Below are 57,671 nucleotides of genomic sequence, written 5' to 3'. Positions count from 1 at the left end.
TAGCAAGGTCATCAATCACAATTTTTTGTTCTTTTGCACTGCCAAATCGAGAAATAACTTCGATTTTAAATGGCCATTGTGCAAAGCGGTCTTTAAAGTTTTCATAATGCTGCTGCGCTAAAAGCGTAGTAGGCACCAAAATGGCAACTTGTTTGCCGCTGGATGCGGCGATAAATGCAGCACGCATAGCAACTTCAGTTTTACCAAAACCAACATCACCACATATCAGTCTGTCCATCGCATTGGGGCTTCCCATATCTTGCAGAACGGCGTTGATAGCAGTGTGTTGGTCAATTGTTTCTTCAAAAGGAAAGCTTTCTTCAAAGGTTTTATATTCGTCCCAATCAATTGGGTACGCGTAACCAGGTTTAGCAGCTCGTTGTGCATAAACGTCCAATAATTGGGCAGCGACATCTCTGACTTTCTCAGCTGCTTTGCGTTTAGCTTTGGTCCACGTGTCATTGCCTAAATTGTGCAACGGCGCATGGTCGGCATCGCCACCACTAAAGCGGCTGATTAGATGTAGACTTGATACAGGTACATACAATTTAGCTTGTTTAGCATATCCAATCGATAAATACTCAGTAGCTACACCGCCTGCATCCAATGTTTTTAAACCAAGAAAACGACCCACACCGTGGTTGATATGAACCACTGGTTGGCCTTCAGTTAACTCAGCAAGATTCCTAACAATGGCACTTTCATCGGTTGCTTTGCGTTTGTCTTTTAACTTTCTCTTACTAACCTTGTGGCCGAGTAATTGTGTTTCAGTGACGAATAAAAATGCTTGTTTTTTGTCAGTAAATTCAAAACTGTTTTCGACCATACCCACACAAATAAAAACAGAATGTGTCGATTCATTTAACGCAGCATCAAAAGTAGGGCTGTTAACTGGAACTATTTTGGCTTTGTGTAACACATCAATTAAGTTTTCTTTGCGTCCCTGTGACTCAGCACAAAAAATAACTTTTTTACCTTTCTCTTTGGCTTTTTTAACTTCAGCCTGTATTGCTTGGTAAGGATTGGTTGCAGTTAAATCAATGCCAATTCCTTCAATTAGACGACAATCAAAATTATGTCTACCTACTTTTTTAGGTAATGAGTCACTTATTAATTGTGCACTCGGCCATTGTTTAAGTCTGGTCAGTAATTCATTCGTATCAAGATATAAATCAATGGGAGATAATAATGGTCTTGCTAAATTATAACGGTACTGCTCGTAACGTTGTAATAAATCTTTGGTGAATCGTTCGGATGCTTTAGTCAAGTCGCCGTAATAAAGCATTAGCGCATTGTCATTTAGATAATCAAATAAGGTCGATGTGGTTTCGAAAAATAGGGGTAAATAGTATTCTATGCCACTGGGCATTGTGCCTTTGCTTACTTGGTAGAAAATAGACTCTTTATCAGCGGTATTGCTGCGCTCAAATTTATCGAGGTAGCGTTCTCTAAACCCGGTTATGGCGTCTTTATCTGTTGGGAATTCTCTAGCAGGCAGCAAACGTATTTCTTTGGTTTCTTCTAATCCTCGTTGCGTTTCTGGATCAAAATACCGAATTGAATCTATTTCATCATCAAATAAGTCGATCCGGAAAGGTTGCTCGCTGCCCATAGGGAACAAATCAATAATACTGCCACGCACTGAAAATTCGCTGTGTGTCATTACTTGACTAACATGCAAGTAACCTGATTTCTCAAGTTTGCGTTTAAATTCATCGGTATTGATTGTTTCACCAACTTTCAAATACATCAAATGTTGGCCAACATAATCAACTGGCGCTAAGCGTTGTAAAAGAGTGTTGATTGGCACAATAAATATGCCGGGTTGTTTTTTACTGAGTAAGTAAAGGGTTTCTAAACGTTGTGAAACAATATCTTGATGAGGTGAGAAACCATCATACGGAAGCGTCTCCCAGTCAGGAAAAAGTTGTACATGAACATTTTTACTACGAAGAAAAAAAGCGAGTTCCTTTTCAAGCTTAATTGCACTAGGACTATCCTCTATTAATACCAATAGTGGGCCATCGTGCTGTTCCGCTGCATTAGCGATGCTGAGCGCTTGGCTGGCGCCTTTTAATTCACCCCAGTGAATATGGTCAATAACATTTGAGTTATTTAGTGATTTTGCCTTAGGTAAAGGCACAGAAAATAGATTCGACATGCGGGTTAATTGGTTCTCTATGGTTGTTTAACGATTGCGTAATTGACTGGTTTGCAAATGAAGGCTCGCTCTAACAAGCAGTTCTTGGTCTTGGTCGCGAATGTGCGTATAAACGTAACTGACGTGATAAAGATCATCGGCAATGTCTACCTCAATCACTTCTGCTAAACAATAAATAGCGGCAGCTTCCTTTTCTAAAAATATTTTAACTTCTGCTAATATCCCTATTTCCATGGGGGAAGTCTGACTTACAATAATACCGCCACCACCAAATTTGACTGCTTCAGCCCGTTTATTTTCATCATCTTGTTGGATCAAAATATAAGACATCATAAGATCAATTTTACGTGCTTGCAGTTGCAGATAGTTAACTAAGCCTTCAAGCTTTTCACCCATTGAACGCAATGGTTTTAGGGCTTGCGATTCAATTTCGGACAACTCGGCAGCAATTTTGAAAGCATAAGGCATATTACTTTCAAACTCCTCCATTGACTGAGTTGCTTGCTCTGCGTCAACAACACTTATATTAACTTTGGTTGGGTGATTGATCAAAAAGAATGATTCAAATCTCTTTTTTTTATCTTCTAATGAGTTCAAATGCAATGTCCTATGCAAAAATTACGTTAACGTGGTGCTATATTCTGGGCTGTTAATCTTTTATTATAAATTGTTATCATGTGACATCAGATGTTTATAATAACAATGTCGATTAGCATTATTTGCTGCGGTAGTCAGACAGCGCATTATAATCCGATTCGCTTTACCTGAAATAAGGTTAGGAATATGACAACGGTAGCAATGTTGCTAATCTACCAAAAAACGACTCAGGTTTCACTCTGGTTTGCGATCCTTTGTCTTTATTTTAATTAAAATACGCTGAGCGGGGTTTATTACCCGCCCAGTGATTTACAATAAGGCCCAAAATTAAGCTTATGCGGTTCTCCTTACTCCCGTCACTGCCGATATCAGCCTTTATTGGTTTACGATATTCGAAAACGTCTAATAAACGCAGCTTTGTCTCCTTCATCAACTTGTTTTCAGTTGTCGGGATTGCACTTGGTATTGCTTCATTAATTACCGTACTTTCGGTTATGAATGGCTTAGAAGGGCAACTCAAACAGAAAATATTGGGTATTTTACCGCACATAGTGGTGGACAACAGAGGGCCGATATTATTGTCGCCAGCGTTGCAAAACCAAATTTTAGCAAGCACCGATTTTGTAGAGCAAGAAGTCGTTGTGCAATCTAGTACGTTAATCAAAGGACTGTTTTTGCAAGGTATTGATACCTCCGCAGAAAAGCGCCATTCTATTATTGCCAAAAACATCATCGCTGGTGAGTGGGATTCGTTACAACTAGGCAGCTTTAATGTGCTTATTAGTCAGTCGTTAGCTAGTCAATTACGTGTTTCTATTGGTCAGCGATTGCGCGTGATTAGCCCATCGGCTAGTACTTATACGCCATTAGGGCGAATGCCTAGCCAACGTTTAGTGACGGTTTCTGGTATGTTTCAATTAGATTCAGAAGCCGATGAGAAAGTAATGCTAATGAATATAAATGATGTTGCTAAGCTATCACGCAAGCGAGATTTAGCTTTTGCAGGTACGCGTTTGTATTTGAATGATGCATTCCAATATCAAGCTATTGTTGATGAATTGGATAAACAAGGTCTCAGTTACACTACTTGGCGTGAAAGACAAGGGCCGCTTTTTGACGCAGTTGGTATGGAAAAAAACATGATGTCGTTGATGTTGTTTCTGATTATTGCAGTCGCTGCATTCAATATAGTCTCTGCGTTGGTCATGGTTGTGACTGAAAAAGCCAGTGATATAGCAATACTTCAAACCCAAGGTTTAGTGCCAAGGGATGTGATGCTCATTTTTGTTCTCAACGGTATTTTTAATGGTATTAAAGGGGTCATATCTGGTGTCGTTATTGGTCTGTTATTGGTGTACTTCTTGAATGATATTTTGGCGCTACTTGGTTCTGGCTTAGCTTTTGGTCCTGATGGCGCGGGTTTGCCTATTGCAATGAAATTCTCAGAAATTGTCATTATATCTGCGGTTTCATTGGGCCTTTGTATACTTGCTACTTTATATCCGGCTTACAAGGCCGCATCTATTCAACCTGCAAATAGCTTACAAACGCAATAGGCGTTATAATTAACATTAATCTGTGATGGCTGAATTGCTTGCTTTAAGAATGAGCGACATATTATTAGAAAATGACTTTCCATACACAATCATTCAATTTATTTACACCTAGAAAGAGAATTTACATTTTGAGTAAAAATTACATCAGCTCACAATCATTGTTAGAAGACAGTTTTCGTCTTGCGTCTAAAGTTTTTAATGATGGATTTCGTCCTGATTTTATTATCGGAATTTGGCGCGGTGGCGCTCCAATAGGTATTGCAGTGCAGGAATTCTTTGAATATAAGAACACACCCACAGACCATATTGCGGTCAGAACGTCTTCGTATTACGGTATTAACCAGCAGTCAAAAGAAATTAAAGTACATGGTCTGCATTACCTCATTGAAAACGCTAATGCGAGTGACCGTTTGTTAATTGTAGATGATGTTTTCGATTCTGGACGCAGCGTAGAGGCATTGATTAAACAAATTGAAGTACTGATGCGGTTAAATACACCTAAAGAAATCAGAATCGCTACGCCTTGGTATAAACCAGGTAATAACAAAACCGGCGTCGTACCTCACTATTACATCAACGAAAGCGACGAATGGTTGGTCTTTCCGCATGAACTCGCAGGCTTGAGTAAAGATGAAATAAAACAAGGTAAGTCGGAATTAGCAAATATCCTAGATATCATTTTTGATTAAAAGCTGAACGACGATGATGTATATATACTATTGTCGTTCTTGTTTTTATTTAAGGTCAATATAATAGCTACTTTCCATCGATATAAAACTTATCATGGAAGGTATACACCCACTCTGGCTTGTTCACTACCAAAGAGGTTATTGTGAAGCCATTAAAGAAGGCCTCTGAAAATAACAGTAGGGGGATTAACAACACGTAGTTCTGGAAAATAACGTCCCAGCCCAAATTAGTATCTAGTTGAAAGTAGCCTGCCATCGCAATAATCTTCAATGAAACTGTGATTGCCCCAGGGAAAAAAGCGCAGATAAAAATGTAAACAAATACGTTTCGGGGCAACTTATGAAATGACCAACTAAAAATGGCATAGGTGACGGATATTGGAAGTAATGTGCCTAACAACCAGTTAATTCCGAGCATAGAAAACTTTTCATAGCCGACAACGGTAATTCCTAACAACACAACACTGGACGATATCATCGCCCATCTGAATCCTAAGATGAGAGCAAGTGATGTCAACCAAATAAAGTGGACCTGCAGTTCATCGACAATACCGACACGAAAAATCCAAAGTACGAATACGGCAGCGCTAGCACCAAAAAAACGGTGTTGAAAAGCACTGTCATCGACTAACTGTCTGAGGTTAGTGTTTTTAATAATGATAGCTAGCCCTAAAAAGCTAGCTATGGCTCCTATTATTTGTAGTTCAGTCATGCTTACTCTGAATAGGTTGCGTAGTTGGTCGCGTGATCGATAGCGTGTTCGGACGGCAGTTGGTCATAAATACTTGCAACTGATTATGGTGAGTGCGAAGGCCATTAATATTGAAAGAAACAATTTTCATTTTGTTATTATTCTCGTTAATCATTGGGAATTTATGAGTTAATGCCTATATTATACGTTTATTAGGTTAATATTCATTGAGTATTTTAAAATTAATCAAATCAGCTAAAGGGTTTACGTGTTCAAAAATCAATTCCCATTTTTTACTAACAAACCTGAACAGGTCTATTTAGACAGTGCTGCAACCACGCAAAAACACCAATCGGTTATTCAAGCGGTAAACGACTATCATTGTTTGTCTAGTGCTACGGTTCATCGCGGTGCTTACGCAATTGCAAATGAAGCGACCTTGCTTTATGAACAAGCCCGCGATTCAACCGCGCAACTTATAAATAGCCCAACTGTTGAGCAAATTGTGTTTAACAGTGGTGCAACTGAATCAATCAATACCATTGCCTCAGGCTTACAACCGCATATGATAAATGGACGTAAAATATTGATATTGGCCAGTGAGCACCACGCAAACATTCTGCCTTGGCAACAATTGTCAAAAAGGCTTGGGCTAAGTATTGAAGTGGTCAACCTGTCAGCACAGGGCCAATTTACTCAGTCAGAATATGACGCGTTTGTAAAACAACTCGACACCAATGTTGCTATTTTAGCAATGGCGCATGTCTCAAATGCATTAGGTAACATTTATCCGGTAGAAGATATATGTCGTTTGGCAAGGCAACAACGCATATTGACCGTTATCGATGGTACTCAAGCTATTGCTCATATACCCGTGGATGTTGAAAATATGGGCTGTGATTTTTATGTGTTTAGTGGTCACAAGATGTATGCTCCGACCGGTGTCGGCGTAATGTACGGCAAAAGAGACTGGTTGGATGATTTACTCCCACTACGATTAGGCGGAGAAATGATAACCCGCGTATCATTTACAGACGCTGAATACCAAATGTCACCTTTAAAATTTGAAGGTGGAACACCTAATGTTGCAGGCGTTATTGGCCTTGGTGCGGCGGCTAAATTTTTAAAGGCAAATATACTTGCCATCCAGCAGCATGAAATTAGTTTATTTAAATTACTTAGTCGCGGTTTAGAAAAGCGAAAAGGTATTCGCTTGTTTGGCAATGTCTGCGCATGTGTACAACATAATCCTGAGCAACTAGGTCACCCTAATGCTAATTTAGCGCTGGGTCATTCGATAGGTTTGCATTCATTCATTTTTAATAACCATCATTTATATGATGCAGCCGCTCTACTATATCAAAAGAACATTGCGCTTAGAGTCGGACATCATTGTGCCATGCCATTGATGAATGTATTAAATATAGCGGGGACCATGCGAGTCTCTATTGGTTGTTATACCGATAAACAAGACATTCAGCGTTTTTTGCATGCACTGGATACTACACTCGCTGAGTTAGATGAAAACGCAGATTGTCTGGTGGCACTAAAACCTAAGCAACAAGTCAACTCGCATTGCGATGAAGTATTACCAATTGCATTTAACATCAAACAAGCACGAGGGTGGGATAATCAATATCGTCAACTACTACTCGCAAGTAAGGCCCTTGATAGCTTGCCTGTTGAAATGCGTACAAGTGAGTATGTGGTGTTTGGGTGTGAGTCTGCGTTATGGATTGCTTACTATAACGACCAATTATGTGCCTACTCGCAAAGTAAAATCATTCGCGGCATTCTTGCCCTTCTCATTGAAAAAGTGACGCAGCTGACTGTAACGTTAGCAGGCAACCGTGTCAGTGATCAAGACAATATGGATGCTGCCTGTTTCGATTATTTTGCCTATTTGACAGCGCTAAACCTAACGCCGTTTTTTAGTGTTGGCAGACGAGATGGTATACAAAATGCGATTTCAGCAATAAAAGCCAAGTTGGTAAAAGGCGATAATTAGTCCTAACAATATTTAACTCTAACGCTCGGTTTAGTAAAAAATTAAAGACTAGGCTGGTTAATTTAAATATGCAACAACGGTCACAACAAATATAAAACCTAATAAAACCGCGCCGGGGTGAGTGCCAGAATTTTCAGATTCAATGCTAATAATATACGCTTTTATTTTAACGTAAGTCTTGCCTAAGCTATATTTTTTTACATTAGAAGCGTTTTTATGATGGCCTAATTTCGCCGTTGCTACTTTTATGCGAGCACTCACATCTTCTAGTAATACCACAATATCTCCAGCTGGAATTTCATAGTGTTGCAGGCGTGTTTTTCTAATAATTAGGTACAAAAGCACCGCTAATATAAGAGGGAGTAAAGGCAGTACTAATGTAGAGAACGAGAACTCTTTTAGCCAAAATAGTCTTGATTCAGGCAGCACGTATATGAACACGACGCTACTGACAAATAACAATGCAAAGGACACGCATCGCCAGATATCGAGTTTGGCATGTTGCACATCAGTGGCACTGTTCCATAAAACATCCAAAAACCGCAGCATTAATAAACTAGTACCAACGGTCGACAGCAGTAATAAAGTAGGCAGCATAGCAAGCTCATTAAACGAGCCCTTTAATGCGCTTTTAGCTATCGCACCGCTTGAAAACGGCAATCCAATAATGGCAAATACCGGCACCATAACGCAAATAACGGCAAGTATTCTAAGATTACGTTTTGCTGCAAGCGAGGGAATAAAATCAACACATAAAAACAGTGTTGCTTTCACAATACCATGATGAAAGGCAAATAAAACAAGTGCCGGTAGCACCGCCGGCCAAAGCTCTGGATATTTTAAACCTACGCCAACCCCGGCAATAACAATACCCATTTGACTGATTGTAGAATATGCCAGTACTGACTTAGCGTTCTTTTGCAGTAAGCCCACAAGTGCAGCTAGAAAAGTACCGCTGAAACCAAGATAAATTAAGCCAGTACCTATACTCGATATAGCTGTATCTCCAAGCGGCAAAAATCGTACCCAACCAATAAGGCCTGCTTTTACCATTACGCCACTTAACAATGCGCTTGCGGGCACTGGCGCGGCTGGGTGAGCTCGAGGAAGCCAAACATGGAAAGGTATTAAGCCAAGTTTTACGCCAAAGCCGGCAACTAAAAACAGTGTTACCCAGTAGGCTTGTGTGGTTGAGCTTGCGGCTTCGCTTATAGCGCCGCTGCTGTAGGCAAGGCCGGTTAAGCCCGCAAATAATATGACCTCGCCAATAACCACCCATTGTACGTAGGTTTTAGCTGCTTTTCTTGCTGCGTCATCTGCAGTATGAATAACCAAGCCATATGAGGATAGGCTCATTAAGGTAAAGAAGGTAATAAAACCAAATAAGTCTTGCGCTAAGATCAGGCCAAAATTACCACACATGGCAAGTAAGAAAAACAAACAGTATTGCACTTTGTTTGCCTTGTCTTTCATATATCCTACGCTATATAATCCGGCTGCAAACCACACTAAAGCCGCGAGTATCAAGAAGATTTTATTGGTGTCATCCATGCTCATGATGCTGCCAAAAAATAGTTCAGATAATGTATTGGTGCCGCTAGGCTCTAGCAAGAGGCTGGTAAGCAAAACCGGCGCTGCTGCAAGGGGTAACAGGATTAAGCATCTTTGGCGGATCCAGCGAATGGCCAGTGCGGCGCTCGCCAGCAGAGGCAAAAGAACGCTCCACCAAAGCGCGGGTTGCAGCAGTGCAGTTTGTTGCGCAACAAGCACAAATTCTGAACCATACTCACGCGCAGCGACGAATTTGGCCCAGTACAAGGGACTTAGAGAAGAACCCGCAAATACCCCGGCTAATAACGCCAACAAAGCCGTAACCGCAGGCGGTAAAATAAGCATCCAGTGTGCTTCAAAAAATCCTTTAGGTTTCGCCTTAGGGCTTTCACCGTTTGGCCACTGTGACTTGGCAGGAAGAAACCATGCCGCATAAAGAATGGGTAAAAAGTAGATTGCGTTTAATAGGCTACTTATGGCGAGTACCGCAATAATCCAGTAGGCGTCTACCTCTATAGCGCCGACGCCCAAATACCATTTGGACACAAAGCCGGCGGCGGGTGGCAGACCAATCATACCGAGGGCTGCAAAACTGAAGGCTGTCATGGTTACTGGCATTCTGCGGCCAGCGCCATTGAGGTCACTAATTTTGTTGATGCCTAAGGTTTCAGCCAAGTTACCGGCACAGAAAAACATGGTGATTTTCATAAGGCCTTGATGCACCAAATGTACAATACCGCCAATAGTTGCAATAGGACCTGCTATTGCGGTTCCCAAGGCAATATACGAAACTTGGCTAACCGTGGAATAGGCAAGCCGTTTTTTTAAATCATTTTGCGCAATTGCGCGAACAGAGGCATAAATAATTGTTGCAGCGGCAATGATGGCCAAACCGAGGGTGAGTCCCAGTTCGCGTGAAAACTCGATACCGTATACATCGTAAACCACTCTTACAATGCCAAATACCCCCGCTTTTACAACGGCTACTGCATGCAACAGCGCGCTTACTGGCGCCGGAGCTGCCATAGCGACTGGCAGCCATCCATGTAAAGGAATAAGGGCAGCTTTGACTCCTAGGCCAGCAATCAGCAGCACAAAAATAATGCGCAGGTTATTTTCGTTAATATTTGGCATTTGCTCAAGTACGCCCGTGGCGTCAAAATCGAGCGGGCCAGCAATACTTTTTAGCCACACTACGCCTGCCAGAAGCACAGCACCGCCAATCATGGTATAAATTAGGTAAGTGCGCCCGGCACGCATAGAGGCGGCGTTACCTTTATGCATGACTAAGGGGTAAGTAACTAAGGTGAGTAACTCATAAAAAATCAAGAAGGTAATGAGATTACCCGCTAGTGCGACCCCCATTGTCGCGCTTACGCAAAATCCAAAGAACCCAAAAAAGCGACTACGATTGGCTGACTCTTCCAAGTAACCAATCGCGTAAATGGTGGTGAAAAACCATAATACCGCCGAAAGGCTAACAAACAACAGCGAGAGAGCATCTGCTTTTAACACCAAATCCATATTCGGCAGCAGGGTAAAACGAGTCTCAAATACTTCTCCTTGATAAACGCCTACCAGCATAATGACAACAAGCGTCACGCACAGCAGCGCGCCAAATATATTCAAGCTTGTGCGTAACTTATTAGCATGCTCGTTTACGCGTAAAATTAGAATACCTGAAACCATTGCGCTCAATACGATGATTAAAGGTAATGTACTTTGCCAGATCATTGCGCTACTCCTGCCAAGTTTTGGCCTGTGAAACCTTGCCCTGTAGTTTCATACACCAAGGTACCGCTAACGTCTAATAGCCACTGGGCATTGAAACCAAGGACGACAGTAAGTAGAGCCAGTGCAAGCGCGCAAAGCGGCATGATCGGAGATATTTTGCTAACTATATTAGCCTTATTAAAGGTGTCATCATCTTTAGTAAAGGCTAAGTTTAAAAATTTAAATACATAAGCCGCGGCAAGTAAACCGCCACTTAAAATAACAATGACCCACCACCATTGCCCTGTGGTTATTGAGTTGCTTAGCAGCAGCCACTTAGCAATAAAGCCTGCGCTTGGGGGTAAGCCAATTAAACTGGCTCCCGCAATCCCAAAAGTGAATATACTGAGAGGGCAGTGGCGAACCAAGCCTTTGAGTTGTTTAATATTGTCATGCCCAGCAATACGCATAATATTGCCGGCTGCCAAGAACATGGCTGATTTAGCTGTAGCGTGAGCTACAATTAAGTAGGTGATTGCGCCCATAGCTGCACCTTCAAACGCATTTGTTTGCGAGTTACCCACCATGAGTGGAAATAACAGAAATAGATAGCCAATTTGAGCAACCGTGGAGTACGCTACCATCACTTTTAAACGACTTGCAAAAAGCGCGTGAACAGAGCCCCATAATATCGCACCGGCCCCAAAAACGCCGAGAATAATCAATCCAGCGTCACTTGCTGCTGGTGCGAGCGTATCTAGCCAAAACCGGGCAATTAAGTAGAACGAGCCTTTAACCACTAAAGCCGATAGCACTGCACTAACCGGCGCTGATGCACCTCCGTGCGCCGCAGGTAGCCAAAAGTGCAGTGGAAATAAAGCGGTTTTCAAACACAAACCAACCGTAATAAGCATCAATGCTGCTGTACTGCTGGCAGAATCACTGGTTATATTAGCAAGTTGAGCCAGGTCGAGCGTGCCGTATTCTCGGTAAAGTAACGCAACTGCAAGCAGGTAGCATAGTGATCCCAAAAGACTGACCAACAAGTACCGAAGCGCAGCGATTAATGCAGGCCGACTATTTTCAATTGCAATTAAGGCGACAGCAGCAAGACCTATTAACTCAAATGCGACGTAAATATTAAATATATCACTTGATAAAAATAAGGCATTCAGGCCCGCTATTAACAGCCACCACAGTGGCCAGAAGCGTAAAGCTTTATCGCTTGATGAAAAGTAAACGCTGCTGTAAACGCTAAGCACAAAAACCAGTAGGCAGGTAAGTGCCGTCATCAATGCGGTAAAGCCAGACACCTCAAGTTCGATGCCTAATGGCTGCCCCCAACCTGCAAACGCGTATCGCAATATACCGGCTTCGTACGTATTAATAGCGAGCAAAGTACTGGCTGATAATATCAGTAGTGCAGCGGCGCTAATAATGCTGATAGCAACACATACACGAATGTTGTTTACCAGCAGACAGCATACGCTAACTGCGAGAGGCAGCAGAATAAATGCAGGTAAGAGAGCAGTTATATCATCCATATCTATTGACTTTTCTCTAACGATTCTGAGTCTTGTATTTTTTTAACCAAAAAGAGAGCGAGTGCTGTTCCTGCAACAGCCACTACAATACCAGTTAATACCATGGCATGAGGAACGGGGTCGGCGTCAAGATTCGCGCGCTTAGCGCTGGACACCAACAGCATAAAAACGCCGACCCCCATGACGTTTATGGCAAGTATTTTACGGAAAATATGCGGTACGATAATCAAACCCAGTAAGCCTATACCAAATAGTGCGATCCCTGACGCGCTATACATGATTTCTGGTGTGAGTTGGCTAAGTATCATGATTAAAGTCCTCTTGTGTTCCCGCTACGGCTAAATACAGCAATAACAGAGTGGTGGCTATAGAGACCGTTGCGGCAGTTTCAATAAATAAGATAATGCTACTGGCATATTTTACTGGGTATTCTAAAAACTGACCAGTCTGCAACGCTACGGCAAAGCCTGATAAGATAAAAATGCAGAGCCCAATGCTGAGCAATACGCGAAACGCAAAACTGTGCATATTTACCTGATATTGAACGTTGGTAAAAATTAAAATACCCGCCCCAGCAATTAGCGCACCCGCTTGAAATGCGCCGCCCGGAGAATAAGCGCCGGTCCAGAGCATGTAGCCGCCCATTATAATAAGGGTAGGGGTCAAAAATCGAAGAAGGCTAGACATAATAATGCCGGCATTTGCCGATTGTTGAACTCTTATAAGTGAATGAGACTCAGACACAGTCGCCTGCGGTAACATCACAATAGCCACAATTAGTAACACGGCAATTTCTAATAATGTGTCATAACTTCTAAAATTAAGTAACACGGCAGTAACCGGATTCTCAACGCCACTTTTATTAAGCATGCTTGACACTGCCTGTTGCAAGCCTTCGTTGTGCCTTTGAGTGCTTATTAAAGCAGCCACCAATAAAGTGCATAAGGCCAATACCAATGACCCACACAGCAAGGCCATCGGAGTTGATAAACGTCCTTTTTCTGGTTCATTACTGGCATCTTCTTTGAACACTATTTTTTTAAACATCCTGTTCTCCCGACTCGTTTTCTGCCGATGTTTTTTTTGCTTTGGTTTTTTTTAAACCTCGTCGACTAGATAATAGTAAAGCGCCAGTTAAACCTGCACCAATTGCAGCCTCTGCTATGGCAACGTCCCAAGCGTCAAGCCTTATCCACATTAGCGTGACAAATAGGCCCATACATACGAAGCATGTAATCGCTTTGAGCAAATCGTGACTAAACAAGCATAGCCACGCCATGGTGAGTGAACCGCTTATTAAAAATATGTCCAGTAGAAAACTAAAGCTCATTATTGACCCCTTTGTTTTGTAAATCACTAGGTAGCTTGTTGGCAGCGCTGCCAATATTAGCAATGAGGAAACATGAAGCGGCACCTGACAGCATCACAATAAACCAAATAAACAGTAGCTGAACAGCATCAAATATAGAGCTTACTTGGGGCAAAATGCCAAGCACAATCAAACCAAGTCCTAAGTTGTCGGCCTTGGTTAGTGCATGCAGTCGACTAATGGCATCTGGGAAGCGTAAAAGCCCAATAGTGCCGGCAATAAAAAAAATAAGTCCGCCGCTGGTCATCACGATGGTGTAGATATCAACAATGTTCATTTTGACCCCCTCCTACTTTTCACAAACACAATTAAGGTAAGCGGTGCCAAAAGCGCCAACACTAACGCTAAATTTAAAAGCGTTGCTTGTTGTTGCACCACAGCCAGTAGGATCGTTAAAGCAACTCCCGCGGTCCCAAATAACTGACAGGCAAGCATTCTATCGGATTCGCTAGGGCCAATAATGACTCTAATTAAGCCCACTAGCAGCGTGAGTGTTAACAACATGGCAATTATAGTGAGATAAACAATCATTTTTCACCTCCTGTTGTGCTGAGCGGATCATAATTAACAAAAATTCTGCTTAACCGTTGTTCACAATCCCGCAAACCATCCTCGCTATATTCATTTATATCGAGGATATGAATACGTATGATTTGCCCGTTAATGTTTGCGGTTAACGAACCGGGCATAAGACTAATAATGTGCATAAACAGTATTTTTTCCCTGCGTGAGCCTAGAAACGTCTCAAACTCTATAAAGTCGGCTGGCGCTGCGCGCGAGCTAAGCGCAAGCGATGCCGTTTGGTAGCCTCCTTTAAGAGACTGCCAGGCAAAGAAAGGTAAAAACTTAAGTAAACCGACAATGCTAAAGCTCGTGGTGTTTTCTGATTTTTGAGTATTATTCCGATATAAGGTGATACTCAACCAAGCAGCAAAAGGCACTACTATTATACCAATAAGCCACGAACTAAATGTACTCTCCACCAAACTCCACCAAAGCACACCAAAGAGAAGGGTTTTCAGAAATATTTCTTTATAACGCGACCGCCCTTTAACGCGACTAGCTTTATTATGATTTAACACGTGAGCCTCCGGTTAACGCCTTTGTGACGTGCTTTGCTTGCTTTTTAACCGCCAGTGCTTTTCGGCGCCTACAATAACGGAGATAAGGGCACCACAGGCGAACACACGGCTCCATGAATAGAAATCTATTGGGGCAGAGCCAAACCATGCGTTCATTATTGGCAAATAGGTAAACAAGCCCTGAAGTACTGCCATAATGAATATCCCAAACCAGACCCAAGGGTTGCTAAATAAACCCACTGAGAAAACAGAGCGCTCAAGTGAACGACAGTTCAGTAAATAGAAGGCCTCGCCGACCACAAACATCGCAACTGCGACTGTTCGCGCCTGATCTTCGCTTGCACCTAGACTCAACTCTAATTCATAAAGACCAAATGCAGTGATGCATAATAATGATGACACCAGCACAATACGCCATATTAATATACTGTCGATAATAGGCGCATTTGGAATATTAGGTGGGCGCAGCATAATACCTTCCTCTTTTGGTTCAAAAGCAAGCATTAAGCCCAAGAAAATAGCTGTCGTCATATTTATCCAAAGAATATGCACCGGTAACAGCGGTAGCGACACTCCTAAAATAACCGCAACGAGAATGACTAAGCCTTCCCCTCCGTTGGTGGGTAACGTCCATACGATGAACTTTTTTAAGTTATCAAAAACGCCTCTTCCTTCTTCTACAGCGTCTCTTACGGTTGCAAAGTTGTCATCAATAAGCATCATGTCGGCCGCATCGCGCGCCACTTCCGTGCCGTTTAAGGCCATGGCAACGCCAATGTCGGCGCGCCTCAATGCCGGTGCATCATTTACACCATCGCCGGTCATTGCAACCACTTGATCTTGCGCCTGTAGGGCCTTTACAAGTTGCAATTTATTTTCGGGAGTAACCCGAGCAAATACTTTGAATTTTAGTGCGGCTTCCATCAGTTCGTCTTGCGTGAGTAGGGCCAACTCTTGGCCAGTGATAGTGGCATTGCCGCTAGCGTTGTTCAAAATAGTTAGCTGATGAGCGATGCTAGTCGCCGTCAAAGCATGGTCGCCAGTGATCATTTTCACATCAATGCCAGCAAGATGGCAGGCTTTTACAGCCTCTACTGCCTCAGGACGAGGGGGGTCTATCATCGCTTGCAATCCCAGAAACTCTAAATTTTGAGCTAGAAATTCGTGGCTAATACTGCTGGTATTTGAGTCAACTCTTTTGCGCGCGAAGGCCAGCACACGCAAGCCCCGACTGGCCATCTCTTGCACCTGGTGGTGAATAAGCGCAGTGGTAAGCTCTATCTGTTCACCACTATGGTCAAGCATATTAATACATTTTGGTAAAACACTCTCAATAGAGCCTTTCATGTAAACAACATTACCTTCTTCTTCAGCATTTAAAATTGCCATGTACTGATATTCTGATTGAAAAGGGATTATGTCTAAACGATTCTGCGTAAGGTGGCTTTCATTAATGTCCGCCTTGGCGGCCGAAACAATTAAAGCGGCTTCTGTAGGGTCGCCAGTAATTGTCCACTGTTGATGCGGCTTTTTTAGCGCAGGATCAGGAGCGTTAAGTTGCGAATCATTGCATAAAAAACCCGCTTTTAAGGTCATGAATCCGGCTGAAACAGTCGGCAAAGTCACCACCTTATCGCCTTCACTAAATTCTCCGAGTGGATCATAACCACTTCCGCTAGCGCTAAAACTGCGGCCGCCTGCCCATATATCAGTAACCGTCATTTGATTTTTAGTAAGGGTACCCGTTTTGTCGGAACAAATTACGGTGGTACTGCCTAAAGTCTCAACCGCAGGCAAGTTGCGTATTACGGCGCGTTTTTTTGCCATTCGAGATACACCAATTGCCAGCATAATAGTCACAGCTGCGGGCAGGCCCTCTGGGATAGCACCTACGGCAAGTGCAACCGCTGCCATAAAAGTATCAACCAGCGGTCTGCCGTGGAGCCAGCCAATAAATATGGTGAGGGCCGCTAGTCCAAGAATGGCATAAAGCAACACATGGCTGAAACTCGTAATTCGTTTGGTAAGAGGGGTATCAAGGGTTTTCGTGGTGGCTATCATTCCAGAAATTTTACCTATTTCCGTATTATCACCTATGTGAACAACAACACCTATGCCGGTGCCGTAGGTCACTAGCGTAGAAGAGAAGGCCATATTACGTCTATCGCCTAATAGGCAGTTTTCAGATAACGTGGATACGTCTTTCTCTGTCGCTAACGATTCGCCAGTTAGCGACGATTCATCAATTTTTAAGTCGCGTATTTTGATTAAGCGAAGATCTGCAGGTGTTTTATCGCCTGCCTGCAATACGACAACATCGCCTAGCACGAGTTCTTCCGCCAATATTTCTTGACGTTTGCCTGCGCGTATTACCGTTGTTTTTGTCTTTACCGACTTAGAAAGTGAATTTATTGCATTTAGGGCCTTCGATTCTTGCACAAAACCAATAATGGAGTTAACCAAAACCACCGCAAATATAACGGCCGAATCAACAAACTCTTGCAGCAATAAGGTAACCGCACATGCCGCTAGTAAAATGTAAACAAGCGGTTGATTAAACTGCAGTAAAAAACGTTTGAGCGGACCGGTACCTTTATGCTCAGTAATTTTGTTGCGACCGAAGCGCTCTCGTCTTTCAATAATTTCATCTGAACTAAGACCCTCTTTAACGTTCGTAACTAACGAAGACGCCACGCTATCCGTACTTTGGTCGTGCCATGTAGACTTGAGTTTCATTGTTATCTCCAAATTAACAGATACTAATATAGGTATGTCAGCGGTTTAATATAGCCACTAATTGTTCAAAACAAAAGTCGATTTAAAATCATTAATAGATCGTAAAAACCGATGCTTTTATTTATAAAGTCAATAAAATACGAGTTTTATTGTTTTTATTTTTATCTTTATTTGCCGTGGATAGTAGTGGCAAGCTGATTTATCAAGGGAGGAGATATTGCAACTCATTATTTAACAGAGTTTTTAGCAATCTGAATTTACGCGTCTGGCAAACCATATCTAGCTTGTATTCACCATCAGTAGCAAGATCTAAATTCATAATTGAACTCAGATTTTGTAATGACAACAAGAAAACTAAAAATTGTCTATCGGGATAGAATCGGCTTCGTATTGCAGTAACGGGTGTTGCAGAAAAATCGCTGGAAATAGCCTAATTTAGACCACCTTAAACATATTAAATTGAGTTAGCATGAACTCGATTAGATGCTCGCTGGCAAGTGGTCCAAGTGTTGCAAGTGCTGCAATTGCGCGCGCAAAAAGCGTCTTATGCAATAAAGAATGACGCCTAATCAGTGTATTGATTTTCCTTTAAACGCGTCTTCGCTTCAATCCACTGGCTCATGTATTTCGCACTGTTGATTGTATGATGTTGCATTACCTGTCCTATAAAGTGTTGCTGACGATGTTTCGTCAAACTAGACGTAATGAAGTCGATACAATGCATTAATTGTTTAGACTGTTGTGCATAGTTAAATATTGATGAATATAGAGGCTGACTTTTATTGCTGGCCAGAGTCCATTCTTTTTCATTTGTATATAGGGCAATGGATGATTTAATAAAGGCGTTAGTTGATGATTGAATGTTATTAATAGCGCCTGGCCACAATTCAAATTGATCTGACGACTGGTTGACTAAATTGGTAATATCAGATTTATCGCTGCGCGGCATTGGTATAATATTGCTGGCATCAAAATCACCCTTGTCGTTCTCGTCCAAAGTTGCCGGTAATAATCCTTCAGCGCCAATGTCTGTGGTAACCGATGGTGTACTGCATTGCATGGCGTCTACCAATTTCCCTTTGATACCGGCACCAAAATTCAAAGGAGCTAATAAAACACGAGCGCTACCAATAACTTCTTTCGCCTTTTGTGCGTAACCGTGCACCAAAAATCCCTGTTTTTTATTTTCCAGTAGTTTTGCTTTTGGTGTTAGATACGAACCGTAAATATGACAGCGAGCACTGGGCAATGCTTGATGAATTTGGGGCCAAATTTTTTGTTTTAGGGTAAGTACGGCATCCCAATTTGGTGCATGTCTGAAGCTGCCTATACTAATAAAGTCAACTCGTTGAGCATAAGTTTTTAGCGATTTTACCGTTAATTCAGGCAGTAGAAAAGGGCAGTAATGTAAAATAGTCTTAGGTATTGAAAATACCGTCGTGAGTAATTGATACTCATAATTGGAGAGTAAGATACTGAGATCGCAGCGTATAATCGATGCTAGTTCTCTTTTACAAATATCGCTGTATAAATAACTGTTAGCTTGCTCGGGTATATCTGCATTGACGTCGCTTTTGTTAGTATTTTTGTATGCTTGGTGGCGAGCATCACGCAAAAAATGCAGATCTTCACAATCCAATATTTTCATGCATAAAGGCGCAGATGAAGAAACACGCCACCCAAATTGTTCTTCACTGATAAAACGATCAAAAACAGCAATATTTGGCGCATACTGACACACAAAAGTATCAAAGCTGCTGTCATTTAAGGTTATTGGTTGCTCCTTAACACCTATTGTCGTTAATGCAACCGAATGCTCTGATTTGTCAGCAGCACAAGCAAACGTGACTTCGTAGCCATTGCTAATGAATAAATTTATATAGCTGAGTATATTTTGTCCAGCAGCGGTAGATGTTGGTTCTGGCCATACCAAACCAATAAATAGAACTCTATTATTCGATTGTTCTAACACAATTACGGCCACCTTTCTTGGCTTTGTACAAAGCAGAATCTGCGCGTTTTATAGCAGCTTTAAAGCCATTACTACCAAGCGAGCTCTGTGCAATACCAAAACTACAGGTGACCTTAACAATTTCCTGTTTTACAGAGGAATATCTTCTATTTTTTGACTCGGAGGCAGACTTTTGTGACCTATTGTGAACTCGAATTGCCATCGGATAGGATTCCAACTGCACGCGCAAATCTTCAATTGTTTCACGAACATCATCAATGTGTTTTCCATCAAATACCAGTGTGAACTCTTCGCCGCCGTATCGAAAAGCTCGACCTCTATTTCCCGTTTTTGCTATTCTGCTAGCGACAAGTTTAATTACATTATCGCCAGCATCATGCCCATATTTATCGTTGAAGTTCTTGAAGAAGTCGATATCTATCATTACAACGGCAAATTGACCAGAGATCTCCTGCGCATATTGTGTCAGTGAACGCCGGCCAGGGATCCCAGTTAACTCATCATTGAACGCCATATTTCGACTAGTAATGATGGCAGAAAATAGACACAGAACACTGCCCAGAATAGCAAACAAAATAATACTGAGTGAAGACATGTAAACCATAGCTAAGGTCGCTAAAGAGGCAATTGCAAATAAATAGATATTGTGTAATGACTTAATCAGTAAAATAACGAGTGCCATTGCACTGATGCTGACTAATACAAATTGCAGCGGCGATAACAAGAGGTTTTGAAATGGCGATTTAATCCCAATACCGCTCAATGCGCGCTCTACAATGTGTAATATAGGCAATTCCAATGTCGCAATAAGCAAACTAAAAGATCCCCATGCGACCAAACTGCCAAACAGATAAATAACACTTTTGAGTATCTTGTGAGCTGGAATTTTAATGAGACCAAAAATCGGTAGTAAGGTAATAAAAGATAATAATAAAGGTTTGCTATCGGTGACAATTTTTAGGTTTTCAGTTGTCTCTTTTAAACCAGGAATAATATAAAAATGTGAGATGGTGATGAAGGCTATTATGCTCGCAGCGTACATGGTTAATGCTTGTCGCATAGCTAGATTGAGTATAATAATGAACAACAGGCTTATGCATACAAAAGGGACAAGACTCGCGACTGGAAATGACAGTAATGATGTCGTACTGTTAATAATCAAAAACATTAAGCAAACAGAAAGTATTGCCACAAAAATGATGGGAAGCGCCGTTTTATTTGCGGACATAACTCTTCTTATTTTTAACTGCTTGCATTGTTCGATGCCTTTTCCAAAAGTCATATTATGCTATTGATAACTTATCAATATAGCGGCGCGAAACGACGATGATATCACTGTATAATTCAGCGGTTTACTAATACTTATTATTTTGACATTATTAAACAGGCGACAAAAGTGTCAAAAACACACGGAAGTTGCAAACTATATACCTTGTACATGGTCACGGTCGGCATAAGTTTATTCTATCCGGCTACCAAACATCAGACTACATCCTAGATTGCGTCTGCATAACCGCAGGCTTGGATACAATAATATGTTTATCCCTTGAAGTAACAAGTAGATTAGTGTAAAAAAATATTATTAGCTATTAAACGGGCGTATTATTAAAGACGTTACGCGTGAATGTTCAGTACCAGGATGGTTCAACCGCCACCAGAAAATTGAAAATGTTTAAAAAGGTAATTATGAACGCAATTGATTATGCAAAAAAAGTGTCTGACTTATTCGCCGTACCAAAGACTGCTGTCAGAGTTAAAAGTTTAATTGATGACGATCGTTCTGACGCAAATAGCATATCTGCCGTTTTACAGACCGACCCGGGCTTAGCTGCGCACATTCTCAAGCTTGCGAATAGTGCAATTTATCGCTTTCCAAGAAAGATAGATAAATTACAAAGAGCCATTCAGGTTATTGGCACTTCTGCAGTGTATGACTATGCATTGGTATTTGGCTTATCAAATGCGTTTAGTAAAGAGCAAAGTCAATTTGTCGACTTAGATAAATTTTGGGAACAAAGCGTCAGTTGCGCTATTTTGGCTAAACATTTCGCTATCTCAAAAGGCATTAAAGATCCCGATAGATTATTTGTAAATGGTCTCCTTCATAACATTGGCGAGCTAGTCGTTTTAAAATTAGATCCAACACTGGCAAAAGATTGTGCGCGTTTTGATGCGAAACTCAATCCAAAAGAATGTCAGTATGATGTGCTTGGTTTCACTTACGCTGAAATTTCAGCAGCACTGGTGCAGCAGTGGATGTTACCGGATTCAATTGTATCTACCATTGCGATGCAGCACCACGACGATTCAGCGGCTGAAACGCCTGAGGTTCAAATTATGCAGTTAGCGTATGAACTCTCTATTATCAACACCTTCCCTCATCATTATAACTTCGAAACACATTTACCATTTTTTATGTTTGAATCATTGAATTTAAGTCGTGATGACATTGAGGAAGCACTTGATAATACTAACTACCAAGTTGAACAAGTTATCCATTTATTTAACCCTGATGCATTTAAAGTCGCTTAGCTAAGTAAATAGCTAAGCGCAACAATACTTAGTCAAATATTGCAACTGTTTGTCTGCTAATGGCAATAAGTTCGCCATCTTTATCCCATATGTTCGCTTCAGTATGTCCATATCCATCTGCCGCATGGCGTGTGTGGGCTTGGTAAGCCAACCAGTCATTGCCTGAAATCGTTCTTTGTGGATGAATAAATTCTAAATTCCAACTAACTGAACTGGCCGGCGCTGGTGCGCTCAGCATCTGTAAAAGTGTCGGCGGCCAAGCATCAATGATACTAATAAGGTGGGCGTCGGTAAAAACTGCTGGGGCCTTTTTGAATTTCATCCAACCATGATAATGCGAGCTTTTTTGTGTTGAAAAAGGCAGTCCGCCATCTTGAATCGATAAATCGAGGTGTTCTAAAAACGCCGGTGTTACCTTTGGAGCAGCACGAATGAAGGCATCCCGCAATGGCGATGCTATGTTATGAGTGTCTTGATTTGGCACTGAAATGCTTGATTCTCGACTATTCCCAAAGCAAATTTGCGACACAACACAGGTTTTATTCTCTTGTATGGCTCTTACCATGACGTGGCTAACGTTCTTTCCCTCACGCAAAACTTCAACGGTGATGGTAAAAGGTTTCTCTGCAATTAGTGGCCCAACAAAGTTAGTTGAGTTTGATCGCATTACTCTTTCTTGCTCAATATATTCTCGCGCTGCAGCATATAACAAGCCAGCTGATAAACCACCATACGCTGTGCGGCCTTGCGACCAACCTGAAGGAATGGTTAATACTAAATTAGGATTGGATTTTTGTGTTTTTGCTAATGCAAGTAACTCATCAATATGCATTGATTATGCTTAATGTAACTGGTCCGATATGACTATTTTGTCTGCAATGATCTTGAGTTGCAAGTAACTTCAACCTACTTATACTTATGTTCACAAATCATTAACATCAAGTGGCAAAGTCGTCATAGCTGATCCAATATGGACGTTGAATACAAATTTGGAGTGATTGTGGCTGATTCAATAGAAATACCTGATGTATCAAAAGGGGCTGAGAACATAAAGCCATCTCGAGCCTATCGTAACTACGTACTTATCATCTTAACGCTAGTGTATGCATTTAATTTTATAGATAGGCAAATCATCGGCATTTTATCGCCTTTTATCAAAGTGGACTTAGGCTTAGATGATGCTCAACTCGGTTGGCTTAAGGGTTTTGCATTTGCATTATTGTATACAGTGGTCGGCATTCCTATTGCTTGGTTAGCTGACCGTTACAACAGAGTCAACATTATTGGTATTTCCTTAACACTATGGAGTGGCTTCACGGCACTGTCGGGTTTTGCTGCTAATTTTTGGCAATTAGCCATATTGCGAGTTGGCGTTGGTATTGGTGAAGCAGGCGGCAGTCCTCCGAGTCATTCTATTTTGTCAGATTTGTTTGATAAAACTGAGCGCGCAAAAGCGTTAGCATTTTATTCTTTGGGCATACCGTTTGGTATCATGGCCGCTTATTTTGCAGCTGCATTTTTTCTTGATGGCGGCTCAGCCGATTGGCGTACTGTTATGATTAGTGTTGGACTGCCTGGTGTTTTTTTAGCTATCTTGATGAAACTCACCGTCAAAGAACCAGAGAGGGCAAGGGTATCGAATGGTCCTCAACAAATGGACTTTATGATATCCGTAAAACGTTTACTAAAAATCCCGACTTGGTGGGGAATGTGCTTAGGAATTTCTTTCGGTTCGTTTGGTAACTATGCAATATCAACGTGGATTATTGACTTTTACGTTCGAATACATCCGGATATGCCAATTCAAGATCTATTGATTGTTTTCGGTATTGTGAATGGCACTGCTTATGCTTTGGGTGTTTGGTTAGGTGGTGTAATTGCAGACAAGTGGGGTCGGAAATCTAAACGGGCATATGCATTGTTACCTACTCTTGCTTTGATCATTGGTGTCCCTTGTTTCTACTTCTCCCTGCAAGTTGGCAGTGTTTGGTTGTCAATTGGTTTAATGACGGTGATGCTGTTTGCAAGCGGAATGTATTTAGGGCCGTGTTTTGCGATTGCGCAAACGCTGGCACCGGTCAATGCTAGGGCGATGTCGACTGCACTGTTCTTCTTTGTGTTGAACATTATTGCTCTGGGTGGTGGGCCAACAATTATTGGACTTTTAAGCCAGTCCTTGTCAGCAACGATGGGCGAGGCGGAAGCCTTGCGGACATCCCTCAGTTGGTTGTTATTACCTTATCTATTGTCTATCGCTACATTTTATTGGGCATCCACCAAAATAGAACATGACTGGCATGAAGCTGAAAGGATGCAGGCGTTAGACTAAGCGCCTGTCATCCACAACACTTGCTATACTTTGCCCTTGTTGTAACCTGAGAATAGCGAGTTCACTTTCGTTCGCCATTGTGTCGTCCCACTGTTGCAATTTAGGTTGCATTAATTTGTACCAAAGAGGTGGCAATAGTACCAGTACTATTGTCGAAATATAGCCACCGATCATTACTGGTGCATCAGGCATGGCTTCTAATTTTTCGAAGGGTACTGCGCCTTTTGCATGGTGGTGACTATGGCGAGGCAAATTAAACATTGCCCAACAACTCACTTTTCTATTGGTATTCCATGAATGTTTTGGCATCACACGCTCACGAGGGTGGCGGACTAAGCCGTAATGCTCCATGTAATTTACAATTTCAAGTGTAATTTTAGCAGCTAAACCGATACCAGAGACAAAAAATACGCCTTGCCAATTGCCTACTAAAAAAACAAACCCTAACCATGCAGCTGTCATTAACCAACCGGTAATGAATTGATTATGTAAACTGAAGCTCCTTTGTTTTTTTCGATTGAGTCGTTTTACTTCTATTTGCCACGCTGATTTGTTGGTACCCCATACGGCGATTGGCACATGTTTATAAATAGAACGGCCACGTGGAGCAGTCACTGGATCATTTTCGGTAGCAACATGAACATGGTGATTAAATACATGCTCAATTGAAAAACTGGCGTCAAAACTGAGTGCCATTAAACAACGTCCCGTTGTTACCGCTTTTTTATTTCCAATTCGATGTATTAATTCATGACCAACAACGGTTGCGATACCACTAAGCATTAGGCCGCAAAAAATAACAGCGACAAAAATTTCAATAATCGATGTGTTTGCTTTGGCTGCAATAAAATCATATCCCAGAATAGCAGATAGCGAATGCATTGCGGCCCAATCATATGGTGTAACCAACCAAATACAAACGGTCAGCAAAATAAAAGTAGTTGGAACTGATGCATATAACATCGCGTTCAGTGCCCACTTTTTTGTCAATTTAGGTTGACTAAGGTCTTCGCCAAAAAAGGTATCACCGATAATATAAAATGCAATAAAAGTACCAAATCCGAATAAAATCCAATGCTGCGCAAAAAGTACCGTGCTGACCCCTAACAACGTGGTAATAAAGTAATTAGTAAATTTTAAATAGTGAAACATGTCATTTCTCCTTTTCTGATGTTGTTACTTTCTCACGCTTTCAAGCAATGAATAATATCAATGCATGCCATCAGTTAGTCATTTGTTGCCAATTTGTTATTTTTAGCGTAGTTTAATTTAGTCGTTATTCGCTTATTTTTAGGCGGAAAATCAACCCTACATTGGAGAATTTAACTCAATGACTGAGAGGATTAGCTTGCCAACCTATTATTTTGGACACGTAATAAGTGTGCTAAAACAATCAGGTATTGGCATTGAAAAGTGGCTCGCGTCACAACGATTAGACTTGGCTAAGTTGTTAGAAGCTGACGCTAGGGTGAGTGTGCAGCAGTTTGATGGTTTAATTAAAACAGTCATTGAAACTCGCGGATTCGAAGACCTCGGATTATCAGTTGGTAAAAGGTTAGAAATTGCACATCATGGTGATTTTGGCTTGGCTATATTGAACAGTGCCACTTTACGCCAGGTGCTCGACTTTCACGTTAAGTTTTTACCAATCAGAGTGCCACTGATAAAACTCAATTACGATATTGGTGGGTCACAAGTATTGGTGACGTTAACAGATGAGCATTGGCAGGGAAGTCTTCACCGCGCAGTTATTGAAGCTGTAATGATAGCAATTGTGAATATGTTGCACGTCATTAAGTTTCAAGACAACAGTCAATTGCTTATCGATGTGGTTACGTTTGATTACGCCAAACCGAACTATGAGGATAAGTATCGATACATTAAAGCAGCTAAGCTTGAATTTAATAAACCGAATTGTTCATTGCTTTTTTCAAAGCAATTCATTGATAAGCCGTTGGCCTCGGCTGATGACTTTAGCTTCCAACGTGCAGTACTCAACTGTCAAAAAGAACTAGATTCTTACTTATATCAAAACTTAAGCACGGGATATCGCGTAAAAAGAGTGTTAACGCAAGATGACGGCATAAGCTTCAGTCTAGACGATGTTGCACAACAATTGCACGTCAGCAAACGATCTTTACATCGCTCCCTTGAAAGGGAAGGGACGAGTTTTAAGGTATTACTACAAAAAATAAAAACAGACCGCGCAGTGACATTATTGCAACAAGGAAAAACAGTGACTGAAGTCGCAGATTTATTAAACTATTCAGATTGTGCCAACTTTACCAGAGCATTCAAAACATGGCTTGGCGTTGCCCCTAGAGAATGGATAGCAAGAAACAGGATAACAAATGCAACAAAGTGAAGCGCAGAACAAGACAAGTGACAAGAAACTCATCCTACACTTCGCTCATGCTAATGGATTTCCGGCAAGTAGCTATACAAAACTGTTTGCTAATTTAAGTGACAATATCGAACTGATAGCATTAGACAAATTCGCTCATAATCCGGAGTTTATATTAAACAATAATTGGGAAAATCAAGTCAATGAACTGATTCAGTATGTTCAAATCAAACAAGCCGCAATAGGTGTTAACTTGCCTGTCGTGTTAGTTGGACATTCATTTGGCGCGGTGATCTCTTATTTAGCCTGTTGTAAAAAGCCTGCTATGTTTTGTGGTTTGATTATGCTGGATCCGCCGTTAATTACCGGTCTCGCGGGCTGGATATTCAAGTTTGCGAAGAAGAGTATATTTATTGATAAAATAACGCCTGCGGGTAAGACTAAAATGAGGAATACAAAATGGCACCATAAAACCGATCTGGTGCAGTACTTTAAGAACCGAGCGCTGTTTAAAAATATGGACGTTGATTGTATTGCTGACTATGTTAACGCCGCAACACGTGAGCATCAGGGGCAAAGATTACTGCATTTTGATGTGCAAGTAGAAGCTGATATTTTCAGAACCATTCCCGACAATCTGCATAAGCACTACGGCAAATTACAAACCCCTAGTTATTTGTTAACAGGTAAGCACACTGACGTGTGTATTCCAAAGCTTCGAAATCACTTTATTAAGGGCAATGCAGCGATTACACATGAGTCACTTGATTTTGGTGGGCATATGTTCCCACTTGAAAGGCCGATTCAAATAGCGTCTCGAATCAATACCTTGATTGCCGGTTTTCTTGCTCAACGATAAGTAACATTGTTTTATTAAACGCCCTTTTAAACGCCCTTTTAAACGCCCTTTTAAACATACTGAGCGTTTTTATTCTGTTATTCATCGTAGCATAGACGTTGATATTAAAAAGGGGCATACGCCCCCATATATAGTCTAATTAAAAAGGAACTAAAGGTTTTCTAATTCAGTTTTTGTGACTAACACAACACCATTTTCTGAGACACGAAAGCCTCTCGCTCTGTCATCATCATGATTATACCCAATTACAGTGCCCTCAGGAATTTGACAACCACGATCAATAATTGCTTTTTTTATTTTTGAGCCTGCACCAACAGTTACTTCTGGCAGGACCACGGTCTGTTCAACTCGACTACCCGAATTTACTCTTACATTACTAAAGCAGATGCTTTCAATTAACGTGGAACCAGAAATAATACAGCCACCAGAAACCACCGAATTTAGGGCGTCACCGCGATTTTCGTTGCTCTCCATCACAAACTTAGCGGGCGGTAATTGTTCTTGGTAAGTCCAAATAGGCCATTGCTTATCATATATATTCAATGCAGGAACAGGAGTCACTAATTCCATGTTAGCTTCCCAGTATGAGTCTAGCGTACCCACATCTCGCCAATACGAGTCATTCTTGCTACTTTTTGAAAATTCAAAAGCATATACGTCATGATTGTCGATAATCGCTGGAATAATATCTTTGCCGAAGTCTCTTTCTGAGCCCTTTTGTTGCGAGTCGCGTTCTAGTTGTTCGAATAAAAAAGCAGTGTCAAAAACATAGTTACCCATAGAAGCTAAACAATAACCAGGTGAACCTGCTAGCGGAGTTGGCTCAGAGGGTTTTTCAACAAACTCGATTATCTTACTATTTTCGTCAATTGATATAACGCCGAAGGCATTTCTAGCTTGCTCAATAGGTACTGCTATCGTGCTGACTGTCATTTTTGCGCCAGACTCAACATGTTGTGCAAGAATATGGCCGTAGTCTTGACGATAAATATGGTCACCGGATAATACCATTACATATTTTGGTAGCTCATCTCTTATAATATCAATGTTTTGATAAACGGCGTCGGCTGTACCTTGATACCATTCTTCTGAAAAGCGTTGAGACGCAGGTAAAATTTCGACTGATTCGCCTAGTTCTTTTTTAAAATGTCCCCAACCACGCACCAAATGCCTAATTAAAGAGTGTGACTTATATTGCGTGAGGACACCTATATTGCGTATCCCAGAATTAACACAATTGGAAAGAGGGAAGTCGATAATACGAAATTTACCGCCGAAATAGAGAGCCGGTTTGGCCCGCCAGTCTGTCAACTCATACAACCTAGAACCTCTACCACCAGCTAATACAAGCGCATAGGTGTCTTTTGTTAAATTACTAATATAGCGTTCGTTATTATTTGTAGGCATTTAGCATTCCCTTATAAAATCCAAAAGAAAAAGTATATTAACCGGCTAAAAAATCCATTAATAAGAATTTATTAAGCTGAAATGTTAAAAAAATGTAGATTTAATTTAATATACACAACTTTTAAAAAAGTTGTGTATAAATCATGATATTGATTAGTCTGTTAGCACTTTTATTTGGTCGAGAGCAGCGACACTACTTTTTTGCCCAACACTTTGGTGCCATAAATAAAAGAACTCTTTGGTAATTGCTTGTTGAATTTTTAAGTTTAGTTCTACGGGGCAAAATAAGTCAATTGTTATGCAAATCTTGGCAAACTGGTTCGTATGCACATGGAAACTAGGCTCGATACTAATAAAATCAATATCCATTCTTTTTTCAATGAACTTTTTATAACGCTCTGCCACATCGGCAAAATCTTGGAAGTATTCTTGTGCACTTATTTCTAATTTATCAATAATTGGATTGACATCAATTAAAGGTTCACAGGTTATTGTGAAATGGTTCATGCTGTATCGTCTTAAGAAATTCAAGTTTTTGACTGTTTTTAGCAATAGTTGATTATTCGGAACAAACAAATGTTTTCCGGTATAGCTATTGGACTGCAAATCAACTTCGAGCATGGTGATTTTGGTCCAGTCAGAACCAATAACCTCACCGACACCGTCTTGCACTTGTATCCAGTCTCCGATGCGAAAGGGACGTGCACTTAAATAGTAAAAATAACCGATGAAGCATTGAATAAACTCTTTGGTAGCAAATACGATTGCAAACATAAATGCCGCGAGGGAGAGGGCAAATTGCTGTATTTCGCTAGACCACAGCACCAGTATAAAAAAAACTAAACTGATATTAAGGGAGTTGTTTGATGTGTTTACTTGTGAGCGATAATTTTTATTAAGCTTTTTACCTCTATCGACCAGAACACGTTTCAAGATTGAATTAATCACACCAACTAAGATAATAAGAGAGACCGAAATAATCGTCTTTTGTAGGTTGGTATTTTCTAGGTAGACAATAAATTGGTCTACTAACATGGACGTGTAACACCTTTTAAACGCGCTAGTAACTTGTAACGTAAGAGTAACAGATTGCTTAGCTAAACGCGAAATACGAATACCTAGCCCAAGTTAGCTAAAATTACTAATATAAAAAGAGCAATAAACTAGGAATTACAGTAACCTTGAGGGTAAATAAGAGAGGTTTTGTGAACAAACAAAGCGTTAAATTTCGCATCATTGTTGCGCTTGTGTTGAGCAAGTTGACTGATATTTTGTTGTCGGCTAAAACAACACTGCCTACATTGTTGAATATCCTAGGTGCTCCATCCTGGATGCTCGGTTTGTTGGTTCCGCTTCGAGAGTCGGGATCTTTGTTACCCCAAGCTTTGATGAGTGGTTGGCTGATAACCAAAAATAGTCGTCGTTTGCCTTGGGTAATTAGTATGTTAACGCAAGCATTTTTTATTGGCATCATGATATTCGTACCACTTTTAGTGCTGCCATTATTTATGGATCAAGCTAGCCGACGTTATGCAATTAGCATTGGACTGCTGGTGCTAGTGGCACTAACTGGATTAAGTTTGGCCAGAGCAATGACTTCCCTCACAATGAAAGACATTCAAGCCGGGCATTTGGACAAAGGAAAGCGTGGCAACGTTGTCGGAATTGCTTCCACTGCTGCGGGTGTTTTGTCTCTATTATTTGGCGCATTTACCCTTTTGTCTGGTAAAATGGACGAACAAGTTATACTGATAATCGCGGTATTATGTGTTGTCGCGATGCTGGTCAGTGTGCTGACCTTAAAAAACCTTGAAACGAAGGTAGAAAGTAAACGCGGTGTTGGCGATAATGCGGCCAAGGAATACTTAAGTGCGGCAAAAATAAAAGCTTATATTGCCACGTTCTCAGGTCAACTTGGGTTATTTATCTTAGTGAGGTCATGTTTTGTACATACTGCACTAATTGCGCCATTTTACATTATTTGGGCGAGTAGCTTATCGTCACAAAATGGCTTGATTACATTATCCAGTTTTATAATAGCGCAAGCATCTGCGAGCATTTTATCTTCTTATACTTGGGGGACGCTTTCTGATCATAATGCGAAATTAACCATGCAATTGGGCGCACTCATGGTGTTATTGGTGTGTTTAGCAACGGTGTTTATCATTCAGTTTGAGCTTGCTCAATCTATCCATTCAATTTGGTTTATTGTTGGCTATTTTTTAATAAGTGTCGGGCATAATGGGGCCCGTTCTGGCCGCAAAATATATGCCTTAGATGTCAAAGAGGGTGCCGACAGAACAGACTTTATTGGCAAGGCCAATACATCAATTGGAGCTGTTATTCTATTCTTGGGCGCGTTTTACGCAACCTTAACATTTTCAGGGAATCTTATTTTGTTTCTAGTGATTGCCCTAGGTCTGAGCATCGGGTTGTTGCTTAGTGTATTCATGAAAAACTAAAATTATATAGAAAACCGCAGTTTTCAATTTTTCTTAAAGCGCCGATAACGCCATTTTAAGGCGTCGCTTCACCCACTTTTGATCCGTTATTACGATTTAGCTTAGCGGATATTGATTTTCCTACCTGAATCAGCTTGTCTAAATTTATTCCAGTGTCTATGCCCATGTGATGCAGCATGTAGACCACGTCTTCGGAGGCGACATTGCCCGAAGCACCTTTGGCATAAGGGCAGCCACCAAGACCAGCCACAGAGCTATCAATAACGCGTATACCAAGTTGAATAGCAGTTAATATATTCGCCAGCGCTTGACCATAAGTGTCATGAAAATGGACGGCTAATTGATTACTCGGAATAACCTGCAAACAAGCTTCTATGAGGGCTTTGGTTTTTAGTGGAGTACCAACGCCGATAGTATCACCCAGTGAAATCTCATAGCATCCCATGTCCAGTAGCGCTTTGCTGACCCAGACAACGTCCTCAATCTTTATATCGCCCTCATAAGGACAGCCCATTACGCAAGAAACGTAACCACGTACTGGAATACTAAGCTTTTTTGCTTTTGCTACAACAGGCGCAAATCGTTCGAGACTTTCTTTAATACTGCAATTAATATTTGTTTGTGAAAATGATTCAGAAGCTGCCCCAAAAATAGCCACTTCTTGAGTGTTAACTTGCATGGCCAAATCAAACCCTTTTATGTTTGGGGTTAATGCACTGTAGCGTATACCTTCACAGCGCTTTATTGCTCGCATAACTTCATCTGAAGAAGCCATTTGCGGTACCCATTTGGGTGAAACAAAGCTTCCTGCTTCAATGCGTTTACAACCGATCATTGACAATTGGTCTATAAAATCGATTTTGTCTTGTGCGCTTAAGCTTCTTTTTTCGTTTTGCAGACCATCACGCGGGCCTACTTCAACGATTTCGACTGTCTTTGGTAGTAAATCAAACATTGAGATTACCTTGTTTATGGCTTTGAAAGGGCATTAGCTATTGTTCATCACTCGCCGTAATGTCAACCAAAGCGACACCACCACTGACTAAATCACCTTGCTTGAAGAAGCACTCTGCTACGATGCCATCATATGGGGCTTTAATACTGTGTTCCATTTTCATGGCTTCGACGATAATTAGCTGTTGCCCTTTCTTGACCCGCTCACCGATTTTAACTAGCAGTGCAACCACAGTTCCGTTCATTGGTGCGATAACCGAGTTGGCATGATCATCTTCACCAATTTCGCCTAAATCAGCCGCTTGAATCTGCGCAGTCAGCATCCCCTGTGGTGTAAATAAACTTATTTCAGCGTTATTAAACATGACGGGTAACTTTGCTTTCACCCCATTTAAGCTATATGACAGTGTGTCGCTAGTAATGATTCCAGACACCACGTGTTGCTTACCGTTGTTATCTAAAATCCATTGATTAGCGCTGTTCATTGTGGTGCTAACGGTATGGATTTTATCATTAATAACAAGCGCAATAGACTGTTGATGGACTAAGTTGCTGCGAAAACCGTCGTATATCCCCCACGGCGTATTCTCAAGGCTGTCCTCGCAATTTGCTCGTTCAGACAATAAGTAAGCCAGCGCAATAGCGGGTAAATAGGTATCGACCTCTACCATTGTTGCTGTGCTTATACTGTCGTTATGACGCTCAATAAAGTCAGTGGTTAATTGTGCTTGCTTAAAAGGCATTGAACCTGCAATTCTGCGCAGATAATCAATATTCGTTGTAACACCGCCAATCGCATAATGTTGTAAACAGGTTTCTAATCTGGATAACGCTTTTTCACGAGTTTCATCCCAAACAACTAATTTTGCGATCATCGGATCGTAATAAATAGATACCTCATCACCTTGCTCAACACCGGTGTCGATCCTTACCTTTGCGTTGGTTATTGGCGTTTTTAGCAGTTGCAATATACCAGTGGCTGGCAAGAAATCATTATTGGGGTCCTCTGCATAAATGCGAGCCTCAAAAGAATGACCTTGCATTACTAGTTGAGACTGAGTTTTTGGCAGCGTTTCATTATTTGCAACACGTATTTGCCATTCAACTAAATCTTCTCCGGTAATCATCTCAGTCACGGGATGCTCAACCTGTAGTCTCGTATTCATTTCCATAAAATAAAACCTGCCATCGGTATCGAGTAAAAACTCCACCGTGCCGGCGCCAGAATAATTGATAGCAAAGGCTGCCTTCAATGCTGCTTCACCCATACGGGCACGAAGTGCTTCAGACATATTCGGGGCAGGGGCTTCTTCGATGACTTTTTGATGGCGACGTTGAATTGAGCAATCGCGTTCGAATAAGTAAACACCGTTTTTATGATTATCACAAAAAACTTGGATTTCAACATGTCGCGGTTCAGTAAGATATTTTTCCACCAGCATTTTATCATCACTGAAACTCGACATTGCTTCGCGTTTTGCAGCAGCTAAAGCGTCATCAAATTCGGCTTCCGACCAAACTTGACGCATCCCTTTGCCGCCTCCACCTGCTGTGGCTTTTAGTAATACCGGATAACCCATTTCATTAGCACTTTGCTTAATTAAAGCTGGGTTTTGATCGTCACCGTGATAACCAGGCACTAACGGAACACCTGCTTGGTGCATTATTTGCTTGGCAGCTGATTTTGAACCCATCGCCTTTATGGCTTCGATAGTCGGGCCAATAAAAATAATACCTTGCTGTGCACAAGCTTCTGCAAATTGCGCGTTTTCAGATAAAAAGCCGTAGCCAGGGTGGATGGCATCGACGTTAAGTTCTTTGGCTTTTTGTAAAATCAAATCGCCGCGTAAATAACTATCTTTGGAGGGAGCGGGGCCGATGCAAATAGCCTCATCAGCTTGTTTTACATGTAATGAATTAGCATCAACCTCAGAATAAACGGCGACAGTTGATAGACCCATCATTTTTGCTGTTTTTATTACGCGGCAGGCAATTTCGCCTCGGTTAGCAATCAGTATTTTCTTGATCATGCTTTTTTCCAATTCGGTGCGCGCTTTTCTACAAACGCAGTTAACCCCTCTTGTCCTTCATCAGAGACGCGAACAGTGGCTATTAAATCGCTCGTTTCTTCAATAAGTTGCTGAACAATTGCTCTGCGGCTGATGTTATTGATAAGTGTTTTAGCAATCGCAACGGATCTTGGTCCATTTTTAAGAAGCGGTGAGACAATATTTTCTACACTAGAGTCGAGTTCTTCCTCACTAACAGCTTCGCTTAGCAAACCGATGCGCCTCGCTCTGCGCGAGGACATCACTTCCGCCGTCATAAAATAGCGCTTAGCTAATCGTGGCCCTATTGCCTCAATAACATAAGGACTGATCGTCGCGGGAACTAAACCCAGTTTAACTTCACTTAAACAAAATTTACTTAATTTGCTACCTATTGCAATATCACAACAAGCAACTAAACCCACTCCGCCGCCATATACAGCGCCTTGCACCTTAGCAATAGTCGGTTTATTTAGGTTATATAGCGAGCTAAAAAGCGTAGCTAGTTGGCCCGCATCTTTTTTATTTTGCGCATATGAATAACTGGCCATTTTTTTCATCCAGTTTACATCAGCACCGGCACAAAATGATTTGCCCGTTGCCGCGAGAACCATCACTCTGACATTATCATTCTGATGAATAGATTCAAATGCACTGATCAACTCAGCAATAACGGTATCGTCAAAAGCATTATGAATATGTGGACGATTGAGCGTGACGGTTGCAACGCCTCTGCCATCGATGTCTATTGTAATTGCTTGTTGCTCTGTCATCTTCTTCTCCATCTGTAAATCAGCTTCAGTTTGTTTTCACTATGTTGCCAGCATTGACTATTATAACTAACCCATGTGACTGTTCCATGTGATGGCCTTTTGTTATCACCTTTTATGATTGACTTACATTCTGAATACACCAAATTTAGTTTCTTCTATTTCTTTGTTCATAGATGCAGAAATAGCTAAGCCCAAAACACGTCTTGTGTCGGCAGGGTCAATAACACCATCGTCCCACAAACGCGCTGAAGCGTAATAAGGATGTCCCTGTTTTTCGTAGGTATCAATAACCGGCTTTTTGACTGCTTGGTCTTGCTCATCCGTCCACTCTTCACCGGCTCTTGCCGCTTGGTCTTTTTTCACTTGCGCTAACACGCCCGCTGCTTGCTCTCCACCCATAACCGAGATACGTGCATTTGGCCACATGAACAAAAACCGTGGATCATACGCGCGACCGCACATACCATAATTTCCAGCGCCAAAGCTACCCCCTATAAGAATGGTGAACTTAGGCACTTTAGCACACGCAACTGCAGTTACCATTTTTGCTCCGTGCTTGGCTATGCCGCCTGATTCGTATTGTTTTCCTACCATAAAGCCGGTAATATTTTGCAAAAATACGAGGGGTATTTTGCGTTGTGAGCACAGCTCTATGAAATGCGCCCCTTTCTGGGCTGATTCTGCAAATAAAATGCCGTTGTTGGCCACAATACCAACGTTAAAGCCCTCTATGCGAGCAAAACCACAAATCAGCGTTGTCCCATATAGCGCTTTAAACTCATGCAATTCAGAAGCATCTACGATGCGAGCAATTACTTCCCTGGCGTCATAGGTTTTTTTACTGTCCTTGGGGATTACGCCATATATTTCACGAATATCATAAAGTGGCGCAACCGCTGGCTTTTTATCGGCAATGGTTGGTCGTTTTCGATTTAAACGAGCCACCGCGTCACGTGCTATTTGTAGGGCATGAAGGTCATTATTGGCGAGATGATCGACTACCCCCGAGGTTCGACAATGCACATCACCACCGCCGAGTTCTTCAGCGGTGACAACTTCACCTGTCGCTGCCTGCACAAGTGGCGGGCCGCCTAAAAATATAGTGCCTTGTTCGCGCACAATAATTGATTCATCAGCCATTGCCGGCACATATGCTCCACCCGCGGTGCATGAACCCATAACCACCGCTATTTGCGGGATATTTTGTGCTGACAGATTGGCTTGATTGAAGAATATTCGTCCAAAGTGTTCTCTATCTGGAAAAACATCGTCCTGACGTGGTAGGTTTGCACCACCAGAATCAACGAGATAAATACAGGGGAGATTGTTTTGTTCAGCAATCGTTTGTGCGCGTAAATGCTTCTTAACCGTCAGTGGATAATAAGTACCGCCTTTTACTGTTGCATCATTTGCGACAATAATACACTCAACACCAGAGACTCTGCCAATACCCGCAATAACACCAGCGCAGGGAACATAATCGTCATATACTTCCCACGCAGCTAATTGTGATATTTCCAAAAATGCGCTGTTGTTGTCAATCAATGCGTTAATCCGGTCTCTGGGCAGCAGCTTACCGCGATCCGTGTGTCGTTTGCAGGCTTTTTCACCGCCACCTTCGGCTAGTTGGCTAACAAGGCGATGTAAGTCGTCTACTTGCATTTGCATGTGCGCTGCGTTTTCAGAGAACGCTTGGCTATTGATGTTTATCTTAGTTGTAATTTTGGGCACTGATGCACCTCGTATAATGGCATTGTAAGGCAAATTTGATATTGTCATGTAAGGTGGTTGTCCATGAGTCACCTTATTGTATTTCTCGTGCTATGTAGATTCTTTAAACAGCTCTCTACCAATCAACATACGACGAATCTCGCTGGTGCCTGCGCCAATTTCATAGAGTTTGGCATCACGTAAAAGACGTCCTGTTGAATAGTCGTTAATATAGCCATTTCCACCTAATAACTGAATCGCATCTAAGGCCATTTTGGTTGCTAACTCGGCACTATATAAAATAGCACCAGCGGCGTCTTTACGCGCCGTTTCACCGCGGTCACATGAACGAGCAACGGCATAAACATAAGCGCGAGCAGCGTTCATTTGAGTGTACATATCAGCCACTTTACCTTGTACCAATTGGAATTCACCAATAGATTTTCCAAATTGCTTACGGTCATGGATATAAGGCACAACAATATCCATACACGCTTGCATAATACCCAGCGGTCCGCCAGATAAAACTAAACGCTCATAATCAAGACCGCTCATAAGCACCTTTACGCCACCACCAATTCCGCCAATAATATTTTCAGCGGGGACTTCGCAGTCTTGTAGAACTAACTCGCATGTATTTGAGGAGCGCATGCCAAGTTTGTCTAGCTTTTGGGCTTGAGTGAATCCCGGCGTTCCTTTTTCGACAATGAATGCAGTGATGCCGTTTGCACCTGCTGATACATCAGTTTTTGCATAGATAATGAAGACATGAGCATCAGGCCCATTGGTAATCCACATTTTGTTGCCGTTCAATATGAATTTATCGCCAACTTGGTCCGCTTTTAGTTTCATGCTGACAACATCTGAACCGGCATTAGGTTCGCTCATGGCCAATGCGCCAATATGTTCACCTGAGACCAACTTAGGCAAGTATTTTTCTTTTTGTGTTTGAGTCCCATTTTTTGCCAACTGATTCACACATAAATTTGAGTGTGCACCGTAGCTTAAGCCGATTCCGGCGGAAGCTCTTGAAATCTCTTCCATGGCGACAGTATGCGCAAGGTATCCCATGTCAGAACCACCAAACTCTTCGCTCACCGTGACACCTAATAAACCCATATCTCCGAATTTAGCCCAAAGATGGTTTGGGAACATATTGTCTTCATCGGCTTTTTGAGCGAGTGGAGCAATTTCACTTTGCGCGAAATTGTAGACATGGTCTCGCAGCATATCGATGTCTTCACCAAGACCGAAGTTTAGCGTTGGGTAGGGCGCATTCATAGGTTATTACCTCTTTGCAATTCAGTTAATTCGTCTTTACAACGCGCTTCCACGTCGTCCAGTTCAATCATGAGCATTTGTATATCATTTAGTTGTTGATTTAACACTGCTCGTTTTTGTTCAGTTATTGCCAGCATTGTTTTAAGCTGTGGGGCACTATTTAAGTTGGTATCATATAAATCAAAAAGTGTTTTGATTTCTGCTAATGAAAAGCCTAACCTCTTACCGCGAAGGATTAATTTAAGTCGAACCTTATCTTTTAAATGATATATTCGGCTTTGTCCTTGCCGCTCAGGAACTAATAATTCTTGCTCTTCGTAAAAACGGATAGAACGGGCTGTAATATCAAACAACCTAGACAGCTCGCCAATTGAATATTGCTGTTCCTGAGTCACAAGTTTTCCTTTTTATATTCTTAAACTTTACGTTTACGTAAAGCTGAGTTAACGTAAAGGTAAACTAAAGCTTTATACAGATCAACAAGATTCAATCGAAAGCTGGTTTATTACTAAAGTCCGCTTTTAAACGACCTAAGGTAATGTATAGTTAATTAATGGGTTATTTTATCAACCATAGGAAAAGTGTAATGAGTGATTCAATTGTAATAGTTGCGGCAAAACGGACACCAATGGGCGGTTTTATGGGGGCTTTGTCAGCAGTTACATCGACAGAGCTAGGAGCAACGGCGATTACTGCCGCTATCAACGGAATTGATTCCGGCGACATTGATGAAGTCATCATGGGTTGTGTTTTACCTGCTGGTTTAGGCCAAGCACCGGCTCGTCAAGCGACACTGAGTGCGGGTTTACCAATGGCGGTGGGCGCTACAACAATAAATAAAGTCTGCGGCTCGGGTATGAAAGCGATTATGTTGGCGCATGATTTAATTCTTGCAGGCAGTGCTGAGGTAATTGTAGCAGGCGGTATGGAAAATATGAGCAGTGCTCCCTACTTATTGCCAAAAGCCAGAGCTGGATATCGTATGGGGCACGGTCAAATCATAGATCACATGATGCTAGATGGGCTTGAAAATGCTTACGACGGCAAAGCGATGGGATGCTTTGCTCAGGATACCGCTGATTCTGAGAGTATTACGCGCGAGCAAATGGACGAATTTGCGGTTAGTTCATTATTGAAGGCCAACACAGCGATTGCAGATGGCACGTTTGTTGATGAAATTGCGCCGGTTACGGTCCAATCTCGCAAAGGCGATATCACTGTTGACACCGATGAAGGTCCTGGTAACGCCAAACCTGAAAAAATACCATCATTAAGGCCTGCTTTTACGAAGGACGGCACAGTGACGGCTGCAAACTCTAGTTCAATATCAGATGGTGCTGCAGCATTAGTAATTATGTCTGCGTCTAAAGCCTCTGCTTTGGGTTTAACACCATTAGCAAAAATTGTTGCACACGCAACTAATGCCATTAAGCCTGAAGATTTCACCGTTGCGCCGGTTGGTGCTATAGAAAAAGTGTTTGTCAAAGCGGGTTGGACAAAAGACGATGTTGATTTGTTCGAAATTAATGAAGCCTTCGCCATGGTTACGATGTTGGCTATCACAAAATTGGGTTTAGACGCCAGCAAAGTTAATGTTAAAGGTGGTGCATGCGCATTGGGTCATCCAATAGGTGCATCGGGCGCTCGTATTGTGGTTACTTTGTTACATGCACTAAAACAACGCGGCCTCAAAAAAGGAATTGCTGCTTTGTGTATTGGCGGTGGCGAAGGGACTGCATTAGCTGTTGAAATGCTTTAAGAAAGAGCGATAACGCTGAGTTAAGAAAATAAAAAAGGCATCTGTAAAGTGATGCCTTTTTTTACGCCTCAATTAAGCAGAGGAGTGTATTGCCATTTTCCATCGACAAGGCTAACAACAGATTTAAAATATTCTTTTTCAGATCGCCAACTGCGCTTATTCATTTTTATTGACACTCCATGAAACATTTCTTTGTACGCAACAACTTTAGCATTTTTTTCATACTCAATTTTAGCTTGACGCATTTCAGCCTCAACGCCTTCCAACCAATTTAAAAGGTGTTTTTCTGACTCAAAAACAGAATCCATTTTATTGAGTTGCATGACGAGCGCATTGGGAACATGTTTTGAATGTAATTCACGCAATTTGACTCCGTGGTCAAAGTTGTTTTCCCGTAACTGTTTCAATGCAGTTAAAACTGCCTCATAGCGGGTATTTAATACGTTAACACCGTCACTAAAATCAATTGTTAATGCACTGCCTGATATAGCGCCAACGGTTCCTGCATAGAGTGTTGAACCACATTGGACAGTGCTAGCAAATATGCTCCCCATAGGCTTGTCAGGATCACCTATAGTTATCGTTCCTCCACACTTGACTCTTGAGTAAGCGAGTTGTTTGCGCACATTCAAATTTTTACTTGTTACAATATCCAAGCCTTGCCCGTGCTGCACAAATACGCTGCCTTTTGCATGCAATTTGCAATCTTCTTCGTTCATTTTCCCCATAGCACCTTCAGTGATAATAATATCGCCTCCCGATCTAATGGTAGCTGACTCTACAAATCCGTTTATAATAACGTCGCCTTTCGCAATAACCTGCATACTCTCAGTTACATCGCCATTGACAATAACCGCCCCAGCATAGTTTATATTGCCAGTTCCAACATTGACTCCTTTTGTTTGAAAGGTGTCGTCTACATTCATGATTTCATTTTCAAATTTGGGCTGACCGGTGACCGTCGCTATAACTAGATTTTCATCGTCAAGACTAATACTGGTGTTAGCACCTAATTTTATTTCTTTCCATTCACCTACATTCGGTTTTAAAGGAGAACCTGTTACCGTATAACCAACTCGACCTTTGCTTGGCGCACTCCTTTGGGCTACCACGGTGTTCGCTGAGACACATAAAATATCGCCCAAGTTGCGCATATCAACCTTGTTGTTATCTGCGTCCTGGGGTTGCAATATCCTATCTATTGCGTTGGGATAAAGTGATTTTAAGATGGACGCTTTTCCGTCTCTGGCAGTGAGTCCTCTGGCGATAATATCTGTAAACGCAATGCCGCTATTAGCCTCTGTTGCCTGAAAAATCAGATTGTTAATTCTTTTTTTACTAATGCCTTTTTTGACTCCCTCTTTATGCAAAAGAGCAACAATATCATTATACGAAGCGACATTGCCTGCAAAAGGTGATTCGATGGTGATCTCAGCATACATCTGGTCAGTGGCAATATTAATGCTTATTTTAGCATCTTTCATTTCACCAATGACTTGGGTCTTTTCCTCTAAGCTATTGGCTGCTTTCGCAGCGTTACTCAGCGTACACAAGGAGGCGATACCATCTGCTAAAATAAAAAACTTTTTGTAGTCTGATGATTGAATTAATGTATCTATCGATTTGGGTTGCAGTAAGCCCTCGACCAACAATGGGTCGACCGTAGCCAACAGTTGTCGTGCGGCTTTATTTACGGTTAATGTTACACCTTTCATATTGCTTTTTTCCACACCTATTCAAGTCATAATTACGACGTTAGGATAACCTTCGTTGTTTTAGCAGTAATCCCAATCTTTTACAATTGTTCTATATAACGAGTCACTGTCGACAGTAGGTTTATTTTCTTAACATCGTCCGCGTGTTTCTCAGCAAGCTCTTCGATTTCCATCTGACATTCGGCAATTGAGAGGCAGGTTTTTTTGTTATCAGTGGTAAACCTTGCCTTTCGATGGGCCTGCCATTTATCTAATTCTGACTGATCTAAGGTATTTAAAAAGTTTCTGGCTCTGTAGCGCATGAGCTGTTCAGCATAGAGCGCGTTAGGTGCTTTGTCTTGCCAAACGGCTAGCTGTTCAGGGGCAGCCATTTTAACCTCTGTCATCCACTGTTTATCGGCGGAAGAAGCGAAACCTCTAGTATAAAGCGATGCATCGATATCAACTTCAGTATATTGTCTATTTTCGTCGTCAAAAACGGCAGACAGCTTTTCAGTAATATCAACGATCCCCTTAACAAATTCATGATTTTTTAAACAGGTTTGTCTGCTAATAGTTAGCCTTTTTGCATGTTCTGGTGTCAGAGTTTTTGCGGGTGCAACAAATGGTGATTTGTTTATATGTAACAGCTTTATGCCGGGCTTTTTGACACCGGCTGGAAGGTCATCTTGTTTGGTATAAACTATTTCTTTTAAATCTAAGGGATTCATGTTTTCAATAGCAGACAAGTCGGTAGATAGATCGACGCAAATAATTGCATTCTTATTTGTTGGGTGCATTGCTATGGGCATGAACCAACTACAACAACCCTGTGCTGCGGGCAACATTCCGCTAATGTGCAAAAAAGGCTTTTGACTGGCAATATCAATGTTTTGCATTACTGTGTTTTTATTACGTAGTGAAAAGTAGAAATCAAATAGTTTAGGCTGGCTCGCTTTTATTAACTGAGCAAATGCAATGGTTGCTTTTACGTCTGACACGGCATCGTGAGCAGATTCATGAGCGATCCCGTTGGCTGCGGTGAGATGCTCTAACTTAAATGACGGAAAACCAGTCTCATTTAATGGCCATTTAATTCCTTCAGGACGCAATGCATAACAAGCTCTTGCAAGATCAATAATATCCCAACGACTATTACCATTCTTCCACTCCCGTTCATAAGGGTCGTAGAAATTTCTGTAGCGGAGAAATCGAGTGACCTCATCGTCAAACCGAATACTGTTATAACCAACAACACAGGTATCTGGTTTGTCCATTACCTGCGCAACTTTGGCGGCAAACTCGGCTTCGAGAAAGCCGTCTCTTAGGCTCTGTTGCGGGGTAATACCGGTCACTAAACAAGCAACAGGGTTGGGCACATAGTCATTGGGGATCTGACAAAAGTAACTGACTGGATTTCCAATAATATTGAGCTCTAAGTCTGTTCTAATTGCTGCAAACTGACAAGGGAAGTCGTGTTTAGGGTCAACCCCCCAAGTTTCATAATCGTGCCAAAGTAACGTTGGCCCTGAATACTTAGCGTAGTCATCTTGGTTTTTTTTCTTAACTGACATATCTACTAATATATCTTTAAAGATCTCTTTCACTGAAGATGAGGACATGTTTTTAGTTGTAGACTTGTGTTTATGAGTTTATTTATTGCACTTTATCATGCTTAAACAAACATTAAACCTGACCCTAGGTAATTTTTATTTTTAAACGTCATTATGTCGCTATTTACTGTATGAATTTACGCAATATTTTGCACTTACTAATGCCCAGTTAGAGTGTTTTTTTCAGTAAATATAGGCTTACTTTTTTACCCGATATATTATGAACTTACATTGTTTTGTTATGTTAACTAATTGATATTAATCGCTTTTAACCGATATTATGAAATCTGTTGTTTTTGTTAGTTATTACTTTTAGACCCTAAATTTTTATTTTAATACTATTTCTTTCTAAGAGGGACATGCTCAATTTGATGATATCATTTTATAGCTAGTGTAGGCAGCACTTGCGGTTTTGAAATACTTTTTAGCATAAAAATAACGCACATTTAGCTTGTTTAGTTATATAGCAAGTCGCTGACTTAGCGCTATACTGTGTACTATCACCTATAGCTAGGAAGCCATCATGCGTGAAGTAATAAAAATGGAGTCTGACTTGTCGTTTGGCAATGCAGATAATGGACTGTCTCAGGCAGACGCTTACTTATATCCCGGAATTGTGCCCTTTTTCTCAATTAGGAAGTTGCGGGTTATTTATAATGAGCTAAGTGATACAAGTAATTTTGAGTACCATTCATTTGATGCGTTTAAGCACCAAGTAATGTCATCTGCAGCGCCGCATCTGGAATTAAATAAATGGCAAGCAATCGCGTCGCGCCGATAATAAAAAATCAGCAGACGTTAAATAACATTTGGTTATTTTAGCGTTTGCTTTAATTCAACACAGGGCACTCTGTATGCGCTGCTTCCTACGTGGCTATTTATGCTGGTGAATAGCCAATAACAATCAGTTCTGTTAACCTTATGGTATTCGAATAAGCGGCATTGACATGCTGCCCATACTCATCCTCTAAAAAATAAAAATGAACTCTATTAAGTGCTTACTGTATATAACCCATGCAATTTAAATTAAATAATGCACTTGAAAAGTGCTTACTCAAAGATCGTTTCCCGTTACGACGACAATATCAAAAGCTTGAACAGTTACCCGATAGCGACGACAAATTGTCAGCACTTGAACGGTTTCTTTTGCGCGTCGATCAATCCCAGCTTGCGAGAAAAGGGCGAGAAGACGCAGTCCCTATTATCGAATATCCAGACTTACCAGTCTCAGATAAACGCGATGACATAAAGCATGCGATTGATAACAACCAAGTTGTCATCATTGCAGGCGAAACAGGATCAGGTAAAACCACTCAAATTCCTAAGATGTGCCTAGAACTAGGACGTGGCATAGACGGTTTTATTGGTCACACACAGCCAAGACGTTTAGCGGCAAGAAGTGTTGCCAATCGTATTGCAGAAGAATTGAATTCTGAACTTGGTAAAGAAGTCGGTTTTAAGGTCCGTTTTAGCGACAACGTAAGTGAAAATAGTCATATAAAATTGATGACTGACGGTATTTTGTTGGCTGAAATCCAGCAAGATAGGTACCTCAATCAATACGATACTATTATTATTGATGAAGCTCATGAGAGAAGTTTAAATATTGATTTCTTACTCGGTTACTTCAAGCAATTATTAGTAAAACGTAGAGATCTCAAACTGATTATTACCTCAGCGACAATTGATCCTGAGCGTTTCTCTAAGCACTTTTTTGACGCTCCCATTATCGTGGTGAGTGGGCGTACTTATCCAGTTGAAATTAGATACCAAGAACCACCGAGCTCTGGAGAAAGTGATTCAGAAGAAGTTCAAGACCAAACGACGGCGATATGCGAGGCTGTCGATGAGCTTTTCCGCGAAAAGCCGGGTGATATTCTTATATTCTTAAGTGGTGAGAGAGATATAAGAGACACACAAGATGCACTGCTAAAACGTCAATATCGGAATACTGAAATTGTGCCGCTGTACGCGAGGTTATCAGCGTCTGAACAAAATAGAATTTTTCAAGCGCACAACGGCCGACGAATAGTACTTGCCACTAACGTGGCTGAAACCTCTTTGACTGTTCCTGGCATTAAGTATGTTATTGACCCTGGGTTGGCAAGGATGTCGCGTTATAGCCATAAAAGCAAAGTGCAACGCCTGCCTATTGAAGCTATTTCTCAAGCGTCTGCAAATCAGCGGGCAGGCCGCTGTGGACGAGTATCGGATGGTATTTGTATCAGACTCTATTCCGAGCAAGATTACTTGTCACGCCCAGAGTTTACTGACCCCGAAATAATTCGAACCCATCTATCATCGGTCATATTGCAGATGTTAGCGCTCGGACTGGGCGAAGTCAGCCAATTTCCATTTATTCAGCCCCCAGATAGTAAAAATATCAACGATGGTATGAAACTCCTAGAAGAGCTTCAGGCTATTGAGCGAAAAAATAATGGTTATGTGTTAACGCCATTAGGACGCAAAATTGCGCGATTGCCGGTCGACCCGAGATACGCCAAAATGGTGGTTGAGGCTGGCGAGCGAGACTGTGCCAAAGAAATCATGATTATTACTGCTGGTTTGAGTATTCAAGATCCCCGAGAGCGTCCGCAAGATAAGAAACAAATAGCGGATGAAAAACATGCTGAATTTGCAGATACAGATTCGGATTTTGTGTCTTTGTTGAATTTATGGAATGTATTTTCGAGTCATCAGAAAACCCTAACCAACAGCCAGCTAAGAAAATGGTGCAAGCAGTCTTTCGTGCATTATTTAAGGATGCGTGAGTGGCAAGATATTGTCAGTCAGATGAAGAAATCGCTCGTCGAAATTGGCTATCGGTTGAATAGCACCGAACCTAGCTACGAGACAATTCATACTGTTATGGCGACAGGTTTGCTCTCTCAGGTGGGGTTTAAAGATAAGAACCGTGAGTACCTTGGTTCTCGAAATACGCGATTTATGATTTTTCCTGGGTCAGGATTAAGTAAATCTAATCCAACGTGGCTGATTGCGTCTGAGTTAGTTGAAACGTCAAAGTTGTTCGCCAGAAATGTTGCCAAAATTGATCCTAAATGGCTCGAGCCAATCAGTCAGCATCTGGCAAATAAGCAATATTCAGAGCCACATTGGAGCAAAAAGAAAGGGGCAGTGCAGGCTTACGTAAATGTCAATCTATTCGGCCTGCCAATAGTATCAAAACGCGTGGTAAATTATTCACAAATTGACCCTGTTGTGTGTCGAGATATATTCATTCGTGAGGCCTTGGTGAATGGTCAAACAATCTTAAATTATGCTTTTTTACGAAAAAATCAGGCATTAATTGAGGAGGTAGAGACCTTAGAGCATAAATCTCGTCGTCGCGACTTATTGATCGATGAAGATGATTTGTGTGATTTTTATAGCGAAAAATTACCGACTGATATTTGCAATGACGCCCAGTTTAAAAAATGGTGGCAAATTGCGACCAATAAAACGCCGGACTTGCTTGATTTTTCTATTCAGGTGCTACTTAGAAAAGATGCGTCTAGTATTAGCAAAGTTGCTTTTCCTGATGAATGGAGACAAGGCAATTTGCGATTGCCTTTAACTTATGTTTTTGAGCCTAATGCGCAGAATGACGGTGTTAATCTGGAAATTCCTTTACCCATTTTAAACCAGCTCGCTGATATCGGTTTTGACTGGCTAGTGCCTGGGTTCCAGCATGAGTTGATTGTATCTCTGATCAAATCGCTACCTAAGAAATTGAGGCGGAATTTTGTACCCGCTCCGGATTTTGCAAACGCTTGTTTAGCCGAAATTCAACCATTAGATAAAAACGGTGCGCCACAAAGCATGGTGCATGCGCTGGCAACCAAATTACATAAAATAGCGGGTGTGCGAATAACAACCGCTGACTTTGCTGATGCAGAATTACCCAATCATCTACAGTTCAACTTTGTTGTCGTAGATGACCAAGGACGTGTGTTGAGCTCAGCCAAGAACTTGTCAACAGTGCAAGATGAGTTAAAAGGAAAGGTAAAACAAACACTGGAATCTGTCGCGACCCCTGAACTTGAGCGCCAAAACATAGAGACTTGGGATTTTGAGAGTTTGCCAAAATCATTTGAGCAGAAGCATGCAGGTTTCGAAATCAAAGCATACCCAGCGCTGGTTAAAAAATCCAACAACGTGGATATCATACTTTTTGATAATCAACAAGAAGCTGAAATTTCGCATCGCCTCGGTGTGTACCAGTTAATTAAAAATACGGTGCCCTCGCCGTTAAAATACTTGCAACAAAAGCTACCTAATAAAGCCAAGCTTAGTTTATATTTTAATCCCTTTGGACAAGTAAATATTTTAATTGATGATATTATATTGGCATCAATTGACCACCTCGTTAGGGAGTTCGAGAAGGAAAGAGCGCAACAAATAAGAGATAAAGCTGACTTTGATAAAGTGTGCGAAATTGTACGCGAAAATATTAATCATTTAGCCCTCCAAATAGCCCAAAAAATTGAAAAAGGGCTAACGGTTGCTCATCATATTCAAAAGCAATGCAAGGGTAGTATTCCTCTTAACATATTGACCAATATTGGTGCCATAAAAAGCCAACTTAACTTACTTGTATATAAAGGTTTCGTGTTTGATTTTGGTTACCACAGACTAGACGATTGGAATCGGTATGTGATGGCGCTCAGTCAGCGTTTTGATAAATTAAAAGTGGATACAAATCGTGACAGGCTAAACCAACTTGACGTAGACAAAGCCGTCGCTAAGTATCAAGAGGCCATTACGAAGATTCAAAAAAGTGGCGCAGATGTTGATTCGATGAATGAAGTGAAATGGATGATTGAAGAGTTTAAAGTTTCCTTATTCGCACAACAGCTTGGCACTAGCATGCCAATATCGCTGAAGCGGATCAGTAATCGTTTGAGCGAACTGTAGGCTATTTGTTGACATATCGTCGCCAGCACAATATAAATACTGCTACTGTTTTTAGAGTCATGATGTCTGGAGCAATGAATGATAGCATATGATGATAAGCGTAATTTTTATAGAATGATGGTTAACTCGCCCTGTGAACTCGCATTATTAGGCGACCCCGCGCAACGGACCATGCAGGCAATATGCAAAGACATTAGTGCAACTGGCATGTCTCTTGAAATAGAGCAGCCTACAATGGACATAGGCGCGTTGCTGGTTGTGTCTATCGAGTCAAATAGTGATCAGGTGCCATCACTCATCGCAAAAGCTAAAGTGCTAAGATGTACAGCTGAAACTGAAAATAGTTGCTTGTTGGGCGTTGAAATTATTGAGATAAAATAAGGAGCGTAAAGCACTCCTTGTATGGTCCTAATTTATACCTTGCATACTAATCCCTTCAGATAGTACCCCTCTGGGAAATTGCCGCTAACAGGGTGGTCTTCGCTTTGTGCAAGTCTTTGTACAAAGAATACGTCACGCTGAGCATCTAATGCAGCGTCAGCTACGATTTTTTGGAACAAGTCTTGTGGCATTAAACCCGAACAGCTAAACGTCAGTAGAGTTCCGTTCTCGTTGAGTAGTGACAGTGCCAGTCGATTTATGTCTTTGTAACCGCGAGATGCTTTATTCAGATTGTGTTTACTACTAACAAATTTTGGCGGATCTAGCACGATAACATCAAACGTTGTACCGGCCTCCTTATATTCTCTAAGCAGTTCAAATACATCACGTTTTAGATGAGTTACTTTATTTTCATCTAAGCCGTTTATGTGCACGTTTTTAACACTGAGTGTCAGCGCTGATTGAGATGCGTCAACGTTAATAATTTGAGTAGCACCAGCTGCAAGTGCATATAAACCGAAAGTGCCTGTAAAACTAAAGCAATTAAGTACCGTCTTGCCAGCACAATAGGAGGCTGCAATACGTCTATTTTCTCGTTGATCTAGGTAAAATCCTGTCTTGTGTCCGTTAATTAAATCGACACAAATTTTAAGCCCGTTTTCTTCAATAATAACTGAATCAGGGAGTTCGCCATGCAGTGTTTGCACTAATGGTGCTAAGCCTTCTTTTTTGCGCACATCGACATCGCTTCTTTCATGCACTATGGCGTCTGGATATAATTGCAATACAGCCCACAGGATCTTACTTCGATGCTTTTCAGCGCCAGCACTGAGTAGTTGCACAACTATAATATTGACATAAACATCAATAGTAATGCCGGGTAAACCGTCAGCCTCAGCAGCTATAAGACGAAAGGCATTGGTCTTATGTTTGTTTAAAATCTCTTGCTTTCTGGCCAACGCTTGTTCAAGTTTACGTTTAAAAAAGGCATTATCAATAACTTCTGATTTCGTAAACGACCACACTCTGGCTCGAATCTGTGATTCAGGTGAATAGGCAGCTTTAGCAAGCCAAGTGCCGTCGCTGGCCAAAATGTCAACAGTATCTCCTGAGCGGATGACACCCTCTGTTTTTTCTATGGCGCCTTCAAAAATCCAAGGGTGGCGACGTAACATTGACTTTTCACGTTCTATTTTTAATGTAATGGATGTCATTCGATACCTTTTTCATATTCGTGATCGGGCACTAAATCTGATGATGAAGCAGCATCACGAGCCAAATCATCAACTTCTTCGTTTTCAGGATGGCCAGAATGTGCTTTGACCCAATGCCAATTCACATCGTGCTTATTTACCGCGTCGTCGAGTTGTTGCCATAAATCTGCATTTTTGACGGCCTTTCTATCTTTTGTTCGCCAGCCATTTTTTTTCCAGTTGTGGATCCACAGACTAATGCCATTTTTTACATATTGGCTATCTGTATACAGATCGACATTGCAGGTTTCTGTTAAACTATTAAATGCAGCTATCGGCGCAAGCAACTCCATTCGGTTGTTGGTGGTTAGTTTAAATCCTTTAGATAATCTTTTTTTGTGCTCTTTAAATATCAACAAGGCGCCGTAACCACCGGGTCCAGGATTTCCCAAGCAGGATCCATCGGTGTAAATGCTAAGTTTTTTCATTTTTATACTGAATTCTGATTGTCTGGTGTAAGTAGGCCGAAGTATACTAGTCAGCATGATAATTAAAAGAAGTTTTGTATGCGCCAAATAGTTTTAGATACAGAAACCACTGGTATCAACCCCAAAGAAGGTCATCGCATCATTGAGATTGGTTGTGTTGAAATGGTAAATCGAAAACTGACGGGGAACACCTATCACGTCTATGTCAATCCGCATCGTGACATTGAAGAAGAAGCGATAGCGGTGCACGGCATTACGAATGAGTTTTTAAAAGATAAGCCTGCTTTTAAACAAATAGCTCAGGAATTCATCGATTTTATAAAAGGCGCTGAATTAATAATCCACAACGCGCCATTTGATATAGGCTTTATGGACAATGAATTTGCGTTAAACAATAGCTCGATTAAAAAAACCAGACAAATTTGTACGGTTTTAGATACCTTAGCACTAGCTAGAGAAATGCGCCCGGGTCAAAAAAACAACTTAAATGCATTATGTCGAGTGTATGGTGTAGATAATACACATCGTACTCATCACGGTGCATTGTTAGATTCGGAAATTTTAGCTGAAGTGTACCTATGGATGACCGGCGGCCAAACTGCAATGAGTTGGGCGCACGAATCGGAAGGGGCCGATCCTCAAAATAAAAATGCACCAAGATCAGTTAATTTAGAAGGTGTCTTAAAGGTTGTTAAGGCCTCTGCCGATGAACTTAGTAATCACGAGGCATACTTAGACAAAATTGAAAAACAATCTCAAGAAGTGGTTTGGCGTAGCTAACCCACATAACAGAATTCTCCATTGTAGCGCGCATGCGGTTTTGCTGTTTGCGGGCCTGTGCATGTTTGTATCGAAAACTCACGCACAAGAAGACGCATTCCCCGAACGTGACTTATTACTACAAAACCCCGTGAAAGAAGCACCATCACTTAAAAGAGATACACCACCGATTGTGTCGCTGGGGACCGATTTTCAAAACAGTGTGCTGTTATTAAATAATCGGTTTAGAGTTGACAGTGATGTTGATGAAGTCACCATGGTTTTTTTCAGAGACAGGGGGTCTGCCCCTGTTGTTTTAGTGCGCCCTGATGGTTCAAAGCTTTTTATTGAGAATGACGAAGAAGACCCCAATGTGCAATGGTACGAAACGCAAACGTACGACATGATTACCATAAAAAAACCAATGCCAGGGCCTTGGCAAGCAGTCGGTCAAGTGCTTGAAGGCAGCAAAGTCATGGTAATTGCTGATATTGTCTTGGATGCCCAGCCTATTCCTCGTCATATTTATTCAGGTGAAATAATCAAGCAAACCGCTGTGCTTAAAAATAACGGCAAGCAGGTGGATTTTTCACCTTTTCGGGATGTGGTTAGTTTAACTATCGATTTCGTTAGTAACAATAATCCAAATTATGAAAACTTTGGCTTGGGATCACGAACCATCGCTCGTTTCCAAGATAATGGCGAAGGCCTTGATGAAATCGCGGGTGATGGTGTTTTTACCGGTCAATTTAATCTCAGTATCCCCAGCGGCGAATGGCGTCCTACTTTTATTATTAGGACGCCAATGTATAATCGCGAACAAATCAATGAAACCGTTATATTACATCCAAATCCGATCTTTATTAACGTAAATGTCGATGAAACAAATGAAGCTGATCACGTCATTATGGTTGACACTGACGGTAAGCATATCAAACTCGATTCGTTGTTACTGGATGGCAAAGTAACGCATCCAAATGGTGATACCGACAATGTCACGATGACGGAAACTAACGATTTAGTAAAAGTGATTAAGGTGAAGAATAACGGTTTTGGTATTTATCGAATTAAACTGACCGCATTCGCTACAACTGCGGATGGCAGAGAGGTCATCATTAATGTGCCTGAACACACCTTCGTGACTATAGCGCCGCCTGAACCAGAACCAATACCAATACCAACGCTTGAACCTAGTGTGAATAACACCAGTTTAGAGCCTGTTCCGCGAATAGCAATGACCCCAGAAAAAGACACGTGGACGGCAACTGACACGGTGAGTTTCATTATTGCGATCAATTTATTTATATTGGTGTTTGGTGGTATTGGTATATTTTTAGTCTTGAATAAGCGTAAGTATCCGAATGACCATGTTATGTTGAGAAGCAAATTAGCCTACTTTACATTGATGGATAAGCTCAAAAATTTCAGCAGATCAAAGATGAAATCCGAAGCTGACGAATAAGTGTGCCATGTAAACTCATTGAAATCGTAATTAGTCTGTTTTTTCACCAAGCAAAAAATGATTTTAAAAAAGCAGTTGACTACCTAGGGGCGAAACCGTATTATCTGCGCCGCAATGCAGGGACAGGCTTCAGTATAATTCTGTAACTCATTGATTTAGCTTGTAAAAAGCGGAGTGGTAGTTCAGTTGGTTAGAATACCGGCCTGTCACGCCGGGGGTCGCGGGTTCGAGTCCCGTCCACTCCGCCAGTTACAAGTTTTATGACGCATTTTGCGGAGTGGTAGTTCAGTTGGTTAGAATACCGGCCTGTCACGCCGGGGGTCGCGGGTTCGAGTCCCGTCCACTCCGCCATTCGTCATGAAACAAGCTAAAAACATACCACTGCGGAGTGGTAGTTCAGTTGGTTAGAATACCGGCCTGTCACGCCGGGGGTCGCGGGTTCGAGTCCCGTCCACTCCGCCATTTATGTGTAGTTTCTTACAAATATTATGTATAAAAAATTCTTTCGAAACTTGTAGCAACTCCAGAAGTATGTAAACTATTAGCATCTATTTATTATCTAATCTCAACTGATGCTATCTCCTCTATTTAAATGTGAAAATATCTGTAAACAATACACAGATGCTAGCAACACCTTGCAAATTCTCAATAACGTCAACTTTTCCATTAAGGCTGGTGAAAAAGTCGCCATTTTAGGTGCTTCAGGTTCAGGTAAGAGCACGCTGCTGCATATATTGGGTACGTTAGATAACCCGGATTCCGGCGACGTTTTTTACAATGATCAAAGTCTTTTTAGTAAGTCAAAAAAGCAGCAGGCGTTGTTTCGTAATGCTGAACTCGGTTTTGTATATCAATTTCATCATCTGTTGCCAGAATTTAGTGCAGCAGAGAACGTCGCCATGCCGCTATTTATTAAAGGTGATAATCACCAAAAGTCTTTGATAAAGGCAAAAGATTTGCTCGTTAAAGTAGGGTTGCAAGATAGACAAGAGCATCGCCCACATCAGTTATCTGGAGGAGAGAGGCAACGAGTGGCTATAGCAAGAGCGTTAATTAATCAACCTGCGATGATTTTTGCTGATGAACCCACTGGTAATCTTGATGACAAAAATACCGCATCTATTTATGAATTAATCAGTGATATAAATAAGGAATTCAAAACCTCATTTCTGTTAGTGACACATGATGTGCAGTTAGCTAAAAAAATGGACAGAATTATGTATCTTGAAAATGGACAATTACGGATGTTGGAAAAGGACTAATATGCGCTTTTCGTTAGCTTGGACATTTGCCAATAAGTTTAGGCAAAGTAAACAACAAAGTGGTTTTATTTCATTCGTTTCTGCATCCTCAACGGCAGGCATCGGCTTAGGCTGTTTCGTTTTAATATTATTACTCTCGGTCATGAATGGCTTTGAAAAAGAGTTGCGCGAGACACTTCTTTCTTATATTCCGCATGCTGAATTTATTGCAGTGAGTCCAGATGGTGTTTACTTAGACGATGACATAAAGGCCAAAGTGGCAGCTGATCCACGTGTACTTAATCTATATTCCTACACTAAAGCCTCAGGCCTGTTGCAAAACGGGAGTAAAATGAAGTCAGTCGAACTGCAAGGAGTCGATGATAATTATTTGCAGAGTAAAACAGCAATGAAGGTCCCTGTGGGCGCGTTTTCTGAAAATGAAAATGGCTTGTTTTTGGGCAAAGGAGTTGTTGAAAAGCTAGGCTTGGAGATAGGCGACAAGGTACAATTGTTACTTCCTTCGGCAACGCTAGATCTATCTTTTGCTGCCCCCAAAGTACTTTGGTTAACTGTATTAGGTGAAATTTCTTTAGGTGGAGAAGCAGACAATTTTGTTGGCATCATGAAAAAGCAAACACTTTCGTTTGCATTAAATGTAAAGCTTGGTGGCACCCATATAGAGTTTCAGTTAGCTGATCCATTCGCTGGGCGACAGTTAATAAGAGAATACGGTAATGACTTTAAACAAGCGGTTTATATGTCGGACTGGACAAGGACCAATGGTCATTTATATCAAGATATTCAATTAGTAAGAACGGTTGTTTACATCACATTGACATTGGTTATTTGTGTAGCTTGTTTCAATATTGTTTCATCACTTGTGATGTCAGTAAAAGAAAAGACAAGCGAAATTGCGATGTTGAAAACAATGGGGGCGCAGGATAATTTCATACGTACGATCTTTGTAATAAAAGGGATGATAAACGGGATCTATGGGGCCAGTATTGGCACATTTCTTGGGGTATTAGCAGCACTTTATTTAAATCAAATTACAGATTCGATTGAAGCACTATTTGGTTTTACCCTGTTAGCCGATGGCATTTACTTCATTAACTATTTACCTTCTGATTTGCAAGTTACCGACGTTGTCACTACTTACTTTGTGGCTGTCATTCTTTGTGTCATTGCCACTATTTATCCGGCATCAAAAGCCGCCAATATACAACCAGCCAGCGCACTGCAATAAAAACAAGTATATTGCTGACTTTTTTATGGTTGTAAGGGGAAACAAGCTCGCTTAGCCTTTTTTTATCCAAGCCGAGCACCAGCCTTCGGCAGCAACCAGTTTACCTGCGAAAAGGCTACATGGAGGCCACTGCGCTTGCTCTTCGCCTTGTATGTACGCGCAGTTTTTACAATATTCACCGTCAACTGCTGATTGGTGGACATATTTTAAAGCGACCGCAGTCGGATCGTCTAAGGTAATCTTTTCTTGTGCGTTAACGCGCAATGCGATTCCGCCTAAAGTAACACCAATTAACGTGCTACCCGTTAATTTTAAAAAAGCACGACGGTCAATTTTATTCATCTGATTTTTCTCACATAATTAACGAATATTTTTCGTAAGTATATTCTCAAATCGCCTTTGCAGATGTAAGTCTTAAGGATGAATATACCTACTCATATAGTAGGATTTTCAGACATGTCCTACTTGTATGATTCTGTCTAATCGAATTGAACATTAACGCAGGTTGTTTTAATTGGTATCCCATTTTCTAAGCTAGGCTAATATTAATTTTGTTTTAGCACTTTTTCTGCTTTGGTTGCACAATGAAACAATCCAAACAGTATTTTTGAATCCGATATACGAGCTGGCGCTAAATCCTTAGAATTTTGAAGCGGACGAAGACGTGTTTACCTTTGCTTGTTTAAACCCTCATTGTATTGATTTTGCAACTAGGTAAGTCAGAATATGCTAGGCCATGCTGAGCCAAGTATCGGAGGTTGATATCACTTCTATGTAACGTAATGTAGACCATTTACTCCATATTTGGATTCGTCATATATTCATGGTAAGGTATTAATTGCACACATGTATTCCCTTTAATACCATGGTGGCAGTTAACCTTGTATCGCAAATAAGTAAACAGAACTGGGCTTCGAGTAAGGCAAAGTGGGCATGACTATGAAGTCACTTTTATAATTTTTATGACAGAATAAGAATGACTCAATAGAGAATATAATATGCCTAATCACCAAGTCAACACTGAAAAAATCATACCCAAAGAAAGTATAAAAACTAAGTTGAATCGCTTGTACCCTCTATTTAGCGATCACGCTAACAAAGTGTACACAAATGCCGCTAAGGACCATTACTCTAGCGAAGACCTAGACAGACTTATCACCGAATTACGGGCGGGTAAAAGAGGCTTCTTTGAAGATAAGAATCATGACTTCACGGTTATTCAAAAGGGCGTCTTATGCCTCGCTGACATCAATACAAGTGTGGCGCAATTCGTATTTAATCAATACCCGTTTGTTGAATCGCACATAAAAAAAATAATTCAGAAATTTGAAGGAATGGAACGCAGCTCAGATAAGTCCCAGAGGGTCATGCGCTGTATTGTTAAACATTACGCGTTTGGAGAGAGGATTACGTTGGATTACAACGGGGAGTCTACGATTGGCTCGCCAAAAAACATTCTCATGACAGAGAAGCAAATATGCGACTATGTTGATTCGCTGCATTACCTTTATCATGGTAATTCCGAAAATTACTTGAAAAACTTGCTGTCCATTACTGACTCAGTTAAGAAGCAAAAGCAGTCCAAAAGTATGTGAATTACTAAAACTGTAGTTTGCAAGAAGGGCATCCGTCTTGTTTCTCCAGAAAAAGGCTTTGCTAATGAACCTTGTTAGCTCATCGCTGCCCTAGGTCCAAAGCACCATTGCTAATGTCAGTTAACTGTTATCAGCCCACATTACGTAAGATTCATCACGAACTGCTATTTGCAGCATCTTAATTAAAGGCAAAGCACGGTGATGGAGACTAACAGGAGTAACCTCCTCATTGTCATCTGCCGACAATTCCGGTTCGGTTACTCGCTTTGCTTCCTCCATTGCAGCCTCTAGAACTGCTAATGCAGCAGGAACATCTTCGGCAGTTAATGCACTGGGAATAGTTCCACTATGGCCCATCAATTTAATCAGATGAACCGCTATATCCCCAAACATCATTATATCGGCAGATGATCGACTGGAAAAGGTTACTAGCATGTTTATATCCTCATTTTTTATGGTTATATTCAATAACGTAAATTAATTTCAGCAATTGCTAAGTGAGGTCGGGCCAAATCTTTGACTACTCAAGTAGACTTATGGATGTATTTTTAAGAAAAGCGGATTGAATTTACTATTCACAGCTGTTTCCTAAAAAGAGTAGCATACCGCAAATAAACATTTCAATATAGCCGCCGCCCTTGAGTTACAAATTCAGCCCACTTGTTCCTTAATAGATGAGCTTCGCTCTAAAGTTAGCTAAGTAATTATGTTAATTTCAGGTGTCAAAGCGCCAACATTATTTGGTCTTTTTACGAATATTGCGGCTCGTCAGTTTACATTTAAAACTCTTGTACCATACTGTAAATGAGATAACGTTTTAGGAGCAAATAGAGTTATTATGAACACAACAGGATACGCAGCAAAAAGTGCGGGCTCAAAACTCACTGAGTTTTCTTTCGAGCGTCGCGATTTACGAGATAACGATGTAGAAATTGAAATTCTTTACTGTGGTGTG

The 57,671-nt window shown here is 41.2% G+C and carries 47 protein-coding genes, 3 tRNA genes and 1 pseudogene (1 of these 51 running past the window's edge); 21 read left to right on the top strand and 30 right to left on the bottom strand.

The window, feature by feature from the left end; translation table 11 throughout:
* A protein-coding gene (gene mfd, locus CXF81_RS07470) for a transcription-repair coupling factor (protein ID WP_101180742.1) crosses the window boundary here: on the bottom strand, positions 1–2,161 show its 5' portion. The gene continues 1,349 nt to the left of window position 1, outside the view; only the first 2,161 of its 3,510 coding nucleotides appear in the window; it begins with the start codon at positions 2,159–2,161; its stop codon lies off the left edge, out of view.
* Positions 2,162–2,188: 27 nt separating this feature from the next.
* The gene (locus CXF81_RS07465; RefSeq protein ID WP_101180741.1) at positions 2,189–2,758 is read right to left on the bottom strand and encodes a PilZ domain-containing protein; all 570 of its coding nucleotides are present in this window, start codon (positions 2,756–2,758) and stop codon (positions 2,189–2,191) included.
* Positions 2,759–3,093: 335 nt separating this feature from the next.
* On the opposite strand from CXF81_RS07465, the gene CXF81_RS07460 reads away from it, so the two are divergent.
* Both CXF81_RS07460 and CXF81_RS07455 read left to right on the top strand, forming a co-directional pair.
* Positions 3,094–4,314 carry a lipoprotein-releasing ABC transporter permease subunit gene (locus tag CXF81_RS07460; protein ID WP_101180739.1) on the top strand — a complete coding sequence of 407 codons (1,221 nt, stop codon included), beginning with the start codon at positions 3,094–3,096 and terminating at the stop codon, positions 4,312–4,314.
* A gap of 128 nt (positions 4,315–4,442) precedes the next feature.
* Entirely contained in the window at positions 4,443–5,003 is a 561-nt protein-coding gene (locus tag CXF81_RS07455) for a phosphoribosyltransferase (protein ID WP_101180738.1), read from the top strand.
* A 67-nt stretch (positions 5,004–5,070) separates the two neighbouring features.
* On the opposite strand, the gene CXF81_RS07450 is transcribed toward CXF81_RS07455, so the two are convergent.
* Positions 5,071–5,715 carry an energy-coupling factor ABC transporter permease gene (locus tag CXF81_RS07450; protein ID WP_101180736.1) on the bottom strand — a complete coding sequence of 215 codons (645 nt, stop codon included), beginning with the start codon at positions 5,713–5,715 and terminating at the stop codon, positions 5,071–5,073.
* A gap of 247 nt (positions 5,716–5,962) precedes the next feature.
* Here CXF81_RS07450 and CXF81_RS07445 point away from each other — a divergent pair, with 247 nt between their 5' ends.
* Positions 5,963–7,702 (top strand): aminotransferase class V-fold PLP-dependent enzyme, encoded by a 1,740-nt coding sequence (locus tag CXF81_RS07445; RefSeq protein ID WP_101180734.1) that lies wholly within the window; start codon positions 5,963–5,965, stop codon positions 7,700–7,702.
* Positions 7,703–7,759: 57 nt separating this feature from the next.
* Here the strand turns inward: CXF81_RS07445 and CXF81_RS07440 are convergent, their stop codons facing one another.
* The 11 genes from CXF81_RS07440 to CXF81_RS07390 form a co-directional block, all read right to left on the bottom strand.
* Positions 7,760–10,987, bottom strand: coding sequence for a complex I subunit 5 family protein (locus tag CXF81_RS07440; RefSeq protein ID WP_101180731.1), 3,228 nt, complete (start codon positions 10,985–10,987; stop codon positions 7,760–7,762).
* A complete protein-coding gene (locus CXF81_RS07435; RefSeq protein ID WP_101180730.1) occupies positions 10,984–12,510 on the bottom strand; it encodes a complex I subunit 5 family protein in 1,527 nt (508 codons plus the stop codon). Before CXF81_RS07435 ends, CXF81_RS07440 begins: the two co-directional genes overlap by 4 nt.
* Before the next feature lie 2 nt (positions 12,511–12,512).
* Positions 12,513–12,818, bottom strand: a complete 306-nt coding sequence (locus CXF81_RS07430; protein WP_232771834.1) for an NADH-quinone oxidoreductase subunit K — start codon at positions 12,816–12,818, stop codon at positions 12,513–12,515.
* A complete protein-coding gene (gene mbhE / locus CXF81_RS07425) occupies positions 12,808–13,557 on the bottom strand; it encodes a hydrogen gas-evolving membrane-bound hydrogenase subunit E (protein WP_101180729.1) in 750 nt (249 codons plus the stop codon). The genes CXF81_RS07430 and mbhE overlap by 11 nt, the downstream gene beginning before the upstream one ends.
* Positions 13,550–13,840, bottom strand: coding sequence for a hydrogenase subunit MbhD domain-containing protein (locus tag CXF81_RS07420; protein WP_101180727.1), 291 nt, complete (start codon positions 13,838–13,840; stop codon positions 13,550–13,552). Before CXF81_RS07420 ends, mbhE begins: the two co-directional genes overlap by 8 nt.
* Positions 13,830–14,156, bottom strand: coding sequence for a monovalent cation/H(+) antiporter subunit G (locus tag CXF81_RS07415; RefSeq protein WP_101180726.1), 327 nt, complete (start codon positions 14,154–14,156; stop codon positions 13,830–13,832). The genes CXF81_RS07420 and CXF81_RS07415 overlap by 11 nt, the downstream gene beginning before the upstream one ends.
* A complete protein-coding gene (locus CXF81_RS07410; protein WP_101180724.1) occupies positions 14,153–14,410 on the bottom strand; it encodes a monovalent cation/H+ antiporter complex subunit F in 258 nt (85 codons plus the stop codon). The genes CXF81_RS07415 and CXF81_RS07410 overlap by 4 nt, the downstream gene beginning before the upstream one ends.
* Positions 14,407–14,961, bottom strand: coding sequence for a Na+/H+ antiporter subunit E (locus CXF81_RS07405; RefSeq protein WP_101180723.1), 555 nt, complete (start codon positions 14,959–14,961; stop codon positions 14,407–14,409). The genes CXF81_RS07410 and CXF81_RS07405 overlap by 4 nt, the downstream gene beginning before the upstream one ends.
* A 12-nt stretch (positions 14,962–14,973) precedes the next feature.
* Complete coding sequence (locus CXF81_RS07400) at positions 14,974–17,697, bottom strand: cation-transporting P-type ATPase (RefSeq protein ID WP_101180722.1); 2,724 nt, start codon at positions 17,695–17,697, stop codon at positions 14,974–14,976.
* A 565-nt stretch (positions 17,698–18,262) separates the two neighbouring features.
* Positions 18,263–19,669 carry a glycosyltransferase gene (locus CXF81_RS07395; RefSeq protein ID WP_101180721.1) on the bottom strand — a complete coding sequence of 469 codons (1,407 nt, stop codon included), beginning with the start codon at positions 19,667–19,669 and terminating at the stop codon, positions 18,263–18,265.
* On the bottom strand, positions 19,650–20,897 hold the full coding sequence (locus CXF81_RS07390) for a GGDEF domain-containing protein (RefSeq protein WP_101180852.1): 1,248 nt from the start codon (positions 20,895–20,897) through the stop codon (positions 19,650–19,652). Before CXF81_RS07390 ends, CXF81_RS07395 begins: the two co-directional genes overlap by 20 nt.
* A 458-nt stretch (positions 20,898–21,355) precedes the next feature.
* On the opposite strand from CXF81_RS07390, the gene CXF81_RS07385 reads away from it, so the two are divergent.
* The gene (locus CXF81_RS07385) at positions 21,356–22,201 is read left to right on the top strand and encodes an HDOD domain-containing protein (RefSeq protein ID WP_101180851.1); all 846 of its coding nucleotides are present in this window, start codon (positions 21,356–21,358) and stop codon (positions 22,199–22,201) included.
* A 28-nt stretch (positions 22,202–22,229) separates the two neighbouring features.
* On the opposite strand, the gene CXF81_RS07380 is transcribed toward CXF81_RS07385, so the two are convergent.
* Complete coding sequence (locus tag CXF81_RS07380; RefSeq protein ID WP_101180720.1) at positions 22,230–23,033, bottom strand: acyl-CoA thioesterase II; 804 nt, start codon at positions 23,031–23,033, stop codon at positions 22,230–22,232.
* Between the two features lie 168 nt (positions 23,034–23,201).
* Here CXF81_RS07380 and CXF81_RS07375 point away from each other — a divergent pair, with 168 nt between their 5' ends.
* Positions 23,202–24,530, top strand: coding sequence for an MFS transporter (locus CXF81_RS07375; protein WP_101180850.1), 1,329 nt, complete (start codon positions 23,202–23,204; stop codon positions 24,528–24,530).
* Here CXF81_RS07375 and CXF81_RS07370 read toward each other — a convergent pair.
* Positions 24,522–25,682 (bottom strand): alkane 1-monooxygenase, encoded by a 1,161-nt coding sequence (locus CXF81_RS07370; protein ID WP_101180719.1) that lies wholly within the window; start codon positions 25,680–25,682, stop codon positions 24,522–24,524. The genes CXF81_RS07375 and CXF81_RS07370 overlap by 9 nt on opposite strands.
* 178 nt (positions 25,683–25,860) lie before the next feature.
* On the opposite strand from CXF81_RS07370, the gene CXF81_RS07365 reads away from it, so the two are divergent.
* Positions 25,861–26,895, top strand: coding sequence for an AraC family transcriptional regulator (locus tag CXF81_RS07365; protein ID WP_101180718.1), 1,035 nt, complete (start codon positions 25,861–25,863; stop codon positions 26,893–26,895).
* Positions 26,882–27,733 (top strand): alpha/beta fold hydrolase, encoded by an 852-nt coding sequence (locus CXF81_RS07360; RefSeq protein ID WP_101180717.1) that lies wholly within the window; start codon positions 26,882–26,884, stop codon positions 27,731–27,733. The genes CXF81_RS07365 and CXF81_RS07360 overlap by 14 nt, the downstream gene beginning before the upstream one ends.
* Positions 27,734–27,883: 150 nt before the next feature.
* Here the strand turns inward: CXF81_RS07360 and glgC are convergent, their stop codons facing one another.
* The gene (glgC, locus tag CXF81_RS07355; protein ID WP_101180716.1) at positions 27,884–29,140 is read right to left on the bottom strand and encodes a glucose-1-phosphate adenylyltransferase; all 1,257 of its coding nucleotides are present in this window, start codon (positions 29,138–29,140) and stop codon (positions 27,884–27,886) included.
* A gap of 153 nt (positions 29,141–29,293) precedes the next feature.
* Entirely contained in the window at positions 29,294–30,175 is an 882-nt protein-coding gene (locus CXF81_RS07350) for a mechanosensitive ion channel family protein (RefSeq protein WP_101180715.1), read from the bottom strand.
* 170 nt (positions 30,176–30,345) lie between these two features.
* Between CXF81_RS07350 and CXF81_RS07345 the strand changes: the two genes are divergently transcribed.
* Positions 30,346–31,602 (top strand): MFS transporter permease, encoded by a 1,257-nt coding sequence (locus CXF81_RS07345; protein WP_232771833.1) that lies wholly within the window; start codon positions 30,346–30,348, stop codon positions 31,600–31,602.
* Between the two features lie 55 nt (positions 31,603–31,657).
* Here CXF81_RS07345 and CXF81_RS07340 read toward each other — a convergent pair whose 3' ends face one another.
* From CXF81_RS07340 to CXF81_RS07315, 6 genes are all read right to left on the bottom strand, one after another.
* A complete protein-coding gene (locus CXF81_RS07340; protein WP_101180714.1) occupies positions 31,658–32,557 on the bottom strand; it encodes a hydroxymethylglutaryl-CoA lyase in 900 nt (299 codons plus the stop codon).
* A 37-nt stretch (positions 32,558–32,594) separates the two neighbouring features.
* Positions 32,595–34,586 (bottom strand): acetyl/propionyl/methylcrotonyl-CoA carboxylase subunit alpha, encoded by a 1,992-nt coding sequence (locus CXF81_RS07335; protein ID WP_101180713.1) that lies wholly within the window; start codon positions 34,584–34,586, stop codon positions 32,595–32,597.
* Positions 34,583–35,377, bottom strand: a complete 795-nt coding sequence (locus CXF81_RS07330; protein ID WP_198556343.1) for an enoyl-CoA hydratase/isomerase family protein — start codon at positions 35,375–35,377, stop codon at positions 34,583–34,585. The genes CXF81_RS07335 and CXF81_RS07330 overlap by 4 nt, the downstream gene beginning before the upstream one ends.
* Before the next feature lie 123 nt (positions 35,378–35,500).
* The gene (locus tag CXF81_RS07325; RefSeq protein ID WP_101180848.1) at positions 35,501–37,108 is read right to left on the bottom strand and encodes a carboxyl transferase domain-containing protein; all 1,608 of its coding nucleotides are present in this window, start codon (positions 37,106–37,108) and stop codon (positions 35,501–35,503) included.
* A 90-nt stretch (positions 37,109–37,198) separates the two neighbouring features.
* Positions 37,199–38,368, bottom strand: coding sequence for an isovaleryl-CoA dehydrogenase (locus CXF81_RS07320; RefSeq protein ID WP_101180711.1), 1,170 nt, complete (start codon positions 38,366–38,368; stop codon positions 37,199–37,201).
* Positions 38,365–38,763, bottom strand: a complete 399-nt coding sequence (locus CXF81_RS07315) for a MerR family DNA-binding transcriptional regulator (protein ID WP_101180710.1) — start codon at positions 38,761–38,763, stop codon at positions 38,365–38,367. The genes CXF81_RS07320 and CXF81_RS07315 overlap by 4 nt, the downstream gene beginning before the upstream one ends.
* A gap of 191 nt (positions 38,764–38,954) precedes the next feature.
* Here CXF81_RS07315 and CXF81_RS07310 point away from each other — a divergent pair, with 191 nt between their 5' ends.
* Positions 38,955–40,127 carry an acetyl-CoA C-acyltransferase gene (locus CXF81_RS07310; RefSeq protein ID WP_101180709.1) on the top strand — a complete coding sequence of 391 codons (1,173 nt, stop codon included), beginning with the start codon at positions 38,955–38,957 and terminating at the stop codon, positions 40,125–40,127.
* A gap of 68 nt (positions 40,128–40,195) precedes the next feature.
* Here the strand turns inward: CXF81_RS07310 and CXF81_RS07305 are convergent, their stop codons facing one another.
* Both CXF81_RS07305 and sbcB read right to left on the bottom strand, forming a co-directional pair.
* Positions 40,196–41,842 (bottom strand): DUF342 domain-containing protein, encoded by a 1,647-nt coding sequence (locus CXF81_RS07305; RefSeq protein WP_101180708.1) that lies wholly within the window; start codon positions 41,840–41,842, stop codon positions 40,196–40,198.
* 80 nt (positions 41,843–41,922) lie between these two features.
* Positions 41,923–43,395 (bottom strand): exodeoxyribonuclease I, encoded by a 1,473-nt coding sequence (gene sbcB, locus CXF81_RS07300; RefSeq protein ID WP_232771831.1) that lies wholly within the window; start codon positions 43,393–43,395, stop codon positions 41,923–41,925.
* Positions 43,396–43,957: 562 nt separating this feature from the next.
* Between sbcB and CXF81_RS07295 the strand changes: the two genes are divergently transcribed.
* From CXF81_RS07295 to CXF81_RS07285, 3 genes are all read left to right on the top strand, one after another.
* A complete protein-coding gene (locus CXF81_RS07295) occupies positions 43,958–44,215 on the top strand; it encodes a hypothetical protein (protein ID WP_101180706.1) in 258 nt (85 codons plus the stop codon).
* A gap of 233 nt (positions 44,216–44,448) precedes the next feature.
* Complete coding sequence (hrpA, locus tag CXF81_RS07290; protein WP_101180705.1) at positions 44,449–48,348, top strand: ATP-dependent RNA helicase HrpA; 3,900 nt, start codon at positions 44,449–44,451, stop codon at positions 48,346–48,348.
* Positions 48,349–48,426: 78 nt separating this feature from the next.
* A complete protein-coding gene (locus tag CXF81_RS07285) occupies positions 48,427–48,729 on the top strand; it encodes a PilZ domain-containing protein (RefSeq protein ID WP_101180704.1) in 303 nt (100 codons plus the stop codon).
* 32 nt (positions 48,730–48,761) lie between these two features.
* Here CXF81_RS07285 and CXF81_RS07280 read toward each other — a convergent pair whose 3' ends face one another.
* Together CXF81_RS07280 and rnhA are read right to left on the bottom strand one after the other, a co-directional pair.
* Entirely contained in the window at positions 48,762–49,943 is a 1,182-nt protein-coding gene (locus CXF81_RS07280; RefSeq protein WP_101180703.1) for a class I SAM-dependent rRNA methyltransferase, read from the bottom strand.
* The gene (gene rnhA / locus CXF81_RS07275; protein ID WP_101180702.1) at positions 49,940–50,410 is read right to left on the bottom strand and encodes a ribonuclease HI; all 471 of its coding nucleotides are present in this window, start codon (positions 50,408–50,410) and stop codon (positions 49,940–49,942) included. Before rnhA ends, CXF81_RS07280 begins: the two co-directional genes overlap by 4 nt.
* Before the next feature lie 78 nt (positions 50,411–50,488).
* Here rnhA and dnaQ point away from each other — a divergent pair, with 78 nt between their 5' ends.
* The 7 genes from dnaQ (at position 50,489) to CXF81_RS07240 (ending at position 55,121) form a co-directional block, all read left to right on the top strand.
* Entirely contained in the window at positions 50,489–51,190 is a 702-nt protein-coding gene (gene dnaQ, locus CXF81_RS07270) for a DNA polymerase III subunit epsilon (protein ID WP_101180701.1), read from the top strand.
* Positions 51,191–51,251: 61 nt separating this feature from the next.
* The gene (locus CXF81_RS07265) at positions 51,252–52,631 is read left to right on the top strand and encodes a TIGR03503 family protein (protein WP_101180700.1); all 1,380 of its coding nucleotides are present in this window, start codon (positions 51,252–51,254) and stop codon (positions 52,629–52,631) included.
* A gap of 171 nt (positions 52,632–52,802) precedes the next feature.
* Positions 52,803–52,879: transfer RNA gene (locus CXF81_RS07260), tRNA-Asp, on the top strand.
* A gap of 26 nt (positions 52,880–52,905) precedes the next feature.
* Positions 52,906–52,982, top strand: a tRNA-Asp gene (locus CXF81_RS07255).
* Between the two features lie 34 nt (positions 52,983–53,016).
* A tRNA-Asp gene (locus CXF81_RS07250) sits at positions 53,017–53,093 on the top strand.
* A gap of 110 nt (positions 53,094–53,203) precedes the next feature.
* Positions 53,204–53,893: a lipoprotein-releasing ABC transporter ATP-binding protein LolD gene (gene lolD / locus CXF81_RS07245; RefSeq protein WP_101180699.1), complete on the top strand. Its 690-nt coding sequence runs from the start codon at positions 53,204–53,206 to the stop codon at positions 53,891–53,893.
* 1 nt (position 53,894) lies between these two features.
* On the top strand, positions 53,895–55,121 hold the full coding sequence (locus CXF81_RS07240) for an FtsX-like permease family protein (protein WP_101180698.1): 1,227 nt from the start codon (positions 53,895–53,897) through the stop codon (positions 55,119–55,121).
* Positions 55,122–55,172: 51 nt separating this feature from the next.
* Here CXF81_RS07240 and CXF81_RS07235 read toward each other — a convergent pair whose 3' ends face one another.
* Complete coding sequence (locus CXF81_RS07235) at positions 55,173–55,463, bottom strand: high-potential iron-sulfur protein (RefSeq protein WP_101180697.1); 291 nt, start codon at positions 55,461–55,463, stop codon at positions 55,173–55,175.
* Between the two features lie 656 nt (positions 55,464–56,119).
* Here CXF81_RS07235 and CXF81_RS07230 point away from each other — a divergent pair.
* Positions 56,120–56,716 carry a hypothetical protein gene (locus CXF81_RS07230; RefSeq protein ID WP_101180696.1) on the top strand — a complete coding sequence of 199 codons (597 nt, stop codon included), beginning with the start codon at positions 56,120–56,122 and terminating at the stop codon, positions 56,714–56,716.
* A 120-nt stretch (positions 56,717–56,836) separates the two neighbouring features.
* Here the strand turns inward: CXF81_RS07230 and CXF81_RS07225 are convergent, their stop codons facing one another.
* Positions 56,837–57,151 carry a DUF1840 domain-containing protein gene (locus tag CXF81_RS07225; protein ID WP_101180695.1) on the bottom strand — a complete coding sequence of 105 codons (315 nt, stop codon included), beginning with the start codon at positions 57,149–57,151 and terminating at the stop codon, positions 56,837–56,839.
* A gap of 403 nt (positions 57,152–57,554) precedes the next feature.
* Between CXF81_RS07225 and CXF81_RS07220 the strand changes: the two are divergent.
* Positions 57,555–57,671: pseudogene (locus CXF81_RS07220) on the top strand (NAD(P)-dependent alcohol dehydrogenase); the annotation flags it as partial.

The sequence above is a fragment of the Glaciecola sp. 33A genome (assembly GCF_002836745.1).
GTDB lineage: Bacteria > Pseudomonadota > Gammaproteobacteria > Enterobacterales > Alteromonadaceae > Glaciecola.
Note: the sequence above shows the minus strand (reverse complement) of the source record. Positions and strands in the feature narration are given on the sequence as shown.

What these genes read in the sequence shown, in the direction of transcription:
- CXF81_RS07360 (WP_101180717.1), top strand. Translation starts at nt 26,882, where the DNA reads ATGCAACAAAGTGAAGCGCAGAACAAGACAAGTGACAAGAAACTCATC.
- CXF81_RS07330 (WP_198556343.1), bottom strand. Translation starts at nt 35,377, where the DNA reads ATGACAGAGCAACAAGCAATTACAATAGACATCGATGGCAGAGGCGTT.
- mbhE (WP_101180729.1), bottom strand. Translation starts at nt 13,557, where the DNA reads ATGTTTAAAAAAATAGTGTTCAAAGAAGATGCCAGTAATGAACCAGAA.
- CXF81_RS07450 (WP_101180736.1), bottom strand. Translation starts at nt 5,715, where the DNA reads ATGACTGAACTACAAATAATAGGAGCCATAGCTAGCTTTTTAGGGCTA.
- CXF81_RS07225 (WP_101180695.1), bottom strand. Translation starts at nt 57,151, where the DNA reads ATGCTAGTAACCTTTTCCAGTCGATCATCTGCCGATATAATGATGTTT.
- CXF81_RS07460 (WP_101180739.1), top strand. Translation starts at nt 3,094, where the DNA reads ATGCGGTTCTCCTTACTCCCGTCACTGCCGATATCAGCCTTTATTGGT.
- CXF81_RS07280 (WP_101180703.1), bottom strand. Translation starts at nt 49,943, where the DNA reads ATGACATCCATTACATTAAAAATAGAACGTGAAAAGTCAATGTTACGT.
- CXF81_RS07230 (WP_101180696.1), top strand. Translation starts at nt 56,120, where the DNA reads ATGCCTAATCACCAAGTCAACACTGAAAAAATCATACCCAAAGAAAGT.
- CXF81_RS07310 (WP_101180709.1), top strand. Translation starts at nt 38,955, where the DNA reads ATGAGTGATTCAATTGTAATAGTTGCGGCAAAACGGACACCAATGGGC.
- CXF81_RS07295 (WP_101180706.1), top strand. Translation starts at nt 43,958, where the DNA reads ATGCGTGAAGTAATAAAAATGGAGTCTGACTTGTCGTTTGGCAATGCA.
- CXF81_RS07385 (WP_101180851.1), top strand. Translation starts at nt 21,356, where the DNA reads ATGAACGCAATTGATTATGCAAAAAAAGTGTCTGACTTATTCGCCGTA.
- CXF81_RS07380 (WP_101180720.1), bottom strand. Translation starts at nt 23,033, where the DNA reads ATGCATATTGATGAGTTACTTGCATTAGCAAAAACACAAAAATCCAAT.
- CXF81_RS07340 (WP_101180714.1), bottom strand. Translation starts at nt 32,557, where the DNA reads ATGTTTGATTTACTACCAAAGACAGTCGAAATCGTTGAAGTAGGCCCG.
- dnaQ (WP_101180701.1), top strand. Translation starts at nt 50,489, where the DNA reads ATGCGCCAAATAGTTTTAGATACAGAAACCACTGGTATCAACCCCAAA.
- CXF81_RS07335 (WP_101180713.1), bottom strand. Translation starts at nt 34,586, where the DNA reads ATGATCAAGAAAATACTGATTGCTAACCGAGGCGAAATTGCCTGCCGC.
- CXF81_RS07440 (WP_101180731.1), bottom strand. Translation starts at nt 10,987, where the DNA reads ATGATCTGGCAAAGTACATTACCTTTAATCATCGTATTGAGCGCAATG.
- sbcB (WP_232771831.1), bottom strand. Translation starts at nt 43,395, where the DNA reads ATGTCAGTTAAGAAAAAAAACCAAGATGACTACGCTAAGTATTCAGGG.
- CXF81_RS07430 (WP_232771834.1), bottom strand. Translation starts at nt 12,818, where the DNA reads ATGATACTTAGCCAACTCACACCAGAAATCATGTATAGCGCGTCAGGG.
- rnhA (WP_101180702.1), bottom strand. Translation starts at nt 50,410, where the DNA reads ATGAAAAAACTTAGCATTTACACCGATGGATCCTGCTTGGGAAATCCT.
- CXF81_RS07415 (WP_101180726.1), bottom strand. Translation starts at nt 14,156, where the DNA reads ATGAACATTGTTGATATCTACACCATCGTGATGACCAGCGGCGGACTT.
- lolD (WP_101180699.1), top strand. Translation starts at nt 53,204, where the DNA reads ATGCTATCTCCTCTATTTAAATGTGAAAATATCTGTAAACAATACACA.
- CXF81_RS07285 (WP_101180704.1), top strand. Translation starts at nt 48,427, where the DNA reads ATGATAGCATATGATGATAAGCGTAATTTTTATAGAATGATGGTTAAC.
- CXF81_RS07305 (WP_101180708.1), bottom strand. Translation starts at nt 41,842, where the DNA reads ATGAAAGGTGTAACATTAACCGTAAATAAAGCCGCACGACAACTGTTG.
- hrpA (WP_101180705.1), top strand. Translation starts at nt 44,449, where the DNA reads ATGCAATTTAAATTAAATAATGCACTTGAAAAGTGCTTACTCAAAGAT.
- CXF81_RS07410 (WP_101180724.1), bottom strand. Translation starts at nt 14,410, where the DNA reads ATGATTGTTTATCTCACTATAATTGCCATGTTGTTAACACTCACGCTG.
- CXF81_RS07320 (WP_101180711.1), bottom strand. Translation starts at nt 38,368, where the DNA reads ATGAATGCGCCCTACCCAACGCTAAACTTCGGTCTTGGTGAAGACATC.
- CXF81_RS07235 (WP_101180697.1), bottom strand. Translation starts at nt 55,463, where the DNA reads ATGAATAAAATTGACCGTCGTGCTTTTTTAAAATTAACGGGTAGCACG.
- CXF81_RS07420 (WP_101180727.1), bottom strand. Translation starts at nt 13,840, where the DNA reads ATGAGCTTTAGTTTTCTACTGGACATATTTTTAATAAGCGGTTCACTC.
- CXF81_RS07370 (WP_101180719.1), bottom strand. Translation starts at nt 25,682, where the DNA reads ATGTTTCACTATTTAAAATTTACTAATTACTTTATTACCACGTTGTTA.
- glgC (WP_101180716.1), bottom strand. Translation starts at nt 29,140, where the DNA reads ATGCCTACAAATAATAACGAACGCTATATTAGTAATTTAACAAAAGAC.
- CXF81_RS07240 (WP_101180698.1), top strand. Translation starts at nt 53,895, where the DNA reads ATGCGCTTTTCGTTAGCTTGGACATTTGCCAATAAGTTTAGGCAAAGT.
- CXF81_RS07400 (WP_101180722.1), bottom strand. Translation starts at nt 17,697, where the DNA reads ATGAAACTCAAGTCTACATGGCACGACCAAAGTACGGATAGCGTGGCG.
- CXF81_RS07265 (WP_101180700.1), top strand. Translation starts at nt 51,252, where the DNA reads ATGTTTGTATCGAAAACTCACGCACAAGAAGACGCATTCCCCGAACGT.
- CXF81_RS07350 (WP_101180715.1), bottom strand. Translation starts at nt 30,175, where the DNA reads ATGTTAGTAGACCAATTTATTGTCTACCTAGAAAATACCAACCTACAA.
- CXF81_RS07390 (WP_101180852.1), bottom strand. Translation starts at nt 20,897, where the DNA reads ATGTCCGCAAATAAAACGGCGCTTCCCATCATTTTTGTGGCAATACTT.
- CXF81_RS07365 (WP_101180718.1), top strand. Translation starts at nt 25,861, where the DNA reads ATGACTGAGAGGATTAGCTTGCCAACCTATTATTTTGGACACGTAATA.
- CXF81_RS07435 (WP_101180730.1), bottom strand. Translation starts at nt 12,510, where the DNA reads ATGGATGATATAACTGCTCTCTTACCTGCATTTATTCTGCTGCCTCTC.